Here is a 57,671-nt window from a genome sequence, read left to right as displayed (position 1 = left end):
GATGTGTCAGATGATCCTAAAAAGTATGAAGAAATAGAAGCTATACTTATAGATGCTGGTATTGATGTTTATGATAGAACCCCTCAATTAGATGAAGATGATGAGCGAAAAGTAAGTGAGGCGAACTTAGATGATTTGAAAGGTAAGACTTCTGATCCTATCCGTATGTATATGCGAGAAATGGGTATAGTAGATCTTTTAGATAAAAAAGGTGAGACTGATATCGCCATCAGAATCGAAGAAGGTACTACGGAAGTTTTTAGTACTATTTTGAGTTACCCAATAGTTATTAAAACTTATATTGAACGCTTTCGTGAATTAGAGGAAAAAGCTGATGATTACATGTCATCACAAGATATTGAAGATGAGTCTGTAGCTAAGTATATTCGCTTTAATGAAATTATAGCGGGCTTCAGTGATGAGCAGATTACAGAAGAAAAAGTTGCGGAAGATGATCATGATGAGAAGATTGATACTCAAAGAGCATATAATTTCTTTGTAAACCTTGAGAAAATGTTTGAGGAGTACCAGGAAAAACCTAATAAAAAACTATATAACAAAATAGTCAAAGAGTTTGAATGTTTAAGGTTATCTACTTCTCACTTGCAGAAATTGGTTGACTACATTAGACTCCCTTATGCTCGAGTTAAAGAGTTCGAGAGAAAAATACTTAGATTGTGCGTAGAAAGATCAAAAACTCCTCGTCAGGAGTTTATCAAGGTATATGAAATTGGCTCTGTTGAGTGGCTGGAGCCTTTAACTAAAAAATATAAATTTACAGATAACACTATCAAAGAAATTAATAACTTAACTAAGCAAATTAATCAATTTCAGACTCTGATGATGATGAAAGTTGAAGAACTTAAAAAAGTTAATGTTGAAATTTCTAAGAGTGAAGCAAAAATTACTCAAGCTAAAAAAGAAATGATAGAAGCAAACTTAAGACTAGTTGTTTCAGAGGCTAAAAAATATACCAATAGAGGTTTGCATTTCTTAGATATTATACAAGAAGGTAATATTGGTCTAATGAAGGCTGTTGATAAGTTTGATTACAGAAAAGGTTTTAAGTTTTCAACTTATGCAACTTGGTGGATTCGTCAGGCAATCACTCGTTCTATTGCAGATCAAGCTAGAACAATTCGAGTTCCAGTTCATATGATTGAAACTATCAATAAAGTTAATAGAATTAAGCGTCAAATACTTCAAGAGAAAGGACGTGAAGCTACAGAAGAGGAGATTATTGAATACACTCCAAATATGACTAAGGATAAGCTTAAAAAGATTCTTAATATCTCGCATACTCCTATTTCTATGGAGAGTCCAATTGGTGACGATGAAGATTCAACAGTAGGTGACTTCATTGAGGATAAGAATAATTATTCCCCAATTGAGGCTGCAAACTTAGAGAACTTAAGAGAGGCTATTAAGGAGCTTATTGATACGGGTTTAACTGAAAGAGAAGCAAAAGTTCTTATGATGCGTTTTGGTATTGGTATGAATACAGATCATACTCTTGAAGAAGTAGGTAAGCAGTTCAATGTAACCAGAGAACGTATTAGGCAGATTGAAGCAAAAGCTCTAAGAAAGCTAAAGCATCCATCAAGATCGGCATTCTTAAAAACATTTTTATAAATTTTCTTATTAATAAATTTCTCAACTAAAATGGCTTTTTATACTTAGCTGTGCTATATTTTTGCTAATTTTTATTTATTCAATTTTATGATGAAAAAAATAGTATTAATATTTATACTAATATCAAGTACGTTTAGTCTTAATAGCTGTTTATTAATCGGAGCAGGTGTTTATGGTGTTGATCAAGCTGCGTCATATTCTGAGAACCTTGATTACTCTGTCATAGATGTTAGCAATTCAGTCTTGCACGTTCTTAGAGAAATGCCAGGTGTCACTATTACTAAGAATATTATAACTAATCAAGCATCAGAGATTGATGGCGATGTTAACTCGGAGAGATTCAAAGGGACGTTTAGTATTAGTGTGACTAGAATAGCTGACAATTCATCAACGCTAACTATTAAGTACGATATATTTGGTGATAAAGTTCAATCGAAAAGATTCTTAAAAAATGTTAAAGAAGATCTGCATAAAAATGCAGCTTGAAATAAATAATTAAAGCTTGGTTAAGCTTTAATTATTTTTATAAACTCATCGACATATTGTTTTTGAACTATTTTAGTATCAATGTTATCGATAAAGTCCGATAGTTGGCACATCTCTAAATCACTATATCCACAGGGGTTAATATAACTGAATGGCGTAAGATCCATTTTAGTATTTATAGCAATGCCGTGGTAGCTTTTACCTTGCTTTATTCTTAAGCCAAGAGAAGCTATTTTTTTATTATCAATATATATGCCATGGGCATTCTCAATAATGTGAGGGTCAAGGTTATAGTGCTTTTGAAGTATATTGATACAGGCTTGCTCTACTACATCAACTAATTTTTTTGCACCAAGTTTATTTCTTTTTATATCAAGCATAAAGTATATTACAACTTGACCAGGACCATGATATGTAACTTGTCCACCTCTATCAGTTTCAACAATAGGTATATTGTGCAGATTTAGGATATGTTCGGGTTTGCCATGTTTTCCTTGTGTAAAAACACTCGGGTGTTCAACAAGCCAAATCTCATCCTTAGTAGTATTGTCACGTTCAGTTGTGAAATCAGCCATTTGTTTAAAAACATCAGAATATGGCTGTAATCCTAAGTCTCTAATTATGATATCTTCTTTCATAGAGTAATAATTATTATAAAACCATGTGTACTTCAGGATGGCTAGAAATTTCTTTGTAAATATTATCTAACTGTTGTTTGCTATCAGCTGTAAATATGGCTGTAATAGATATATATTTACCAGTTTTACTTTCTTTGGTATTAAAATCAATTTCATCATGTTTTGGAACATGTTTTTCAAAGACTTTAAGAATAAATTCAACAGTCTCTTTCTGTGGGTTAGCCATAATCTTTATTGGAAATTGACAGGGAAACTCAAAAAAAGTTTCTGGCTGATTATTGTTATTATCTTCAGACATTATAAATCCTCTTATTTTGGGGTTTACCACCAACCTCTTTGTGATATATCATTCATAGATATCACTGGTACACTTGCTATTTTTTCTTTAGTGTCTCCAAGAGTTATGACTAGTTCACCTACTGGTTGTCCTTTTTTAATTGGAGCTTTTAATCCGGATGTAAACACAATACCTTGCTTTAAGAATGGAATATAAGTTTTAGGTACGGTTTTATAAATATTTTGAGTTGAGGCTACAGTTATCTTTTGTCCAGCTTTGGCGTTAGGGATGTTATCTGCACTTATTGTGACTGGAGAGTTAGCTTTGTATAATAAGACATTTTCATACTTACTTATAGCATATCTCAATAATTTAGAAGATTCTGAATCTCTTTTAGCTGAGCTACTAGTACCAAGTACTACAGAGATGAATCTTTCACCATCTTGTTTTGCAGAGGATACTAAGCAATAGCCAGCTGCATCTGTGTGGCCTGTTTTCATGCCATCAGCACCATCAAAAGTGAATAGAAGCCTGTTTCTATTGTTTTGAAGTACAAAGTTGTCGCCTTTAGGGAATAGTTTTGAGCACTTATCTTGAGCTTGAGAGTCTAGCCCCTTTGCAGTAAAACTTTCTAAAACATTACCGCTTGAACGATCAAATTTAGGTAAACATTGCTTGCGATCTGCTATACTTACAGATTCTTGCTCTGTAGCATTCCAAACCAAACCTCTGTCATCGTATATCTCATATGCTTCAGGGAAATTATATATGTAAGATCTAGCTAGTAATGCCATGTCATGCGCAGTTGTATACTGTTCTCCTCCAGGCAACCCATCTGGGTTGGCAAAGTGAGTATTATTCATTCCAATTGCTTTTGCTGTTTGATTCATAAGATCAGTAAATGCATCGGCAGTACCACCGATATATTCTGCTAAAGCTATAGTAGCATCATTACCCGATACAACATCCATTCCTGTTACTAAATTTTTAACAGAAACTTTAGCTCCTGCTTTTACGTACATTTTAGATCCGCCAGTTGAAGCAGCTTTTTCACTTATTGGTACCATAGTATCCCAACTAAGGTTTCCTGCTTTGATTTCACTGGCAACAATATAAGATGTCATGATTTTGGTCAAACTAGCAGGAGGTCTTCTCACATCCATATTTTTCTCACTAACTACATCACCAGTGCGATAATTCATAGCTACCCATGCTGGAGCATCTAGCTCAATATTTACAGGTCTTACTATTATATCTTTCTGTGCTAGTCCGTTACCTCCATTAAAATATGGGTCTGAGCTAGAAGAAATATTGGGTGCTGCGAATGCTGTAGTTGCAACCAAACTAGCTGTTAATAAAGCCATCTTTTTAAATTTCATAATTTTCCTCTTTAAACTTTTGTTAAAGTGTAACTTATTAAGTAATATCTCAAAGTATTTTAATATTTATAGGTTATAAATACAAAGGTTTTTATGATAGACTCTTGTGTAGTGTATCAAGCGTTTATGCTTTAGCAAAAATATAGGAGAAATTGTTATGCTAAAAAATATACCTTGTGGAAAAGATATTCCTAATGATTTCAATGTTGTTATTGAAATACCTCAAGATAGTGATCCGATCAAGTATGAGTTTGATAAAGATAGTGACATGATAGTTGTTGACAGATTTATGTCATCTACTATGAGATATCCTTGTAACTATGGTTTCGTACCAAATACTCTTTATGATGATGGCGACCCAATTGATGTGTTAGTATTGGCTCCATATCCTCTTGCGGTAGGTTGTGTGATTAACTGTAGAGCAGTTGGTGTTTTCAAAATGGAAGATGATGGTGGTGTTGATGCAAAAATTATTGCAGTACCAAGCTCTAAATTAACTAAGGAATATGATCATATAAATGATGTTGATGATTTACCTGTTTCTTTAAAACAAAAAATTGAGCATTTCTTCACTCATTATAAAGATCTTGATTCTGGTAAGTGGGTAAAAGTTGATGGCTGGGATGATGTCGCTTTTGCTAAAAAAGAAATCGAAAAATCTGTAAATAATTATAAATAATTTCTTCTTTTGTTTTTAATATTTTAGTCTCTAAGTCATTTGTGATAATATTTCATATCGAATTCAATATTTTCATGAAATTTAGTATGAAGCAAAATGTCGTAAATAGTATTAAACTAGTAATCTTTGATGTCGACGGTGTCCTTACAGATAGTAGAATAATAATCTCAAATGACGGAAATGAGTTTAAAAACTTTAATGTTAAAGATGGTCTTGGTATCGTTCTGCTTCAGAAACTGGGTATTAAAGTCGCAATTATAACTGGTAAAGAATCAAATATTGTTCAGCAGAGACTTCAAAGTTTAGGTCTAGATCCCCAGGATATTTATCAAGGCCAAAAGAATAAAATCAAAGCATATGAAAGCTTAAAAAATAAATATAGTCTAAATGATCAGGATATTGCTTATATGGGTGATGATTTGCCAGATCTTGTATTAATGAACAAGGTAGGATTGTCTGCAACGCCTACAGATTCAATATCAATAGTAAAAGAATATGCAAATTATGTATGCCAAAATAATGGTGGTAATGCTGCAGTTAGGGAGTTTTGTGACTATATTATTAAGCAATCAGGTTTTTATGATAAGGTTATTAAAGATTTTACTGAGATTGGTGAGGTTAAATAAACAAAAATATGAAGTTTTTCACTAAGTATTCTTTATTTGCTAACGTACTTTCCATAGTCATTATTATCTTAGCTATGCTATATATAAGTTACAATGCTTTAGATGGTGCAAAACCATTAAAAACTAGTCAACAGAAGAATAGGGTCGAGTTAAAAGCTTATGATTTTACATACAATAAATATGATGTAAAAGGTAATTTAGTAACGAATTATTTCTCAAAAGAATTAAGACGCTATATTAATCAAGACTTATTTATGATTAATCTTACAGAAAAAAGCTATGACGATAAAACAGGTAAGTTACAGTGGCAGGTTAAGTCTAAGTATGGTTATATTCAACAGTTTACTGGCCAAAATTTAACTCACTTATATGATGGTGTTGATGCAATCATGTATACTAGTAATGATTCATCAGGTAATCAAACTGAAGAGGATAAAAACTCCTCTTTGGACAGGATCTTTATTAAAACCTCAGAGATGTTTTATAACTCTGGTTCAAAAGATTTTTATAATGCTAGATTTACAAAGATGTATGATCCTGAGACTGGTAATAATACAACAGGTATTGGAGCATCTGGTAATTCAGATGCGAAAGTTATAAAGCTAGGTCAAAATGTGAGGAGTTATTATGCATCTAGTTAGAGTAGTAGTAGCATTGACTTTACTTATATTTACTTCCAATGCCTTCTCGGAAACGCAAGTGAACCAAATAGACGATACTCTTCCGATGTATAATGCAGTAGTTCAGGAAGATAATGTTGCTGATAATGAAAAAGAGGATAATTCTGAAGATAATAGTCTAAGGGAATATGGACCTGTAACAATATGTGCTGATAGCGTTGTCTATGTTCATGATCAACATATCATAACTTATTTAGGTAATGTATTTGTAATGCAAATCCATAACAACCATATACTTTGCCATAAACCTACTACACCCAAAGATGGAGTTGTTTACTTTGAAAGAAATAAAGATTTATCATTGGAGCAGCTACAAGAAAGCTGGTTAAAAACAGCTAAACAACTATGTTCTAAAGAAAAAGAATGTAATTTCATCTCTGGGCAGAGATTGATAATAAATTTAGATGATAAAAATAAACTAAAGACTTTTACTATGATTTCAGATGATAATCATAATTCCCAATTCTATACATATCCAACAAATTCAAACCCTGACTATAAAGATGTTAAGACTGCGACTAGAGGTCCTGTTGAGGGTAAATCAAAAATGATAATCTATCATGTTGATGACAAGCATCTAGAAATGTACAGAAAGGCTGTGGCCTTCCAGAATGATAATGTTTATAAGGGTGAAAAAGTTATTTTTGATATTGAACATGATCTAATATCAATTCCTGGTAGTGAAAATAAAAGATCAACAATAATATTAGATGGAGTACAGAAACAGACTAAAATTGATACAGGTCTAACTCCTATTAGTGACTATGAGAAAGATAGACAAAAAGGAAGTGTTAGAGGCTTAAATACATATAACTCTACAACTTAATTAAAGCAGACAGGTTTAAAATGGAAAAATATACATTAGAAGCAAAAAGACTAGGTAAAAAATATGGTTCGCGATGGGTTGTAAATAATGTCTCCATGAAAGTTTCAACTGGTGAAATAGTTGGTCTCCTGGGACCTAATGGAGCCGGGAAAACAACATCTTTTTATATGATTGTAGGACTTGTCGCGGCAACACGTGGTAAGGTGCATATGGGGGATGATGATGTAACAAAGATGCCAATTCACCTTAGAGCTAGAAGAGGCTTGGGTTATCTTCCTCAAGAGGCTTCTGTTTTCAGAAAACTAAGTGTTGAAGATAATATTGTTGCTATTTTGGAGACTCGTAAAGAACTTAGTAAAATCCAAATTGAAGAAAAACTAAATCAACTTTTGGATGAGTTTAGTATTCAGCACATACGTAAAAGTTTAGGTATGAGCTTATCTGGAGGAGAGCGAAGAAGAGTTGAAATTGCAAGGGCTCTTGCTATGGATCCTAAGTTTATACTTCTAGATGAACCGTTTGCCGGAGTTGATCCAGTATCTGTAATAGAGATTAAAGAAGTTGTGAGACATCTTAAAGATAGAGGGATAGGTGTGTTAATTACAGATCATAATGTACGAGAGACGCTTGATATTTGTGAGAGAGCATACATTGTTAATGCTGGGAATATGCTCGCTGCTGGTACACCAGAAGAAGTCTTAGCTGATGAAACGGTTAGAAAGGTATATCTCGGAGAAGACTTTAAGTTGTAATAATCACAATTCATAAAAGGAAGTAAGTTATGCAAACTGATCTGACAAAATCAAAAGTAATTTGTATAGGTAGAAACTATGTTGAACATATTCATGAACTGAATAATGAAGTTCCAGATAGTCCGGTAATATTTATCAAACCTAACTCAAGTATAGCTAAAAATCTTAAATTATCGTCAGCTAGAGAAACACACTATGAGTGTGAGATAGTTTTTGCTTTTGATAATGATTCAAATATAAAAGCGGTAGGTTTAGGTTTAGATTTAACTGATAGGAATGTACAATCAAAGCTTAAATCAAAAGGACTTCCGTGGGAGTTAGCAAAAGCTTTTGATAATAGTGCTGTGATTAGTGACTTTGTTAAAATCAATAATCAAAATGTTGAATTTTTAAACTTCAAAGCATATAAAAATAGCTCTTTAATTCAGCAAGGCAGTTATGATTTAATGATTTATAAACCCCAACAAATTATAGATTTTTTAAAACAAAATGAAATCACTATAGCTGAAAATGATTTGTTGATGACAGGAACACCCAAAGGTGTCGGGGTAGTAAGTATCGGTGATAAATTTAGAATAGAACTTTTTTGTAAAGATAAAAAAATATTAGAAACAACTTTTGGATAAATGAGATATGTGGGCAATTGTAGGAAGTAGTGGTTTTGAGTCTTTTGATGATTTTGAAATTATAGAAGAACTCTCTCGAGAAACTCCATATGGTTTGTGTTCTAATGGTTTGTTTAAAATAAAAATAGAGGATAAGGAAGCATTATTTCTAAATAGAACTGGTTTAGGTCAGAATATATTACCACATCAAATAAACTACAAAGCGAATATATATGCTTTGAAAAAATATGGTGCTACTTCTATTATTGCCTTATCTTCAGTTAGAAGCTTAAGAGAAGAGTTAAAACCTGGAGATATGGTTATTCCATATCAGTTTATTGATAGAACAAAATCTTTACGAGAATTTACTTTTTGTGAGCAGGGATTGCTTAACTATGTATCTCTTTCAAAACCTATAACAGAGAGTATAGCTGAAGAAATTAGAGCAAAGAAACAAGAGTTTGATTTTGATATTCATTTTAAGCAGAGCTACGTTTGTATAGAAGGACCCCAATTTCCTACTATAATTGATGCTAAATGCTTCCAGAGTATGGGAGGTGGTGTCATAGGTATGACAGCTTTTCCAGAGTTTGCTTTAGCAAGAGAAGCGGGGCTTAATTATATTAGCTGTAACTTTATTGTTGACTATGTTCCTTGGTCATATGATGTTAGAAATTTGTATAATGTATTAGAAATAAGGGAAACAAATAATTATAAAGCTGAAAAAATTGTCAAGTGGATGGTAAATAACTTGTCATTTTATGCTGAAAATGATTGTCATGAACTAGGTATTGCTCGATATTTATCAACACCTATTGAGTCATTGCCTCCAAATAAGAAAGAGTGGCTAAAAGTTATAGCTAAGGATAACTCTGAGCATGAAGAAGCACTTGAAGCTGAAATTCTTAAAAAGGTTCCAGATCTATATGGAGGTATTAAGACTATACCACCTAAGCTTCAAGACTTACTGACATTTATTAGTAAATTTGATAGGGATGGCAATCGACAAGATATCGAAGCAACGAGAAAGGCAGCGGCATCGCTAGGCTTATATAGTTATCCTAAGGTAGATCTAGAAAGTGTTGAAGATATTGAAATAAAACATGCTCATAATGGTCATAATATCCCTGTTAGAGTATATAATCCTAAAACTGATGAGAAACTTAAAGTAATAATCTTTTCTCATGGTGGAGGGTTTGTATCTGGTACTTTAGACTCATTTGATGCTTTTTGCCGCAAGCTTGCTTTAACTACCAATAGGATTGTTTTTGCTGTTGATTATCGTCTTGCGCCTGAACATAAATTTCCAGCTGGTTTGAATGATATTGAGTTTGTTACAGAATATGTTTATCAACACTCTAAAAAGCTTGGTGTATCTCGTAAGAAATTTACTTTAATGGGTGATAGCGCAGGAGCTAATTTGACAGTTTTAGCAACTTATAATCTATTACAAAAAGGTAGTGTTAAAATTGCTAATAATATTATTTTATACCCATCTGTGGATTTATCGCATATGCCTACGAAATCGCTTGAAGACTATTCTAGTGGCTATATTTTAACTAAAGCAAAAACAAAATGGTATTCTGAGCTATACGTGCCTGAGGGTATGGATAAATGCTCTCCTGAAATATCACCGTTTTATATCAAAGAATTAGATAATATGCCGAGAACTTTAGTTATGACAGCAGGCTATGACCCTTTAAAAGATGAGGGCCTATTATTTGCTGAAAGGCTTCTTAGACATGATGTTGAGGTACAACATTATCACTTTGATAGTTTGGTACATGGTTTTATCAATTTCTCAAAACTGATTCCAAAAGAGATGGAAATACTTCATTCTAGAGTTGTTAAATTTCTTGGCTAATTATGAAAAATTATCTACTACAAATTGAATATTTTGGTAAAAACTATTGTGGATGGCAAAGACAGTCTCATTCACCAAGTATTCAAGAAGAGTTAGAAAAAGCACTCTCAAAAATTGCAAATCAAAATATAGAAGTTACTTGTGCAGGGCGAACTGATACCGGAGTTCATGCGACTTCGCAAGTTGTTAACTTTCATTCAGATGCAGATAGGAATCTTAGTTCTTGGATGAGGGGAACGAATGCTCTTTTACCACAAGGTATTAAAATACTAGATATTAAAGAAGTTGATAATGATTTTAATTCTAGATTTACAGCGACAAATAGAACTTATAATTATATTATCTATAATTCTGCAATTAGCTCACCAATATTCGCAGAACACTGCTTGTGGGAAAATCGTCAGCTAAATATAGATAAAATGAATCAAGCTTGTAAATACTTATTAGGTGAGCAAGATTTTACATCTTTTAGATCATCTCAATGTCAGTCAAACACGCCATTTAGAAATATTCAAAGAGCTGAGTTTATTAAACAGGGAAATTTTATAGTATTTGAGGTTGTTGGCAATGCTTTTTTGCACCATATGATTAGAAATTTTATAGGCTCCTTACTAAAAGTAGGTTTAGAATTTGAATCTCCAGAATGGATTAAGCTAGTATTAGAAGCTAAGGATAGGACAAAAGCCGCTGAAACAGCTAAAGCACACGGTCTATATTTTGTTGGAGTTGAGTATCCTGAGTTTAGCTTTAGACGTCGAGTCACAGAGCTTTTTTATTAGTCTAATAATTTAGTTTTCTATGAAAGTCTTATACGACTATATATTTAATATTATTTTTATCACTAAAAGCTAATTACAATCAAATTCATTTAGGTTAAAATATCCTTTTAAGAAAATATTTATTTCTATAAAAATGACAGATATACATAATCATAAGATTTTGATTTTAGATTTTGGTTCGCAATATACTCAACTTATCGCGCGTAGAGTGAGAGAGGTTGGTGTCTTTTGCGAAATATTTCCTCACGACATAGCAGATGATTTTATCAAAGATTATCATGCTAAAGGTATAATTCTTTCTGGTGGTCCTGAGTCTGTATATGATTCAGATGTTAAGGCTCCGGAAATAGTCTTTGAATTAGGTGTTCCTGTTTTGGGTATCTGCTATGGTATGCAAACAATGGTAATGCAGCATGGTGGAGAGGTAAAAGGAGCTGATCAAAGTGAGTTTGGTAAAGCGATCATTAATATCTTAAAATCATCAGAAAATATATTTTCTAATCTCAAAACAGAGCAGTCTGTATGGATGAGTCATAGTGATAAAGTTACTCAAACTGGCGAACATTTTGAAGTAATAGCATCATCAGCTAATGCTCCTGTTGCGGCTGTTGCTCACAAGAGTAAACCTTTTTATGGAGTACAGTTTCATCCAGAAACTACTCATACAGAGAACGGTAAACAGATTATAGAAAATTTTGCCTTAAATATCTGTAAATGTGATGCTCTTTGGAACATCGAAAATATTATTGAAAACGATATCAAAGAAATAAAAAAACAGGTTGGAAGTGATAGAGTAATTTTAGGCTTATCAGGTGGTGTTGACTCATCTGTAGTAGCAGCAATATTACATGAAGCTATTGGCGATCAACTTACCTGTATATTTGTAGATACTGGACTACTTCGTCTTAATGAAGGCGACCAAGTGATGGAAGTATTTGCAGAGCATATGGATATTAATGTTATTCGAGTAAATGCTAAAAATAGATTTTTAGACGCTCTAAAGGGTATTGGTGATCCTGAAGAAAAGCGTAAAATCATAGGTAAGCTTTTTGTTGATATTTTTGATGAAGAAGCAGCTAAAATCGAAAATGCGAAATGGCTTGCTCAAGGCACGATCTATAGTGATGTAATTGAGTCAGCTGGTAATAGCCAGTCTAAAGCTCATGTTATTAAATCTCATCATAACGTTGGTGGTTTGCCAAAAGAGATGAAGCTTAAGCTATTAGAACCTCTAAGAGAGTTATTCAAAGATGAGGTGCGTAAATTAGGACTAGGCTTAGGCTTACCGTATAATATGCTTTATAGACATCCGTTCCCAGGTCCAGGTCTTGGTGTGCGTATATTAGGTGAAATTAAGAAAGAGTATGTTGAAACTCTACAAAAAGCAGATGCTATCTTTACTGAAGAGCTCTATAAGCATAATTTGTATCATGATATTTCTCAGGCCTTCGGGGTTTTCTTACCCGTTAAGTCAGTTGGGGTTGTTGGGGATCAGCGTAGATATGAATATGTTATAGCATTAAGAGCTGTGGTTAGTATTGATTTTATGACTGCAACATGGGCAAATTTGCCTTATGACTTCTTATCTATAGTTTCAAATAGAATTGTAAATGAAGTTAAACAAGTATCACGAGTCGTTTATGATGTAACAGGTAAACCACCTGGAACAATTGAGTGGGAGTAACCACTAGCTGACGAAATGTTTAATTTATTAAAGTATATATTCTTTAGAATTGTACTTTTGGGTTAGATGAAGATTTTATACTATGTCGAAATATACTATTTTAGATAAGATAAATACCCCTACAGATCTTAAGCTTGTACCTGAGGGACAACTTAAAGAACTAGCATCTGAGTTAAGAACTTTTTTGGTAGATACATTGGATGTAAGTGGTGGACATTTTGCAAGTAGTCTTGGTGCTACAGAGCTTACAGTAGCGCTACACTATGTTTTTAATACACCTTACGATAATATTGTATGGGATGTTGGACATCAAACATATATTCATAAAATCTTGACAGGTAGAAAAGATAAGCTTATTACTATCAAAAAAGATGGTGGAATTTCAGGTTTCCCAAAGCGATCTGAAAGTGAATATGACACTTTTGGAGTAGGGCACTCAAGTACATCGATAAGTGCAGCACTTGGCATGGCTATTGCAGATAGACTACAAGGTAAACACTCTAGCTCAATTGCTGTAATTGGAGATGGTGCTATAACTGGAGGTATGGCATTTGAGGCACTTAATCATGCTGGTGGAATTAAAGAGGACATTTTAGTTATTCTCAATGACAACGAAATGTCAATTTCTGATAATGTTGGTGGTCTTTCTGCTCATTTTAGCAAGATTATTTCAGGTGGCTTTTATAACTCAATTCGTGAAAAAGGAAAGGAAGTTCTTAAAAATATTCCACCGATGTTTGAGTTTGTGAAAAAGATAGAAACACAGACTAAAGGAATGTTTGTCCCTGCAAATTTTTTTGAAGATTTAGGTTTTTATTATGTAGGGCCAATAGATGGGCATAATGTTGTAGAGTTAGTAAAGACTTTAAAAATTTTAAAAGATCACAAGGGTCCGAAACTTTTACATGTAATTACTAAAAAAGGCAAAGGTTATACTAGAGCAGAGTCTGATCCAATTAAGTTTCATCATGTTGCACCAAGTTTTCACAGTGGAGATGCTCAATCAAAAGCTTCTAAGCCAACTTACTCAAATATATTTGGTAACTGGATTTGTCAAAAAGCAGCTAAAGATGAGCGCTTAGTAGGTGTAACTCCAGCTATGAAGGAAGGCTCTGATTTAATTAGATTTTCAGAACAATATTCAAATAGATACTTTGATGTAGCAATTGCTGAGCAGCATGCAGTAACTTTTGCAGGTGGTTTAGCCTGTCAAGGACTTAAGCCTGTAGTTGCTATTTACTCAACATTTCTACAAAGAGCTTATGATCAGGTTATACATGATATAGCATTACAAGATTTAGATGTCTTATATGCTGTTGATAGAGCTGGTCTTGTTGGGGCAGATGGAGCAACTCATGATGGTAGTTTTGATATATCGTTTATGCGTTGTATCCCGAATCATGTAATTATGACTCCAAGTGATGAAAACGAAACATATCACATGCTTGAACTTGGATATGAATACAAGGGACCTGCAATGGTACGCTATCCTCGTGGAGCAGGTATTGGTACTGAAATTACTGATAATCTTGATATAGAATTAGGCAAAGCAAAGCTTGTTAAAAAAGGTTCAAGAGTCGCTATTTTAAATTTTGGAACTTTATTACCACTTGCTAACCAGCTAGCTGATAAATATGATATTACTGTAGTTGATATGAGATTTGTAAAACCTCTTGATGAACAGCTGATTGATGAAATATGTCAAAACCATAATATTATATTTACACTTGAGGAGAGTTCAATAGCAGGAGGAGCGGGTTCTGCGGTTAATGAGTATATACTTGCTAGCGATCTAAGTAGAAATACAATTGTCAGAAACTTTGGTCTCAAGGATGAGTTTTTAATTCATGGTACAAAAGATCTTCTGCTAGATTATTCAAATCTTTCTTTTAGCAAAATATCAGAAGTCTTAGAAAAACTTTTAAGTCACAAAGGATAATTATTTGTCTAAATTCTACTTATGATTATTATTAATAATGCTATAGATAGTATTTTGTTGGTTACTATTTTATAATTTCAAATATATTATTTTTAGAAACGCTTGTCTAATGAAGAAATTAATTTTACTTATTTTTGTAATAGTTTTATTAGCATTGTTATACTATTATTTTATCTATCAAAACTATAATAATTGGCCTATTGTTAACCAAAATCCACAAGGCGAGACTATTATTGCTTTTGGTGATAGCTTAACAGCTGGATATGGTGTAGATAAATATGATAATTACCCATCTCAATTATCAAGGATGATTGGTGAACCTGTAATAAATATGGGAGTATCTGGTGAAACAACAGGTCAAGCACTATTAAGAATTGAAGATGTTGTTCAAGCTAACCCTAAGATAGTAATGGTGTCATTGGGAGCTAATGATTTAAGAAAAAGAATTCCTGCAAAAGAAGCGTTTGCAAACTTAAAGCGTATAGTGAATATACTACAAGCAAACGGAGCGTTAGTTATTATCGGAGGTCTAGATATACCATATTATAAAAATGATTATGCTGAAGACTATATTAACTTTGCTAAGAGCTATGGATGTTTATTAGTTCCTAATGTTTTAGAAGGTATAATTGGGAATAAAGATTTAATGGTTGATGCTGTACATCCAAATGCAAAAGGATACAGGATTATGGCAAATCAGTTCTATAATGTTATAAAGAAATATGTAGATTAATTGTTAAAAAAATCAGATACCTTTGTTAAGGTTAGAAATACCTTCTTTTTGATAAACGTGATAGACATCTAAACCAAGCTTTCTTCTAATATATGGTAAAGAAAAATAACCACGGATATATTTTTCACCATTTTCATTTTTATCATACACTACGATATGATGATAGTCTGAATTAATTAATGTGTTTAGGATATGGCCAATTTTAGTACTTTTTATAATTGAATAAGATACTGTGTTTACTTTGGCAATAGGTAACATAATATCATGTGCAACTAAATCAGCTGGTTTTGTACCAGAACTTCTAGCTCTTTCTTGAAGGGCTTGGCTCTCTATATAATGAAGAGCAATTGTTCCCACAACTTTATCTTCAGCACTAATTACCAGTGCAAAATCTTTATGATTATCAATAATTTTTGTTTTTACATCCTTTAGGTTAAGATCTGCTCTAACTGTTAAAGCATCATGATCTTTATAGTCTCTAAAGACATCTAAAGCAGAACTTTCTAAGTAAAGAAGGTGACTAGCATCATCTCTAAGATAATTTATTGATTTAGTATCACTGAAATGAGAAAGTTCTACTTGTTTGAAATCTTTTAAATCCACTATTTTCTCCATATATTAATGTCGATTCTATTATTAGATTTTAGACAAAACATTTACCTTTTTCAAAGTTTATCACTCAACATTTTACTATATTGGTATAATTTAATTTTTATATTAGTTACAACCGCAAAAATATGCTATAAATAATCCAAAGTCAAATTGAGAGCAATAAAATGTTATAATAAAAATTAAATCTTATTAGAACACTATAATATGATAGAAACTGACAGAATAATATCAGCAAATACAGCACAAAATAAAGATGAAAACTTCATTGATAGAGCTATAAGACCAAAAACTTTAGCTGAATATGAGGGTCAGCCTGCAGTACGCGAACAAATGGAGATTTTCATTCAAGCTGCAAAATCTCGAAAGGATGCGCTTGATCATACTCTTATATTTGGGCCCCCAGGTTTAGGTAAAACAACATTATCAAATATCATTGCCAATGAAATGGAAGTGGAACTTAAGCAGACTAGTGGTCCAGTTTTAGAAAAAGCTGGAGATTTGGCAGCACTTTTGACTAACTTAGAAGAGAACGATGTATTATTTATCGATGAAATACATCGCTTAAGTCCTGTTATTGAAGAAATATTATATCCAGCTATGGAAGATTATCAGCTTGATATTATGATTGGTGAAGGTCCCGCAGCAAGATCAATCAAGATTGATTTACCTCCATTTACATTAGTAGGAGCTACAACTAGAGCAGGGCTTCTGACTTCACCCTTGAGAGATAGGTTTGGTATAATTCAAAGGCTAGAATTCTACTCAGTTGACGATTTAGCTAAGATAGTTTATCGTTCGGCTAAGCTTTTAGATCTAGATATTACAGACGATGGTGCCAACGAAATTGCTAAACGTTCAAGAGGTACACCAAGAATAGCAAATAGATTACTACGTAGAGTTAGAGATTATGCTCAAGTTAAAGCTTCTGGAGTTATATCTTATGATATTGCTGATAAAGCTCTTACAATGTTAAAAGTTGATCCTGTAGGATTTGATCATATGGATCATAAATATCTACTTACATTAATGGAAAAATTTGGTGGTGGTCCGGTAGGATTAGATACGATGGCAGCTGCACTTAGTGAAGAAAAGGGAACTATTGAAGATGTCATAGAACCATATTTAATCCAGCAAGGATACATCATGCGTACAGCAAGAGGGCGTATTGCAACTTTGCTAGCATACAATCATTTTAAATTAAAAATACCAGATAGTTTATCATCAGATCAACAACAGAACTTATCTCTTTAATTCACAACTTATTCTTTAACAAGAAGCTTTAAGCTTATCTAAATTATTTGATTTAATTACACTATTTAATCTATTTTGATATTCATCTCCCTCTAACGCAGAGTATTCTGTCAGAGTATTAATGAGTTGAGAAGTATCGCCATTAGCTTGTCTTACTTGTCTAAATTTAGCAAACTTTTCTCCAGTATTTAATCTAAAGTAGTATCCAAGAATACTATCTCCAACATCTTTAAAAGTCTCTACTTGGACATCTGAATCTTTAGCCTTGACACCACAGTTTTCTTCAAAACAATGTAATCCAAAATAATTATTATAGTCAACTGCAAATCTAGATGTCCCCCAGCCAGTTTCAAGAATTGCTTGAGCAATTACTAGACTTTTAGGGGCTATATTAACTTTTGTAACTAAAGCATTAACTTGCTCTTGTAAAGTATTAGCATTCCATACTTTGTAGAATGAAGTATATTTTTTGACTTTTGTTTTTTGATTTTCATCTAAATCTTGTTTGTCATTAAGAATTTCTTGTAGTTTCAAAATGGTTTGTCTTTGTTTACATAACTCTTGATTAGCCTCATCTATTTCTTTTGACATAAACTCTATAAAGATTTTTTTCTTTTCAGATACATCTTTGATATCTCTAAAGTCAGGTTTATAAGTTCCTGCTGGTATTGGAGGGGTTTCTAAGTGATATTTATCAGAACTTGCAAAACTTATATTTATGAAAAATATAGTTAAAACAAAAAAATACTTACCTAAATTTATTTTATTCATAATTTATACTATCTAAGATTAATTTTATTTAAATACAATTGTAACAAGATATACAAAATACTTGTATATCTAAATTCTACAAGATTTTAATCTTCGTAAATTAGTATGTCACCAGGTTGACAATTTAGATATTCACAAATTGCTTCTAAAGTAGAAAACCTAATAGCTTTTGCCTTTTCATTTTTCAAAATAGATAAATTTTGCTCAGTAATTCCAATAGCTTTAGCTAAGTCTTTTGATTTTATTTGTTTTGCAGTCATAATTTTAGCTAGGTTAACTCTTATAGCCATCTAAATACCCTTAAATTGTTAAATCATTTTCTTCAGCAAGTTCGTGAGCTTTTTGCATAACTTTTGATATTGTTATAATCACTCCCCCACATAATAATGCTAGAATTTCGTTAGTACCAATTGATACACTTACGAAACGTTCACCTACAGGATTATGATAACTTAGAGTCAATGATATTAAAGGCTCAAAAATGATTTGAGCAAAAAAATAATATACCAATCCCCATCCTAATCTTTTGTATATCAAAACTACTCTAGAAGAAAAAACCTCAAGTTTTTCATAACACGTAAATAATTTGACTAAAAGAGCAATTATATAAAGTATTACTGAAACTGGTATCAAGCTAACTAAAAGACCTATAATTCTAGTATCTAAAGCAATTGGTTGTGACATTTGATCGATATAATGCTGTGCTGTATCTGTGACATTAGGTATATATTCGCTCTGTGCAAAAGCCCAAAATGTTGGAACAGATATTACTATCAATACAAAAACTATTCTAAAAATATTTTTATAGAACTTACTAATTTTTTCTAAATTTTGCATAACTTTTATTCCTTGTGTATTTAGATGTATGATATCTATTTTAGAGTATTTTTATTGTTTATCAATAATTAGTTATTGATAAACAGTAATTTATTTGTGAGAATATCAAAAAAATGAAAGAAAATAAAATATGTTTAGAAAAATTTTAATAATATTTAGCTTTTGTTTATTCATGAATTTATCGGTTGCTAATAATTTACAAGATATTTTGAAAGAATATGCTTACGAAGCATTGAAGTTAGAAAATAAAAAAGAGTTTGAAGCACCATATATACTTGCAAAGGTAAACAATAGATTTGCTTATGTGATTTTTGATTCTGGATCAAAAAGAATAAGTATTTTTAGCCACTCAGTTGATCAATTAGGACTTAATCAGGAAAGTGGTTCTGGATATTCATCAAATATGGTAGGACAAAAAATTAAAAATCAAAATGTAGTATTAAATAAAATTCAGATAGGGAACATTCTCCTTAAAAATGTCGAAGCCAAAATTACTAACCAGCCTAAAAGAAAACAATATCCGGTAATTGTTATTGGAACAGATTTCTTAGTTAGATATAATGCGATTTTTGACTTTTCAGAGAACTTAATATACTTAAACAAAAATAACGTAACAGCTAAAAAACACTATGAAATAGGACAAGTATTAGATAAAGAAAATTATTTATTAATTAGCTTAACTAAATTATTATCTCAGCATCAGACAATTGCCATATCAATAGATAGTAATCAACCGGTTAATTGCTTACTTGATACAGGAACTTCTAATTTTACAATTTCAGATAAATATCTGAAGAGCATAGACTCAGCACCAACTAAGCCCAAGAAAACAATTCAGGCAACAGATGGAACATTAACAGTCGCTGATATTAAAATTAAAAAGCTAGTATTAAATCCTTTAAATCTATTTTTCCAAGATAAAGTTCAAATGGTTAATCTAGAAGCAACAGCTGCAAATATTAAGATTATGAGTAAATTTTTAGGAGTTGTATGCATTTTAGGATATCAGGAACTAAAGGCAGAAAAAGTAATATATGATTTTTCTGCAAGTAGAATTTATGTCAAGAAATAAGAACTGAAGGATATATCAATTAGTTAGGAATAACTTTGCTTAAATTTTCGAACATAGTCGCTTGAAGAGCTACATAAACTTGTTCTTCGAAAGCAGCATCGACAGTTTGGTCTTTAGCTATTTGGCTAGCTATCTGTTTTGTAGCTGCAACCATTGCTTTAGCTACAGGGTTATTACTGTTTTGTGCAGCAGTAAAGTTACAAGCATTTTCTCCAAATAGTATACCATCAGCATCACTTACTTGCTTGTAGATACCGTTTTCAGCGATAGCATTAGCTACTGGAGCAGCAACAGCACTTGCAGGTCTTAACATTAAAGTATGATCTTTAACGTAAATAACACCTTCAGAGCCTATAGCAACAGCAATAGCATTGACAGCAGCTTTAACAGCCCAGTTATTTCCAAGTTTATCTAAATCGTATACTTTAATATCACCAACATTTATGATATCAAGGAATTGAGTAAGAATAGATTCTACTGCTTTTTCATCGGATAAGTCTTTTAATACGTTTCTAGCTGTAGCTACATTGCTGTTAGCTCTAACTTCAAGTAAATCAGCTTCACATATTGATTGAGCAGTTCTAGGAGAAGCTATTTTCTCTTGAATACCACTTTCTAAGTCGCCCAATGTAGTCACTGTATATGCAAGAGTGTTTACATTAGCGTAAGTAGTAATTGCCTTATCATTATTACCACCTTGGATCATCTGAATAGCTTGAATAGTCAAGTAGTTAGTTATATCGTTAAACTCTATAGCTGTTTGAGCATCTTTGCTATTTATATTATATTGACCATTCCAAAGAGCAACTCTTGCGCTCCAGAATTTATCTATATTATTTCTATAACCAATATAATCAAGAGCAGTAGCTGAATTCCATGCAGCTGTTAGCTCAGATGAAACTGGTTTAGCAATATCATTATAGTATGCTGTAGGACCATTTACAGTTATATTTTGGATAATATTGAATTGAGCAATCTTTTCTTCTGCATAAGCTTTATCGCCTTTTTCAATGCCTTTTAAGATATCAATTTTAGTGTTTATGGCTTTTAACTCAGCTTTCTTTTGAGCTATTTTACGATCATAATTTAATTGTTTAACTTTTTTACCGATTCCTGAAACATTATTTCTTTTTTCAGTCCATCTTTCGATAGTTTCATTAATTTCATCTCTTTCAGCTCTATATTTTTCAAGACCTTGAGCAGCAGAAGCTTCGTCTTTCATATACATATCTTTAGGCTTAATAGAATTAGGTATTTTAACTTTACCATTGTTAGTCAATACTAGACCTCTAGCTATTTTTTCACCGTTTGTTTGGATATCGCCAGCATCTACAGCTATGCTTTTAACAGCATAAATTGGTGAATTAGGATCAGTATCCGCAGCTGTTTCAACTTTATTTGAATAATCAACGATAGAGTTGTTTACAATGTTAGCATTTAAATCATCTGCATAAACAGAAGTAGCTGCAATTGAACCTAAAAGAGCAATAGTGATAGTTTTTTTCATTCTAATCTCCATGATTAATAAAATATTAAATTAGTGTTACTAAAGTATTTAAAATACACGACTATTATATTTAATATTTATTGTATGTCAATATTAAAATTAAAATAATATTTAAAGTATTTATTTTTTATTAATATTTGCTTTGTATTTATATGAACTTTGTGTCTAAAACATTTAGGAGTAATGATTTTATAAATAAATATAAAATTAATATATAGTGTGATTATTGAAAAATATTAAGTGTATTTGAGAACGAAGATAAGTATTTATTTATTAATAGAATATTTATATAAACTTTTATACCATAAAAATATAATTCCAGCAGCTAGCAATTTACAAAGGCAAGGTAGAACACAATATATAAACCTAAGAGATATTTCAAGATTTTCAGTATTAGATGAAAATGAGGAGTTAATAAGAGGAAATGTTATAATTGTTGCAATCGCATAACTAAATTTAGTTATAAACGCTAGCATAGCATAATAACCGTTACCAAGCTCTTTTCTTTCTGGATAGCTATCTATCCATTTGGCTAGAAGTATATTTGGAAGAATTAATTCAGTTGCAAGTCCAGCTCCAGAAATAAAACATATCAACGTAAAGAGTATATAATCGCCATCAGATAGAGCAAATACAAAAGAAAATATACTTGCATAGAATAAAAGAGCATAACCCCATGTTTTAATAATTCCAAATTTAAGAGAGATTTTTTTCATTATAGGAATGAAAAATATTGCCCCAAAAAAATACGTAAAAATATATAGTCCAGTTAAGTCTGGTGTTTTGAGAATATATTTACTAAAGAATATGATAGTAACTGCAGGTAAAGTTGATCCTACAGCACTAATTGTATATCCGACAAATAAAAATATACCATCTTTGTCAAAGTGATCAATGTAATTCTTAATATTGAAACTATAAATTGTATGTTTAGATTTATTATCTAGATTAACTCTATTAATCCATTTAAAGAAAAATATGGTAGCTACTAAGATTAGTATTATTGCAATAATAGCATATAAAAAATAGCTTCTTCCATGCGGCATTAAGGTAAGTAAAACAGATAGTAATATCGAAGCGATTAATACACCTAGTATATTAGAAATTTCACGGGAAGAAATCACTAAAGATTTACTATTGTCATCTTTTAACCAAAGAGCTCCTTTTGTAGTTGAGAATATTGTAATATAGCTAAAAGCAAGCGTAGATAAAAAAATTCCAATAGAAAGATTAAGTAAAATATTTGAAAATATTGGTACGCATATAACGTATACTCCAACTATAAATATAGCAACTACAGCTACCAAACTAATTTTACTTAGATAGTGAAATCTATCACAGTACCAACCAATTAAGGGATCGAATATAGCATCTAATGCTCTTAGTATGAATAAAACTATACTTAGTATAGTTAAGTTTATTCCAAAATTGGTATGGTAGTATTCAGGTATAAATATATATATAGGAATACTAGCAAAGGCTACAGGGAAAGCTATAAATGCATAGTTAAAAATATCTGACTTTTTAATATTCATATAAATGATAAATTATTATACTAATACTATAATACCATTTACCTAAATGCATTTTGATCTAAATTTTATTACCAGTTAATTTTTTTATTTGGAACCCATTTATCTAGCAGGCTTTTATATTTTTTCTCTAAAATCTCTTTAGGAGGTAGTTCTGGCAGTTTCGAATATAAATCAGCTTTCTGGAAAGCTTTTAATAGAGGTAGTAATAGCCAATCTTTTTCATTAGCAAGTTCTTGATAAGCATGTCCTCCAGTTTGAGGAGTGTGCCATGGATAAAATGAGTGATATCGTAGAAGATATAATCCTTCATACGGTATATCACTACCTTGCTCAAAAACTTTATAAATATATTCATCATGGCCAAAACTCATATCAACATTATCAAAGCCACATTTTTTCTTATATTTTCCATAATGAGTTTCAGATTCAGTATTATAGTTATTATAATCTTTAGAGTCCTTGACAAATTCCCTATGAGAAAAAACATTAGCAGAAGCAAAAGGGCAAGCAATAGGATATGTATCACCAACAGTTGACCATTGAGGTAATTGACCATATTCTGGTAATGTCATAATTTTGCCTAAGTCATGCACAAAACCAACTAGAGGGAACCAAGACCAGTCTTTAATATGGGTATACAGATTTCCTAGACTTTGTTTTTCAGTATAAAAATCTTGCCAAATTTTAGGAATACTTTGCCACTCATGATCTCTAAATAGTGATCTAATTAAAGCATTTTCTCTAAGTTCAGTATCACTTTTTAAGAACTTATTTTGGCAAGCTTCTGCTGTTTGATAGGCATGTTCAATTTGTGGAAGATCGTTGTCTGGATCACTTTCATCATGAACGTTTTCTAAAAGCTTAAATACTTCGTAAACATCCATTTTTCCCAAATCAAGTTTGAAGTATTTATCCTTCATTTGAGTAACATATTCAAGATTTTGATTGATATGCATATCTTTATATGTTCTTTCTACACGATCTTGGAATTTACTATCTGTATAGTTACGAAATTCGCCAAATGTATTTTCTACTGTTTGAGACATAATATCCACCTCTATTAATCAATAATTTCTTTACCTAAATATCTCGTTTTTATACCTTTATTCAGGTTGTTTTCAATAGTTTCTAAATCAACTCCTTTTGTTTCTGGAACAAAAAGATATGTTACAATAAACGCTAAGCTGGCTACGCATGCATATATCCCGAAAGTAAATGAAACGCCCAGTTTTGTTAAAATAGTTAAAAATGTAGCAGCAACAATAAAATTAGCTAACCACTGTATTGATGCAACAAAACTCATCGCAGACCCTCTAACACTTAAGGGAAAAATCTCCGAAATAATTAGCCAGAAAAGAGAACCAACACTAATACAATATCCCACAATATATATTAAAAGACAAATTAAGGCTAATATTGCGACAGTACTACTTGTAACATTATTAAGCAAATAAATCATGCTAAACAGACTCAAAGCAGCCATAGCGGATCCAAGTAGTAGGAATTTTCTTCTACCTAATCTGTCAATAAACATTATAGTTATAATTGTAGCTATGAAGTTAACGAGTCCTAAAGAAAGGGTCATAAGCATCTGCATTTCACTTCCATTAAAACCTATATTTTCCATTATATATGGCCCATAGTACATTACTGTATTTATACCAAAAAATTGTTGAAATATCCCAAGAGCTAAACCTATATATAGAACTGGTCTAATTTTTTTATTAAAAATTGCAGAGAACTTAGGTTTAGTTGTTTTTTCTAAATTATTTTGAATGGCAGATAATTCTTCTGAGACATCATTTGCATTTTCTCTAATTTTTGTAAGTGTCTCGCGAGCCTCTTGTTTTCTTCCTTTAGAAAATAACCATTTAGGTGAGTAGGGCATGAAACACATACCTACAAATAGCATAATCGCTGGTACTAGTCCTGTAGCTATCATAATACGCCAACTACCGCTGCTTGTTAGAAAATAATCAACAATAAATGCTATAACTTGGCCACCTGTAAGAAATGCTCCATTCCAAAGAACTAATGAGCCTCTTTTAGAAGCTGGAGCAACTTCAGCAATGAATAAAGGCACTGCGTAAGATGCTACACCAATAGCAGATCCCAACATAAATCTGCCAAGGACTAATGATTCTATATTTGGAGCTAACGATGCCACCAGAGTGCCTACTATAAATAACAAACTAGTAGCAATCATTACTTTTTTACGGCCAAATTTGTCGGTAAAATAACCACTAGCAAGAGCTCCAAAAAAGGCTCCTAGAACACAGAAACTGACAACCATTTCTAATTGCCAATGCTCAGCTAAGAAATCTTGTTGAATAAATGGCGTAGCGCCAGCTATTATAGATGTATCAAAGCCAAATAGTAATCCACCAATTGCAGCTACTGCAACAATAATAATTACATAAAGTTTCGATGATTTATGTTGATTTTGTTGCATTTTATTATCCTAATAGATGACTCATATTAAATATCTTTATAGATTGTGTATATGTAATATCGTAAGCAATATCTAAAGCATCTTTTTTAGATAGTCTTCCCTGTAGAACCATTTCAGCTAAATAAACAGCATCAACACGTCTAGCGATATCATGTCTTACTGGTATGGACAGCAGAGCTCGCGTATCATCAATGAATCCTGAACAATTATAAAAGCCAGCAGTTTCAGTCACAGCATGACGAAATCTTTTCATACCTTCAGCAGAATCATTAAACCACCAAGCAGGACCTAAAAACACACTTGGGTAATGTCCAGCTAATGGTGCTAACTCTCTAGTATAGGTTGACTCATCCATAGTAAATAAAACTGTCCTAAAGTTGCGATTATTACCTACTTTACTTAAAAGAGGGTGAAGGCCATTTACAAAATCACACTTTAATGGAATGTCACAACCTCTGTCATTACCAAACTTTCTTTGAATTCTTGTGTTATGGTTTCTAAAAACTCCAGCATGAATTTGCATTACAAGACCGTCATTAGTCGCCATTTTTGCCATTTCGGTTAACATTTGTCCACTGAATACACGCTTATCTTTATCTGAAGCAACATTTGTAATTATTTTTTTGAACAGGTTACGACGCTCTGTTTTATCTAAATCATATGTTTTAGGTATAGTCACACCATGATCTGAGGCTGTGGCACCATTAGCCTTAAAAAACTCTCGTCTCTCCGCTAATATTTTAATAAAATCGTCATAGGTTTCTATATTTTTATTTAGTTTCTTGGCTAATTTTTTTATATTCTTATGGACAGGGTGAAGTTCTGGGTTGGTCACACTATCAGGACGAAAAGTTGGAACTACTTTACATTCGAAATTAGAGCTAGCAATATTTTTATGATGATGCAAATCATCAGCTACGTCATCTGTAGTAGCAATAACCTTTATATTGAATTTTTTACATATCTCACGAGGAAGGAAATCTTTCTGCTTTAAACATTTATCTATGTGGTCATATAATTCATCAGCAGTTTCAAAATTAAAAGGTTTGTTGTAGTTAAATACATCTTTGAGTTGAGCATCAAACCATAGACCAACTTGTGTACCTCTAAAAAGGTACCAGTTTTCTGCCACTTTTTTCCATATTTTCTTAGGGTCAGTTTCAACTGGCTTATCATCTTTTCTAGATATGCCAAAATCCTCAAGCCTTAAGCCTTGTGAATAAAACATTCTAAAAATATAATGATCTGGTTTTATAAGTAGTTCAACTGGATTTTCAAAGGCTAGATTTTCATCAAACCATTTTGGATCGGTATGGCCATGAGGACTAATTATTGGTAAATCTTTAATATGATTATAAATCTCTAGAGCTAGATCTCTAGTTGTTTTATCTGCCGGCATTAATACGTTATCGTTTAACATATACTCCTCCTTTATATTAACGATGAACTTCCTATAGCAATAACATTCTCTTGATCTAAGTATTCTTGTTGGTTTTGAGCATTAATTCCTCCTGTTGCACAAAATTTGACCTCAGGGAAAACTGCTCTATAATTTTTTAAGAGTTTAATTCCCCCAAATGCTTCTGCTGGAAAAAACTTAATAGTTCTAAAACCATAGCTCATAACAGTCATGATTTCAAAAGGTGTTACAGCGCCTGGTAGATATTTGAGATTATGTTCTTGAGCGAACTTTAGTAATTCATGATTAGCTCCTGGAGAGACATAAAAATCAGCTTCAAGAAAACGAGCTTTTCTAAAAAGTTCTATATTAGTTATCGTTCCTATACCAATAATTAAATCTCTATTTGACTCTATTACTTTTTTTACAACTTCTAGAGAGTTGGGTGTTCTAAGAGTGAATTCAACTATATTAAGCTTTTTTTCCCTTACCTTTTCTAAAATAGCATTTGCCTCTTGAATAGTGTCTGCAGAAACTACTGGAATAATAGGATTATTTTTAAGAATCTCACCTGTAGGCATTTGTTAACTCCTTTAATTTATCTAAGTGCTTATCCGTATATTTTTTATCAATTATGGCTCCATTATGTTGTATTATTTCTGCAGCAAAATCTTGTGCGAATTCAATACTTGCTTGTAAGCCCAAATTATTAATAAAAGCAGCTAAGAAAGCAGCATTAAAACTATCTCCTGCTGCAGTCGTATCAACTGGGGTAACTACCTTGTTAGCTTTTACTAAATTAATTTTGTTTTGATATTGTAATAGAGTTGGATTTTTACCGTGTTTTATAATGACTATTGGAATATTGAATCTATTATATCTGTCTAAGGTTTTTTGGTAATTAACATCGTCAAAAAGTAACTCTTCGTCATCAAAAGTTGTTAAAACTATCGTTACATACTTTAGTACTTTTTCTAAAAACTCTTTAGTCTGTTGTTTAGATTTCCAGCATTTAGGGCGATAATTTAAGTCAAAAATTATCTCTTTATCATCACCAGAGTTTCTAAAATCTTTTAACCAGTTTGCAAATATTTCTAATTGCTTATTGTCCCATCTTGAGATGGAGATACCTGAAAAATATAAATAATCATACTCTTTACAATACTTATCCAACTCTTCTTTGGATAAATGATAAAAAATATCTTTAATAGGAGCTTGCTCACGCCAATAATAAAAACTTCTTTCTCCGAGATTATCTGTTTGTATAGCATACAAGCCGGGGACTTTATCTTTTATTTTTAAAACTTTTAATGTATCAATATTTTCATCATTCCATTTATTTATCATTTGGTTTGATAAGTTATCATCGCCTAGGGCTGTTAAAAAAGAGACATCACCGTTTAATCTAGCATAATATAGAGCAGTATTTAGAACATCACCTCCAAAATTCAATTTTACTTGTGAGTCTAACTGAGCTTGACCGCTTAACTCAAGCATACATTCGCCAATAGCTAAAAGCTTACTTTGATTCATTTTCTAGCTCTCTTTTTACAGCATATGCAACACCGCGAACTTCAGCAAGACCTTTCATACGACCAATACATGAGTATCCAGGATTAGTTTTCTTATCTAAATCTGATAGCATTTGTTGGCCATGATCTGGTCGCATATAGATTGGCTGAGAATCTTTTTCTATTTTTAAAATCTCTTTCACAAGAGCATACATATCAGTATTGCCACATAAGTGCTCAGCCTCATAGAAACTGCGATTATTAGGATTAAGAGCAACATTTCTTAGATGTGTGAAATAAATTCTTCTACCAATTTTTTTTGCCATAAGAGGAAGATTATTATCCCATCTAGAACCTAGTGATCCAGCACAGAATGTTATACCATTCGCCATAGATGGTATATTCTCAAATAACCAATCATAATCTTCTATAGTGCTAATTATTCTTGGTAAGCCGAATAATTCAAACGGAGGATCATCAGGGTGTATAGCTAACTTCGCACCGACTTCTTCAGCTACAGGAATTACTTTCTTCAAGAAATATATTAAATTATCGCGTAATTTTTCTTTATTAATGTCTTTATATTCATCAAGAGCTGCTTGAAATTGTTCTAATGAGAAACTTTCTTCAGCTCCAGGTAAGCCAGCAATTATATTACAAGTAAGTTTATCAATCTCATCTTGAGTCATATTTTCAAAATATTCTTTTGCTTGAGATATTATTTCAGCCTTATATGCTTTTTCTGAACCCTTACGTTTAAGTATATGAATATCAAAAGCCGCAAATGCTATCTCATCAAAAGATAATGTCTTTGCACCCGTAGAAGTTTGTTTACCTAAGTCTGTACGCGTCCAATCTAATACTGGCATAAAATTATAAATAATTAATTTAATACCACATTTGGCTAAATTACGGATACTTTGACAGTAATTATCTATATATTCATTACGTGAAGATTTACCTTTTTTGATATCTTCATGAACTGGTATACTCTCAACAACAGACCATGTTAAATTTGTTTTACCCAGTCTAGTAGAGTTTTCAACTTCAAATTGTCTTTTTTGAATTTCTTCTACAGACCAAACCTTACCATTTGGTATATGGTGTAGGGCAGTTACAATATCAGTAACTCCAGTTTGCATAATATCTTCAATACACACAGGATCATTTGGACCAAACCAACGCCATGATTCTATCATTTTATTCTCCTAATTTAGTAAGAGTTTTAATAACACCATTTTTATTAATTTCTTCAATAAAAAATACTATTTTTTCTTTTAAATCTTTATTTGTTGCTATTGTTTCCGGGAATATGCTTTTTAATGATAAAAAGTTATTAACTATATCAATAATTTGAATATTCTCTTGATATATCAATTTATAGTCATTTTGTAGAGGATCACTAATTTCTAATATTTTTTCATATTGATCTTTACCACTACAAAATAATATCCAACCAGCCAATCCCAAAGCTAAAATATCATAATTTTGCTTGTTTTCTAAAAGATATACTAAAGATCCTAACCATCTTTGAGGAATTTTTTTAGAGCCATCCATAGCTATCTGCTCAGTTCTATGCTTTAAATGAGGGTTAGCAAATCTATGTAAAAGTTTATTAGCATATTCACTAGTTGAGATCTTTTGTGGTAAACCATCTACTAAAGGAGCTGCAATTTCTAACATATATTTTCTAATGAATGTATAAAATTCATATTGAGATATAACTTCATCAACTGTCTTTAAGCCAGCGTAAGCACCAAGATATGCAATTAAACTATGACTACCATTTAACATAGTTAGCTTTAATTTTTCGAAAGGTTCTATATCTTTAACAAACTCAACCCCAACTTTTTCTAGAGCAGGGCGACCATTAACAAAATCATCTTCGATAACCCACTGAGAGAATTCTTCAGTTGCCACTGCTGAGATATCTTTTTGACCAATCATATTTTCAATGTTATCTAGAGCCTGTTGAGTAACAGCAGGAACAATTCTATCTACCATAGAGCTAGGGAAGCTAACATTCTCTGCTACCCAAGTACTAAACTGCATATCTATTTTACTTGAGAAGTCTAGAATAGCTTTTTTTAATATTTTGCCATTATTTGGCATATTGTCACAACTTAGTAGAGTAATAGCACCAGCATTTTCCTGCCAACGTTTATATAGCCCAGCTATAGTAATTCCTATAGCTGTTTTAGGTGAGTTAATATTAGCTAAATCATAAGCTATATCAGGGTTTTCAAAATTTAATTCTTGAGTTGATAAATCAACATAATAACCTTTTTCAGTAACTGTATAGGTGATTATTTTTATATTAGGATCTGAAATTTGGGTTATTAGATTTTGAGATTGACCATTACCTGCAAAGTAAACATCTTTTAATGCACCTATTATAGTGTTTTTAGTGCCAGATTCATCATTGGTTGATAAAGTATATAAGCAGTCATTTGCTTTTAAATCATCAATTAATTTTTGGTTAGTTCTAATAGTACCACTTATATAGCCCCAGTTTAGGGCATTTTGATTACCAGTATTAAGTAACTTATCAATATAGAATACTTGATGAGCTCGATGAAAAGCTCCTATACCTATATGCAATATTCCTGGCTTTAAATTAGTACGTTGATAGTTTGGTAAACTACAATTATGTAATTTTTGAAGATTAAGCATTATATTCTAAATCCTTATTCATATTGATTATCTGAGGGTGAGTCACTTTGAAATTATCATGGCCCTCATATTGCCAATTAATATTTAGTTTATCATTTCTATTAGTGATTTGAATATTTAAGAAACCACATTCATTGTCTAAGTACTTAGTACTTTCACCATCATCTAAATATATTTGATGTTGAGTAGCTTCCTCACTTAAAGAAGGATAAATTTTATAAACAATATCTTGTCCGAAATTATTAAATTTAGCCTTACATTTATTTATAGTAATTACGCTTCCTTCTTTAACAAATATAGGAATACTTTCGATATCAATATTCAGACTTACAGTTTTACCACCTTCATATACTTCACCAGTATAGTAGTCATACCAGCTTGAACCTTTAGGTAGGTAGATTTCTCTGACTCTTTGATTTTTATCAAGAATATTTGCAACAAGCAGGTTTCCAATCATAAAATCCTTACTTTCTTGAAATGTTTTCTCATCAGATTCAAAATCATAAAAAGTTGGCTTTAAAATTGGTTTAGCATTAGCATGAGCTTGATAACATAACTGATAAATATATGGACTTATCTCATTACGCAAATCAAAAGCTTTTTGAATAGTTTCCAAAGCTTCTGGATACATCCAAGGAGTATTCACTGATTTATCATCGTTCCATGAGTGAATTGTAAATCTAGGATAAAATATACCATGCTGAATCCAGCGAATTAATAATTCTGAATCTGGAGCAGGGCCACTAAAACCACCAATATCATGACCAAAATTATAAATTCCTGATAGAGATAGGCCTTTCGCCATTTCTAGATTATATTTCAAAGTTTTCCACTCTGTATAGTTATCACCAGTCCAAGTTTGAGCATATCTTTGCAGCCCAGCACATCCTGATCTTGTAATTAGGTAAGGACGTTTATTAGGAGCGAAAGCTTTTTGAGCTTCAAAGCTCGCTTTAGTCATTAGCAATGATTGAACTGGCTTGATATGTTTGATTTTTATTTCTTTGTCAAAACCATAACAAACAGCCTCGCCATTATAGACTTCATATTCATTATTATCATTCCAAGTTGATTCAATGCCTTTTTCTAATAATTGTTTTGTAATATTATCCTGCCACCATGAGATAGTTTTTGGATTCGTAAAATCAAGGTAATATCCTAATTCATCCCAAAACTGTGCTAATTCAGGTCTTTGATATTGTTTGTTATATATGAAACCACCAAAACTGGCAACTTCATCTAATTTAGGATGGTCTTGAAGTAGACAAGGTTTGATATTTGCACATAGTCTAATACCATTATCTAAATATTTCTTAGTGAATCCTTCAATATCTGGAAATTTTGTATGATTCCAATTAAATACATATCTCTTATCACCAATAGAGGTATACCCTGAACTTAGCTGAAATGATCCACATTGGATATTATATTTCTGGCAATCATCGATAAAATTATCCATTTGACTCTGGGCATCTGGAAGGTCTGTATAAGTCATTGTAGAACCAGAATAATACAAACTCCAATAGGGTGGTAATATAGTTTTACCTGTTATTGTGCTAAAAGTTTCAGTAACTTCAGCGATATTATCACCTATTATAAAATAGTAATCTAAGTTACCAGCTTTTGCCTCATAGCTAATGTATGGACCATGATAATTATCAATTTCTTTACCAAAGTTAAAAACACTATCACTTAAATTATCATAGAAAATTCCAAAAGAACTTTTATTTGTAGGATTATGAGATATAAAAAAAGGAATGTGTTTATATAAAGGATCAGAGCTTTCTGCATCATAGCCCATGGGATCTATTGATTTCATCTCATAACGTTTTTTATTACGGTTGAGAGAACCAGTTTTTTCACCAAGACCAAAAAACATAGCTTCAGGTTCTTTCTTAATAGCGTGGTATACACTTCGATCTGACCAAAAGTCTAAATTATATGCTTGGGTTTGTAAATCCTGAGATACTTTGATCCAGCTATCAACATTTTTTTTATACCAACTAATTCTAAAGCCATTAAGCTCAATTTTACATTTTAACTTTGATGTTTCTATAAAAGCAAAATCATCATTACCATAAGCTTCAAACTTAGGACAACCAAAACTAGAGGTGTCTAATCTATCAGTCCCTTCAAATGGAATGTCATCTTTTGTTATTGACCAAGTTTTATCTAAAGATGGTTTTAGGGATTTAGTGAAGAGTACTCTGAAAATATTTTCTTCAAGAACAAAAACTCTAGCAAATATTTGTTTTTCTTCTAACTCAAATAAAATGTGATCTACCCTAGTATCTTTAAGTTTAAATTTACAAATGTCTAACATAATTCAAAATCCTAAAATGTATTATTATGGCCCCAAGTTTTTTGATGAGGCCAACCTGTAAGTTCTTCAACAACATTAATTGCTTCTTTGGGAGCTTTTTTGAGTTCTCCTCCAGCTCTTAGTCTTTCTAGTTCAATTACTAATATAGAGTGTTTCGCTTGAGTTAATCTGAATCTTGAGCTTGCAATAGCTCCAATAATACAAAACAGTATAGTGCCACCAATAAAACAGATATTTATTCCTAATAAAGCAGATTCTGATTGAGTTATGACTCCTGCTTTAAAATTAAAAATTGATAAGGTAAAACCAACAATTGCAAACGCTAATGCCTGAACAAGTTTACGTGAAACGGTCATTGTACTAGCAAAAGTTCCTTCTCTTCTTTTAGTGGTTAATGCTTCATCTATATCTGCAATAAAATTATAGATATTCCACGGTGTAAAGTAACATCCTGCTCTAGCAAAACCTAAAACAAATATAATTACAACAAATGAGGTTAAAGCAAGAATCGGAGTAAACATAGGAATGATAAGGAAACTAAGCATGCTTACAAGTAGGCAGCTAATAGCAATTCTATAACTCATCACACTACCAACTTTTATACATAAATATGCAAATATAGGTACTGAAATAACCTGAATTATTGAAAAACATGTATATACAATTGATGCAGAACTAATATTGTAATCTAATATAAAAGTAAAATAGTAAGCAAAACTAGCTCCAAATACATCTAATGCGACAAAAGCACCAATATACATCAGGAGATTAAGTCTAAATGCTCGAACTCGTAGTGTTGAAAATATATTAATAAATATGAATTTTATTTCTTTAAATAAAGAAGAATGTTCTTTTATTGAAACTTCAACTTTTCTTTCCCAAGTGAACTTATAGACAAAGAACCATGGTAGCATGAATAGTATTGAACAAATAACTCCCATAATTATAAAAGAGGTTTTTTCATCAGCAAAAAAATACATAATAGCTGCAGGTAAAAATCCTGCAACAATATTAGAGCTTTGTGAAAAGACCATTCTAATTCCAGTCATCTTAGATCTGATATGATAACTATCTGTCATTTCCGCAGCTAATGTTTCATAAGGAACTTGAATCATTGTGAAAATGAAATTAAAAGCAATATAGCCGAATAAATAGTACCAAAAGCCAAATCCAGGAATCCAAAGTAGAGCAAATACTGAAACTAAAGGAGCGCCTATTACAAAGAAAAACCTTCTTCTGCCTAATGGACCTCGCCAATTATCTGAAATATATCCCATAATTGGATCTGCAAACACATCGAGACCTCGACCAATTGCTACTATTAATCCTGCTTCTGCTGCAGATAGTCCAGCAATATTTGTATAAAAATACATCAGCCATAATCCAAGAATAGTAAAGGCACCACCGCCAAAAAAATCTCCTGACCCGTAGGCAACCATGTTCTTAAATTTCACTTCTTTAGTATTTGACATCATTCTTGTATCTAAGATAGTTATAACTTCAAATATAAGTAATTTAGAGCTGATTTGAAATATAAATTTAATATTTGGTATGTTTTTTTGATTAACTATCATCATACAAACAAATATTATTAGTGCTATTTTTCAAATATTTTTTCTTATAATATAAGTTAATAGTAGCTATAATCGAATTCTAAATAAAATTATCTTGGATATAAAGTTGATGAATATTAGAAAACAAAATTCATTTTTTTTGTTATGTTTTTTCGAATTTTTTGAAAGATTTGGTTACTACGGGTTTAGCTATACTGCTATTTTGTTTTTTATGAGCCAGTATGGTTTTGATTTTACAGAAAAACAAGCTGTACTTCTATTTGGGGGCTTTGCTTCATTAACATATGTTTTTAATGCTATTGGTGGATATGTCGCAGATAAAATTTTTGGCATAAAAAGAACCATGTTTTTAGGAGGTTTTTTTCTTCTGATTGGATATTTTAGCTTAGCGTTAAGTCCTTATTTTGTGAGTATAGATAATTATGTTTATATAAGTTTGGCTTGTATTATTGTTGGGTCTTCATTGTTTAAACCTGCACCTACAAACTTAATATCTAGAATATATACCGATAAACTAAAATTAGATTCTGTTTATACATATTTTTATATGTCGATAAATTTAGGATCATTATCCGCGTCTCTTTTGATACCAGTTTTAGCAACTAAATATGGTTATACTGTTGCATATGGTGTGTGTTCTGTAGGTTTTGCGATAGGTATATTGAATAGTATATTGAGCTACTCTAGTATCAAAAATATTGGTAATGAAGTAGATTTTAAAAACATGGGATATCTAAAAACTATTCTTATAGTTTTGATATTCATTATCGCTATAATGGGACTTAGCATAATATTACAAGCCAATGATACTATAAACTACATATTATGGTTTGGTGCGGGACTCATTTTTGGAGTCTTTGCTTTTCAAATTTATGTTGAAAAAGATCCTAGTTCAAGAAAAAAGATAGTCGCGGCGATTGTTTTATTAGTGTATGCAGTATTATTTTTTATAATATATCAGCAAAAATCAACGTCATTTTTCCTGTTTAACGTGCATCATGTTAATTTGGATTTATTTGGTTATAGTGTCAATCCTCAGAGTATACCTGGAGTTTTGAATACTGCTGGTGTGATTATATTATCACCTATATTAGCTTTTATATATACAAAGCTAGGAGCAAAAGATTTTAGCTTACCATTTAAATTTGCCTTAGGAATCTTATTCTGTGGTTTAGCATATGGCAGTATGTTTTTAGCATGTATAATCAACGATCCCACATCTAAAGTCAGTATACTTTGGGAAGTTTTAGCTATAACAGTGTTTTTCTCAGCTGGTGAGTTATTGATTTCAGCCCTAGGATTGTCTTTAATGGCTAAGCTTCTACCACAGAGAATCACAGGCTTTGCTATGGGAACATGGTTTATAACATCAGCTATTGGTATTAAGATTGGTACAACAATTGCTCAAGCAGTTACAAGTGGTATACAGTATGATGAGTCAAAAGGTTTTGATACTCAGATGACTATAAGTAGTTTCCATAAATATCAAGAGTTATTCGGTTATGTTTCCTTAGTCGCGATAGTTTTTGCAATAATTGCTTTTGTAATTGGCAAAAAACTTAATAAAATGATTCAAGATTAAATAATATCAACCAATTAATAATGATGCATAATCAACTTTCTGCTAAAAAGGCATTAATATTGTTACTACTCACTATAACAATGTGGTCAACAGCTTTTATTGGAATCCGTTATTTGATGTTAAATGGATTTAGTGCTGGAGGCTTATCATTAGCCAGATATGCTATAGCTAGTATTGTTATGCTTATAATATTTTTTAGACAAAAAGATAAAGCTAGGCCTAGTTTTAAGGATTTGTTGAGATTTGCTATTTTAGGCTTCTTTGGTTTTTTTGCATATAACGTACTGTTAAATTCTGGAGAATCTAGAGTTACGGCATCTAGTGCTAATTTTATCATAGCACAAGCTCCCATAATTGTAGCTGTATTTGCATTTATATTCTGGGGTGAAAAAATTAATAAATATGGTATTTTTGGATTTATTTTAGCTATCATAGGTGCCGCAGTAATTTTTTGTTCAAAGAATGATACCTCATTTGAATTTATTGGTATTTGCTTAGTTTATGGAGCCTGTTTTTCAGGTGCTATTTATTCGGTTTTCCAGAAAAGTTTATTTATAAAATTTCACCCAATTGAAGCTATTACTTATTGTATTTGGTTTGGCACGATTATGTTAATGATATACTCTAATGAGGCTTATACAGAATTATCTACTGCAAATTTTACAAGTATCTTTGTTGTTATCTATATAGGAGTATTTCCTGGAGCATTAGGTTATTTATTTTGGGGATATGCTTTTAGAAATATTCCTGCAACAGTTGCTATTAGCTCGTTATATTTTATGCCTATTATTTCTTTATTCTTAGGTTGGATCTTTTTAGGAGAGACAGAAGCATATATATCAATAATTGGTGGAATAATAAGTGTTGTCGGTGCTTTTATAATTAGTAAATATGGCTTAAATAAAAAAACTAACTAAAACTCTTAAATTGTTTGTCTTACCACATTTTAATAAAAATCTTTTTTGTCTATAATATCTGCAAGTTTTTAAATAAAGGATTAGTATGCAAATAGTTGATCAAATGAGAGATCAGGCTCTTGAAGAGTTAAATCTTGTCAGTGATAAAAAGTCTCTAGATGATATTCGAGTAAAGTATCTTGGTAAAAAGGGTGAGTTAACTGGTATGATGAAGCTGATAGCTACATTGCCAAATGAAGAAAAACCAAAGCTTGGTCAAGCAGTAAATATTGCAAAGCAAGCATTACAAAATGCTATTAATGAAAAACTAGCAAAATTTGAAGAAGCAGAATTAAATGAAAAATTAGCAAGTGAAAAAATTGATGTTACATTAAAAGGAGTAGGACAAAATCAAGGTTCACTACATCCTGTAACAAAAACACTTAATCGTATTGAAGCTTTTTTTAAGCAAAATGGTTTTGCAGTGGAGGTTGGTCCTGAGATTGAGAGTGACTATTATAATTTTGAGACTCTAAACATACCATCACATCATCCAGCTCGAGCTATGCATGATACTTTTTATATTGATGATACTCATGTACTTAGAACTCATACATCAGGTGTTCAGATTCGCACCATGGAAAAGCAAGAACCACCTATTAGGATTATAGCTCCGGGTAGAGTATATCGTTGTGATTCTGATATTACTCATACTCCAATGTTTCATCAAGTAGAAGGCTTATTGGTTGATACAGATGTTTCTTTTGCTGATTTAAAAGGGCTTTTACATGCGTTTTTAAATTCATTCTTTGAAAAAGATTTAAAAGTAAGATTTAGACCCTCATATTTTCCATTCACAGAGCCATCAGCAGAGGCAGATATGGAGTGTGTAATGTGTGATGGTAAAGGTTGTAGAGTATGTAAGCATACTGGTTGGTTGGAGGTGCTAGGTTGTGGCATGGTGCATCCAAAAGTCCTAAAAGCTGGCAATGTTGATACTGAGAAATATCAAGGTTTTGCTTTTGGTATGGGTGTCGAGAGATTAGCTATGCTTAGATATGGTATTGATGATTTGAGAATGTTCTTTGAAAATGATCTAAGATTTTTGAAACAGTTTTAATTTTTATTATTGAGGTTTATAAATGAAATTTTCACATAATTGGTTAAATGAATATTTAGATGATACTCAAGATAGCCAAAATCTAGCAGATACTTTAACTTTAGCTGGTTTAGAAGTTGATGCGATTGAGCCAGTAGTTGCTGAAAAAGTAACAGGTGTCGTAGTAGGGCAAATCAAAACTATCAACAAACATCCAGATGCTGATAAACTAAATATATGTAGTGTAGATGTAGCAGAAGAAGAACTACTAACTATAGTTTGTGGCGCTAAAAATATCTATGAGGGTATGAAAGCTCCAGTTGCAAAAATTGGTGCAGTTTTACCTGGTAATTTTAAAATCAAGAAATCAAAACTTCGTGGGCAAGAATCTTTTGGGATGATGTGCTCAGAAGAAGAGCTTGGTCTAGCTGAGAAGGCTGATGGTTTGATGGATCTACCAGCAGATGCTCCAGTAGGCAAAGATATGAATGAGTATCTAAATTTAGATGATAATATTATCGAAGTTGATTTAACCCCAAATAGAGCAGACTGCCTAAGTGTCTATGGTATTGCTCGCGAAGTATCAGCTCTTACAAAAACACAACTTAAAGATATTGAGATCAAAGCTACCGAAGTATCTTTAGAAGATACAAAAGATGTGCAAATATTAGCTGATGATGCTTGTAAGTCTTATTTGGGTTGTATTATCAAAAATGTAAATAATAAGGCCCAAACGCCATTATGGATGGTTGAAAAGCTAAGAAGAAGTGGTGTGGGTAATATTTCATTTTTTGTTGATGTGACAAATTATGTGATGTTACTAACTGGTCAGCCGATGCATGCTTTTGATTTGGATAAACTAGAAGGTGGTATTAATGTTCGTTATGCAAATGATAATGAGAAGCTAACTCTGTTAGATGAAACACAAGTTAAATTACAATCAGATACTCTAGTAATCGCAGATGATAAAAAAGCTCTTGCAATAGCTGGTGTGATGGGTGGTTTAGATTCATCAATTACAGATGCTACTACTAACATTTTCTTAGAAAGTGCTCATTTTGTACCAGAAAAGATTGCGGGTAAAGCGCGTAAATATAACTTACATACTGATTCTTCACATAGATTTGAAAGAGGTGTGGATACTAAGCTACCACAGGATGCGATGCAGTTAGCTATTAATTTAATAGTAGAAATTGCTGGTGGTGAAGTAGCGCCTATATCTGGTGTAGAAGATTCTGAATATGTAGAAAAAATTACACCTATCAATCTATGTATCAATAAACTCAATAGAGTTTTAGGCACACAGTTTACTATTGAGTATGTAGCTGAAGTTCTTACAAACTTACACATGCAAGTTACAAAAATTGAAGAGTGCTGCCTAGAGGTGATCTCACCATCATATCGTTTTGATATGGAAATTCCAGAAGATTTAATTGAAGAAGTTGCTCGTGTATATGGCTATTCAAATCTGCCTGAAACTATGCCTAAGTATCAAGCTTCTAAAATTAATATATCAGAAACAAAGCAACCTATAGATACTTTAAATGCTAGACTAGTTGATAGAGGTTATCATGAAGCTATTAATTATAGCTTTATAGATCCTAAGTTTGATGAGTTTTTCTTTGAAGAAAAGGGTATAGCTATTCAAAATCCAATATCGCAAGATTTATCTATAATGAGACAATCTTTGATACCGGGATTAATTAACTCTTTTAAAACTAATACTGCCCGTCAGCAAAATAGAATTAGAATTTTTGAGAAGGGTGCTTGTTTTAAGTTAGAGAATAACCAACGAGTTCAGTTTGATAGAATTGCAGGTCTAGCTTATGGAGATCTTTTAAACCCTAATTGGTCAAATACTAAAAAAGTTGATTTCTTTGATGTTAAAGCAGATATCGAAGGACTTTGTGCTGATGTTATAAATCTAAGTTTTGAAGTTTGTGATGATGTTAATTGGCTTCATCCAGGTCAGTCAGCTTATATACTAGCAAATGGTGAAAAGATTGGTGTAATTGGTGTGATTCATCCATCTGTTTTAAAAACATTCCAAATCAAAGCCAAAGCACCAGTAGTATTTGAGTTAGACTTAGATGTTTTAACTAACAAAAAAATACCTAGTTTTGAGAAAATTTCTAAATATCCGTCTGTATCAAGAGATATATCATTCTTAGTTGATAAATCTGTACTTGCTGGAGATATTATCAAAGCTATAAATGACCTTAATATAAGTATACTAAAAGATGTAAATATTTTTGATATCTATGAGTCTGAAGAAAATGCAAGAAAGAGCATAGCTTTAAGTGTGCTTTTCCAAGATAATGATAAAACTTTAGATGATATAATTATAAATCAAGCTGTAGATTCTGCTTTATCTATTTTAATAAATAAGTTTGGCGCAGAACAAAGAGTTTAATTCTATGTTAGAATGAAATAACATAGGCATACTCTAAAGGATGAGTAAATGTTATTTCTAGCTGTTTGTTTTATAATTACTGGTATTATAGTTGGTATTCTTTCAGGGCTTTTTGGGCTTGGTGGAGGGTTAACTGTAGTGCCACTTATGATGGTATTTGTATCAGTATATGAGCCAAGTTTTAGTGCTAATGCTATGCATATAGCAGTTGCTACATCTCTTTTCGTAATGATATTTACATCTACTATTACAACGTATTCTCACCACAAAGCTAAAAATATAATATGGAAGGTAGCTATCCCTATAAAAATTGGGGTAATAATTGGCGCTATTTTAGGTGCGATACTTGCGAGTTTCTTATCGAGTAAGATATTAAAAATATTTTTTATTATATTCTTGATTTATACTGTTATTAAATGGGCGGCTAAATCATTTTCTAAAAAGAAAAAGGACGGTAGAGCTAGTCAAAGAATAGAACCAAATAATATATTATCTATTATATATGGAAGTTTTACTGGTGCTATAGCTGTACTTCTTGGAATTGGTTCTAGTGTAATGATTGTCCCATTTTTAAAACATAAAAATTTCACAATGGGACAAGCTGCAGCAATAGCTGCTGCTGTTACTCCATTTATTGCACTACTGGGTGCTTTAACGTATATTGTTACAGGTTTTTCAGAGATATCATTACCTCATTTTTGTCTTGGATATGTATATTTACCTGCGGCTATAGGTATTATCTGCGGATCCTTAATTGGAGCACCAATTGGAACTAGGTTATCGGCTAAAATAGCACCTGCCATACAAAATATTATATACTTTGCATTTTTGATTATTATCTTGATTATAATGGTTAGTTAATAGTTGACATAACTATCTCAGAAATAGGATTGTCTAATGCATAAAGTCGCTGTTTCTATTTTATCTGTTATTTTTGTTATAAAAGGATATTCTGACGACTCAATAAACACACAACAAAAGAATTATTCTTCAGATTTGATAGAAACTGTAGATAATGTCACGATGCAGTATGGAGAATCATTAAATAAAAACAAACTCAATCAGATCGAAACTTATACCTATGATGATCTAATAAATAGTCAATTAAATATATCTTATCTTAAATATGAATCTTTTAATGGATTTAGGGTTAATGAAGTATTTTCTCATGCAATGTTAAACCCACTTAAACGTACTGGACATCCCTTATTTATGATGCAATCTAGAAAAGACGGGTTACTTGAGGATGGGTATATTTATACTGGTGGTAAAGCAGCATTTATAGATTGGAATAGGCTTCATGCAATACATAATCAAGGTACAACAAAAGACTTTTCATATTTTATAGATGGGTATGTTGCTTCTACATTATCTAAGTGGGTTAGTGCATTTGGTAGCTTAACTGTATATAACGATGGAGCAGGAACACATGTAATCCCATATTCATGGTATGTAACAGTAGGAGACTTATCTGAAAGTAATGTTTTTGGCTATATAGCAAATGATGTAGTTATGTTTGGTAATTTTGATATTGTATCAAACTTCGTATCTACTCTTACTCGATTGTATTTCATGCAATCAGGTGGAAATGCGAACTTATCGTATGCTACAGATAGTATTCTCTTAAATGCAGTTATACTTAATTCAAATACAAAAGGCTATTTTGGAACTACAAATGCTGATAGTAAGGGGGGAATAGGTTATACATTAAATGCTAAATATACATATAAAATGTCTACCGAAGGAGATTATCAATACTTTGGTATATCATATACAAACTCTTCAGGGTTTAATTCAACTACTAATGGTAGGGTTGGGATATTTGATGCTCATTATGTTGCGGCTATATCTGATTTTAACTTTTTTCTTGAAGGAGCTGTTACAGATAAAGGTGTTAGTGGTGTTAACTACTCTTCAGCAATTAGTTCAAATAAGATCTCAGGAGTTCCTTTCTTTGGATCAATTAGACCAGATTCTCAATATATTTATGATAACTTTTTAAACTCTGGTGATATGGTTGGGTCATGGTCAATACAAGGAAGTTATACCTGGAACTTATTTGAGAAAAGTCTTATAACTTATTTAGACTATTCTCAACTTTATCAGAGTACAAATAATAATGCTCTTCAATATGGTGGTGGATTTCGTTATAACATATTGTATAGCTCTTGGCTTGGCTTAGATTATACAAGTATTACAACTAAAAGTACTGACTATAAAAGCTCACAAAATTATTTGTCTATTAGTTATGTTATTTATGTCTAATATATTTCAGCCTTTCAAAATTAAATTCTTTTGTATTCCCAAACCCTCTATTTCTAATTCAAGGACATCGTTTTCTTGTAAATAAAATTAGTTGGTTTAATTTTAGGTCCACCAAGAAAATTGACTCGCTCTAAATGATCTAAATAATTCATTCCTATAGCGACTATTTTTCCAGGGTTATTAATGCAGTTAGTTATATTATTTTCGTTTATATTTTTTGTTAATACAGGTAAAGTAGTTATATCAATATTGCTTATTATAGAGGTAAGTTTGACAATATTTTGTGGTGAAATATCTGATACGAAATCTTTAATATTGTATAAAATGTCTTTTGATAAGATACATGGATAAATATCATTATTATACTTATAATGTAGAAATTTCATGATAATTCCTTTTTATTGTTAAAATTTTAGATGTATCAATAATCTTGGAGCAAGTTGAAATTATAATTAATTTAGTGCTATAAAACTAATATTACACTAACCTTTATTGAGACATTTATCGCATAATCCTCTTAACTCAAGATTCCAACTATCAACTTGATAAGGGGTAAGTTTTTGAAACTCTTTAAATATGTCTAGATTACAAAAATGTGATTCATCAACAAAACCACAATTTTGGCAGACAAATACTTCAAAACCTTGATGCTTGTGATTTTCTTTACATTTTACATAACAATTTTGACTTTCTATCCTATGGATAAAACCATGTTTTAACCAAAAATCTATTGCTCTATATACAGTAGGGGGATTTGTTTGTTTTTTTGCTGAAAGAATCTCTAAAATATCATAAGCACTTAGCGGAGTGTTTTGATTATAAATAGTTTGGAGCACTTGTTCTCGAGGTTTAGTAAATCTGTATTTATTCTTTTCACAGAAATTTTTAGCTATTTGTATACTTTTACTCATTAATAGAAGTCAAATTTTATTTAATTTACTCGACAAAGTATAACTCATTTCTTATTATTTAATAAACTGTTATATTGTAACATATTGTGTAGTTATGTATTATATCAATCAAACTTTAACTACAAGAAAACTCTATATGAAAAAATTACCTGTTACTGTTTTATCTGGCTTTCTAGGGGCTGGTAAGACTACTTTATTAAGTAATATTCTCAATAATAGTAATGGTTTAAAAATTGCTATGATTGTTAATGACATGAATGAAATAAATATAGATGCTGAGCTAATCAAAAATCATGATTCACATATTTCAAAAACTGAAGCAAAGATGGTTGAGCTTAGTAATGGCTGTATTTGCTGTACTCTGCGTGAAGATTTGCTAATAGAAGTAGAGCAGTTAGCAAAATCACAAAAATATGATTATTTAATTATTGAAAGTACTGGTATCTCAGAACCACTACCTGTTGCGACAACTTTTGAGTTTAGAGATGAAGAGGGTAAGAGTCTAGCCGATGTTGCTTATATAGATACGATGGTTACAGTAGTTGATAGTGTTAATTTTATGAATCACTATAGCTCTTCAGAGTATCTAAAAAATACTGATGAAAGCTTAGGGGAAGAAGATGACCGAGCAATAGTTGACCTTATGGTTGAGCAAATAGAATTTGCAAATGTAATCATTTTAAACAAAGTTGATAATTGTTCAGCTAAAGACAAAGATACTATCAAATCTATAATTAAAGGACTAAATGTTGATGCTGAGATTATAGAAACTGACTTCTCAAAAGTTGATATTAATAAGGTTGTAAACACTAATAAATTTGATCTAGAAGAAGCTGAAAATCATCCATTGTGGAGCAAAGAACTTTATAACTTCAAAGAACATGTACCAGAAACAGAAGAGTATGGTATTAGATCATTTGTTTATCATTCAATAAACCCTTTTGATCCGGTTAAGATAAAAAACTTTTTTGACAATGTAGAGTGGCCAGGCATAGTTAGAGCAAAGGGATTCTTTTGGCTAGCTACAAGACCAGATTATGTTGGTGAAGTTTCTCAAGCTGGTGCTTTAGTAAGGCATCAAGGTATGGGCATGTGGTGGGCTAGTATGGATAAAGAGCAATGGCCAAATACCCCAGAGTTTCAACAGATGCTAAAAGATAGATGGAATGATATCAGTGGTGATAGAAGACAAGAGATAGTATTTATTGGTCTAAAAGATGAGATGAAAGATGAGCAAATAAAAGCGGCTCTAGATGATTGCTTAATAAATGACTACTGGGATAATCCAGAAAAATATACCGATTTAGCAGATCCATTTCCTGCTTGGTTTGAATCAGATGATGAAGAGGCTTAAAAATGAGTAACTTTCAATTAACAATTCTGCTTGTGATTTTATTTGTAACGGCAATTTCTGGTATATTTCCTTTTGTAAAGAAAGCAAATAATCCTGAGGGATTTCACTTCCCAATAGGTGATGCTTTGGCAAGTGGTGTATTTTTAGGTGCTGGTCTAATTCATATGCTAAGTGATTCAGCTGGGGATTTTTCAGAACTAAATATAGACTACCCATTTCCATTTTTGATAGCAGGGATAACTATTTTACTCTTTTTGTTGTTAGAACATATAGGTGGAGCACTATCAAAGAGCAATAAAGGCAATCTATCTTTTATGGCTATAATGGCAACAATAATGTTATCTATTCATAGTTTCTTTGAAGGTGCAGCATTAGGTTTATCAGAACAGTTAAGTGTCGCATTAGTAATATTTCTAGCAATTATTACTCATAAATGGGCAGCAAGTTTTGCTTTAGCTATAAGTATTAATAAGACAAGCCTAAGATTTTTAGCAAGGATAATCCTATTTATAATATTTGTTTTTATGACACCATTAGGAATATTATTTGGACAAGCTGCACATAACTACGTTTCAAATCCATTTGTTGAGCCTACATTTACTGCTATAGCAGCAGGTACTTTTATATATATGGGAACTTTACATGGTTTAGATAGATCTGTACTTGTTAAAGACTGTTGTAACACAAAGCAATATAGTTTTGTAATTATTGGCTTTGCAATTATGGCAATAGTCGCTATTTGGACTTAGAAATTAACAATAATTTAGACTCTAATTACCGCTATAATATTTATTATTTTTGAAATTTTTACAATAATTAATTGTACCATGCTCTAATATTCCTGATTTAATTCTATCATAGCAACTTTGAGTAGGAGCAGTAACAGTCATCAACATACAGTTGCTAGGGTTATCATAGTTATTAGGTACTATATTACTTTGGAATAGTTGATTTGGGAATTTGACTTTTAAACCACTATGAGAGCCGTACCAATCAGTCATTTGATCACCAATAGACATCAACCAATATACATTTCTTTGTTCTGATAGGGCTTGTCTAAATGAATCTTTATAAGCGACTTTATCATTTGCACCAGACGCACAAAGGCTATTTTCAATTGAACCTGACAAAAATACATATTTATCAATCTGATCATCTGTAAGATTGAGATTATTTTTTAGCCATTTTGCAGTAGTAGTTGCTGAGGCAGTATTACAATATCTAGCAGTTATAAAATAGCAATCAACCCCATTTTTAAAACATTGTTTTTTTACAAAGTCAGTAATATATGGAGTTGGTTTGGTACCTTTGCTATCGTAATCATCATTAAAAGACGTTAATTCAAGAGTATTATCAATATCGAACATAATAGCAGGGTGTTTACCACTTTTCTCTATAGCTTTAATAAAGCCAATATCTTTAAATTCGTACATTAGATTATTTAAACTATCTACTAATTTTTTTGCGGTTTGGGCATACTGAGAGTTATCTATATAATCATAACCTGTTTTGCTATCCATATACTTAAATACATCTGAGTTTTTGGTAATATTTTTAGTACATTGTTTAGCATTTTCTGGTAGTTTAAAAGTATCATCATATTGTTCATCAAAAGCAGCTTCAAGCTGAGTTACTTTGTTATAGAGTTCTAATGGATCAACATTGCTTTTGTCATCATCATTTGAACATGATGTCAATACTGTTGTACCTAGTCCTAGTATTAACAATGCTTTCGATGTGGCTTTAAGTTTTTGCATAATAGTATATCTCCTTGGTTTAACTAAAATAAATCAAAAACAAGGACATAATAATTTACAAATTCAAGAGATTAACCAGCTTTTATCAAATAAAAAAATATCAACGAAAGTCTATTTAAAAGATAGCAAATAAGTGTTATGATCTACGGTTACATTAACGGAGTAAGTATTTTAAGAATACTTTCTGCAATCAGACTACCTCTGCTTGTAGTCATATGCTGTGTGCTTTGAGTAGAGTCAGCTAATATTTTGTCAGCCCACTGATATATTTTTTCGACATCGTTCTTACTATACAAAAAAGTAGCAATTTCATAATTCAAAAATAAGCTACGATTATCTAAATTAACAGAACCAAGCATAGCGATATTATTATCTATTAACACGGCTTTTGCATGGATCATATTCTTTGTAAAATGAACATCAATATCATTTGCTAAAAAATCTCTTATATAACTAGCTCTAGCACGATCAGCTAATTGATGATTAGATTTTTTAGGTGTAATAATTTTGACATCTATGCCTTTCTTTTTTGCTAGTATAATTGAGTGATATAGTTCAGCAGATGGTATTAGATATGGAGTTATTATCCAGAGCTTTTCTTTGGCTGAATTAATAGCTGTAATAAGACCAGAATATAGTTGATCTTCCTGTAAGTCTGGTCCTGAAGGTATTACTTGAACAAAACCTTCCTGAGAAATAGTGTTTTCAATTTTAAATTCAAGCTCTTCACTTGTAGCAAAGTGCCAGTCTGAGCAAAAAACTTTAAGAAAATATGCTAATGAATCTCCTTGGATTTTAAATAAAATATCATCCCACATTCCTTCATGCTCAATTGGCGACATATATTCATCACCTATATTCATACCGCCACTAAATACAGTTTGATTATCAAAAATATATATTTTACGATGATTTCTATAGTTAATATAGTTACGTAATGGATTTGATATTACCGGCATAAAAAATACAACTTGAGCACCTAATTTACGTAAGTTTTTAAATATTTTTCTATTATGGCGATATATATAGAATGATCCTAAAGAATCTATCATCATTTTAACTTCAACACCTTCAGCAGCTTTTTTTTCTAGGGCACTGATTACAAGTTTAGATGTTGTGTCATTTTTAAATACATACGTTTGAATGTAGATATTTTTCTTAGCAGCTTTAATCGCTTCCATAAAAGCTTCGAATGACTTAACCCCATTAGTATACATCTCAAAAGAGTTTTTACTTGTTAAGGTTGGTAGATCCATATTTGTAAAAACATTTATTGTTTCTATCGGCAAATTTTTGCAACTATCACTATCATTAATACAAAATGATTGTAAGCTTGATTCGCTAATATCCATATTTTCCTTTTGCCAAAAGCTACGCTTATCTTTGCGTTGGAATATAAAGAAAAAAGGTATAGCTACATACGGAATAAAAAGTATAGCTAATAACCATGCTATTATATTAGAAGCAGACTTCTTATCGACTATTAATTTTAGAACAATTAATATTGTAAATGCCTGACATACAAATAAAATAATGTTTGCTTCAAGGATGTATAGTAAATGTAGTAAGAAATTTTCCATTTATTTATATGGTGATAACAAATTATTAAGCTAGATTGTAACACAGCCCTGATTTTCTGGGTAGCTTACATTAATGGTGTCAATATCTTCATTATACTTTCAACGATTAAACTTGTGCGTTTCGTTGGTAGGTGAGATGCATCCTGTGTTGAGCCTTCTATTACAATTTCTGCCCATGTATATAATTTCTTAACTTGTTTAGGTGAGTATATAAAAGTTGCTATTTCATAGTTCAAAAATAGACTACGATTATCTAAATTTACTGAACCTAAGATAGCTATGTTAGAGTCAACAAGTACAGCCTTTGCATGTAGCATGTTTTCAGTAAAATATACGTCTATGTTACATTCGAGTAAATCTCTAATATAACTAGATCTAGCTCGATTAATTATTTTATGGTCAGAGTTTTTAGGTGTGATTACTTTTACATCTATTCCACGACATTTTGCTAATAGTATTGATTGTAGTAAATCAAGTGATGGGATTAGGTATGGTGTTATAATCCATAACCGATGTTGAGCAGAGTTTATGGCAGTAATTAATCCAGCATAAAGCTGATTTTTATGCATATCTGGACCAGAAGGTATTACCTGAGCGAAACACTCAGTTGTGATTTGACTTTCAATTTTGAAGTTTAGTTCTTCTGATGTTGCAAAGTGCCAGTCTGAACAAAAAACTTTCAGAAAGTGGACTACAGATTCTCCTTCAATTTTGAACAATAAATCACTCCACATTCCATTATGCTTAGTCGGTGACATATATTCATCACCTATATTTATTCCACCACTAAAAGCTGTGTTATTATCAAAAATAAATATTTTACGATAATTTATATAATTACGCAAAGGATTAGATATTATAGGCATAAAAAATACTACTTTAGCGCCTAGCTTTCTTAGATTCTTAAATATTCTTTTGTTATGACGATAAACATAAAATGATCCTAATGAATCTATTAATATTTTAATATCTAAACCCTCAGCAGCTTTTTGTTCTAATGCTCTTATTACAAGCTTTGATGTTGTATCATTTTTGATAATATATGTTTGAATATAAATACTATGTTTGGCTGATTTTATAGCCTCTATAAATACTTCAAATGACTTTGTTCCATCAGTATAAATATCAAACGAGTTTTTCATAGTTAGAGTAGGCAACTCAAGATTTGAGAATGTTCTAATAACACTAACAGGTAAGTCCTGACAACTATTTTGATATATACATGATTTATCAAATGATTCGGTATCATCCATACTCATAGCATTTTTTTGCCAAAATTTACGCTTATCCTTACGCTGAAAAATAAAAAAGAATGGGATCGCAACGTAAGGAATAAAAAGTATAGCTAATAGCCAAGCTAATATATTTGATGGTGATTTTTTGTCAACAATTAGTTTTAAGACTACAAAAATGGTAAAAGCTTGACATATAAACAAAATTGTATTTGCTTCTAAAATATATACTAGACTGTTTAGGAAGTTTTCCATGGTAAAACTAAATAAAAGAAATATAAGAAAAATTTTATCATAATGATAGCAATCTATATAGCTATGTTATGTTGACCAAATCTTTTAGTGACAAGTAAAATTATAATGGAAATGATAACTACGGTTAATATTAGATATAGAGGCGTTAATATATATCCCTTAGCGATCCCTAAGCTCGCTAGAGCTAAAAAAGCACCATTAAACACTGCAAAACTAATATTATAACTAAAACCTAATCCACTAGCTCGTACTCCTGGCGTAAATAGGGTGCTCGCATAATTAGATGCTACTCCAACAACAAGTCCCATAAAGATATTGTTAATAAGCATTATTCCTAAAAGATATTTTGAATTAGTTATAACACTATAGTAGAAAAAGCTTCCAAATATCATTAAGCCTAAAGCACCAATCAAAAGTATACGTAAAGGTGTAAATTTATCAGCAAGATATCCTGCAGGTATAGAAACTACTGAAAAAACAAAAAGATTAATAAGTATTAAACTAGGTCCATTTTCTATATGATTTAGCTGAAAGTAAGTTGGTAAATATAATGAGAAAAACCCAACTACCATAGCAAATATTGAGACTGCAGCTGTTGCTCTTACGATTGCGAGCTTTTCTGTTTTAAATAAATCAATTAATGGAACTTTGTGATGATCTTTCTTATTTAAAAAAGTGTTGGTTTCATGTATCTCTTTTCTAAAAAAATAACTAATAATAGCAGCAAGACCACCAAACATAAAAGCTACGCGCCAAGCATAATCATCAGTAAGAAAATGAGTTGTTATAATCTTTGTAATCTCTGCAAAGAAAATACCAAAGTTGATAAAGCAAAAAATAATTCCGCAAGCAAGACCGCCATTTTTAACTAAAGATTCCTTTACAAAAACTACAGCACTTGGGATTTCGCCACCAATTGCTGCTCCTTGGATAATTCGTAGTACTACAAATAGTAATGTGGCCAATATACCTGCATTCTGATATGAAGGTAGTAGTGCTATCAAAAAAGATGCAAGACCCATAAATAGTATTGTAAGAATAAATGATTTTTTACGTCCGTATCTATCGCCAATATGTCCAAATAATATTCCACCAAATGGTCTAGCAAAATAACCTACTGCAAAAACCGTAAATGCAGAGAGCGCTTGTAATGCAGCAGATCCTTCTGGTGGAAAAAATGTCTTGCCTAAGACGATTGCAAACATACCGAATATGACAAAGTCATAAAATTCTAACATTCCACCAATGCTTGTTAGCAAAATCGTTTTAAAATCATCTTTTTTAAGCATATTTAATTAAGTATAATTACAGTCAAATTGTATCTATGATAGCGAAAACGCTAGTAATTTAATATCATGAAAATTGAAAATGTCGCTAAAAGGAAAGTCCAAAAAGGACAGAAGCTTTTGCCTAATATAAAAAATATAATCTTGGTTGCATCTGGTAAGGGTGGTGTTGGTAAATCAACTGTTACAGCTAATCTTGCAGTTAGTTTCGCAAAGATGGGGGCTAGTGTTGGTATATTAGATGCTGATATCTATGGTCCTAGCCAACCAACATTATTTGATCTGAAACAGAACCCTAATACAACAGATAAGAAAAAGATTATTCCGTTGGAAAAATACGGAGTTAAGATGATATCTATAGGAAATTTAATTGACTCTGAATCAGCAGTAATTTGGCGTGGTCCTATTGTATCTAGAGCGTTGATGCAACTTTTGAATGATACTGACTGGGGAGATCTTGATTATTTATTTTTAGACTTGCCACCTGGAACAGGAGATATTCAGCTTACTATCTCTAAAAATATGCCTGTAACAGGAGCTGTAATCGTTACGACGCCACAAGACTTATCACTGATTGATGCAAGAAGAGCACTTGCAATGTTCCAAAAAGTTGATATAAAAACTCTTGGTGTCATAGAGAATATGAGTTACTATATTTGTCCGAAATGTGGTAATAATGATCACATCTTTGGTGAAGATGGTGCTCATCTATTGTGTGGTAAAAATAACATTGAATTTTTAGGAAATTTACCACTACATAAATCTATCCGTGAAAATGCTGATAATGGAAAACCATATGTCAGTTTAGATAAAGATGATGCTATCAATACTAGTTATATGACAGTTGCTGAAAATATTGTGAATGAAATTGAAAAACTACCTAAAGCAAGTAGTTTAGATTCTATTGGTGTTAAATTAGAAAATTAAGAGAGAAATAATAGTAATGACTATAAAATCAGATAAATGGATCAAAAAAATGTCTCAAGAGCATAATATGATAGAACCTTTTGAGGCAGGACAAATTAAAGTTTCTAATAACCAAAAAATCGTTTCTTATGGAACTTCAAGTTATGGATATGATGTACGTTGTGCTGATGAGTTTAAAATATTTACAAATATAAACTCTTCAATAGTCGATCCCAAAAGCTTTGATGATAAAAACTTTGTAGATTTTAAAGGAGATGTTTGTATTATTCCTCCTAATTCTTTTGCCTTAGCTCGTACAGTTGAGAAATTCAAAATCCCAAGAGATACTCTAGTAGTCTGCTTAGGTAAATCCACATATGCTAGATGTGGAATTATTGTTAATGTAACTCCTCTTGAGCCAGAGTGGGAGGGCTATGTAACTTTAGAATTCTCAAATACAACACCATTACCAGCTAAAATATATGCTAATGAAGGTGTAGCTCAGATGCTATTTTTCCAATCAGACGAAGAGTGTGAAACTTCTTATGCAGACAAGGGTGGTAAATACCAAGGCCAGGTTGGTGTCACATTACCTAAGTGTTAGTTTTACTATCTATTCTACCTCTAATATCCTGGAATGCCCTTAAACCAAATAAATGCATACTTGCATAAATATAATCAAAAATTCCAGCTTGTATAGCTTCATAATTAGCCCAAACTGTATCTGTTGTATACATATACAGTTGGATTGGTAAACCTTTTTCTGTAGGTTGTAATTCTCTTACAATAAATAACCAACCAGGCTCTGTATGAATTTTTGGATGATCTTTAAGATAGTGTTCTAAGTATTTTCTAAACAATGTTGTATTAATCAATTCGTCCTTATTACAAGAGTTTATAATATCATCCATATAATTTAGTTTTCTTAAATTATCAAGAGTTTCGACATCACAAAACTTAATACTATCAACATCAATATTGAAAGATCTTTTGATCTGTCTGCCACCCATTTCAAACATACCACGCCAATTTTTAACGCTATTTGTGATTAATGAGTAAGTAGGAATGTTATAGATTGTCTTATCAAAACCTCTAATTTTTACAGTATTAATTGATATTTCTTGGACAGTTCCTTCTACACCTAATGACTGTATACTTATCCAATCACCAACTCTAACCATATCTAAAGCTGCTACTTGAATATTAGTAGCAAAGCCTAAAATTGTATCTTTAAAAACTAGCATCAACACTGCTGATAGTGCGCCTAAGCCAGTTAAGAATGCAATAGGTGATTTATTTAGTAACAAAGATATTACTAATATTACTCCAACTAAATATAATAAAATCTTTACTACTTGTGCATAGCTTTTTAGAGAGTAATATTTAAATTCATGAAGGGATTGAAAATAGCTAAAAATAGCATCAATCAAAGATATAAAAAAAGAAATTATTGATATTGTAATGTATACCTCAGCTATTAACTGGATAAAGGAAACTAATTGTGTAACCCACGGATACTCATTACTACTTATAAATCCAATTACAATATATATAAAAACAGCAGGAGCAATATGAGCCAACTTATCAAAGATTTTGTTTCTAATAAGTGATTTGCCTAATGATGAGTTAGCCTTAAAAAAAATCTTTTCAGCAAGGGTTGATATATATTTGCTAATTATCTTATTTATGAGCCATGAGAAGAATAGAGCAGCTAACAATATTACTATAAAAGTCAAGACTACCGTTAACGTAGAATCGTTTGTCAACTCTATATAATATTCCTTTAAAATATTCATTATATCAAACTTCCTTAGTTTTCTATTTTGTCTCTTTACTAGGTAATAATTCTGCTATCTGAATGACTATTCTTGTCATAAGGTCTGATTGTAAATAACTCCAGATCCTCTCTAATTCATTATTCTGAGCTAATTGGGTACTTGCGTTTGATTGCCAGAACATTTGTGCATTAACGGTACTATCAGGAACAACTGGTGTTTTGACCTTAGGTTTAACAACATTATATGTTATCGTATATATCGCAAGGAAAGTATTATTTGATGCTCCACCGACAACACTGGTCATTTGGGTATTTTTGGTAGCACTTTGAATATTTATTATATAATCTGCATCTTTTTCTTGTTTTTTACTTTTTATAACAGTGGCTCCATAGCCAATAAGCCTACGTCTTAACTCAGTAATTAAACTTGGAGGTGCTCCACTTGCATTATAAATATAGAACTTAGTATCAATAAGGCTACTAAAATTCCCAGCATTACCATCAGCAAGGTCACCACGAAGGTGGAATCCACAACCTGATAACAATGTAGCAATTATTAATAAATATAAGGTCTTAGTATAGTTTTTTATCATTGTATATACCTATTTGACTACAATATTGATTAATTTCTGAGGCACATATATAACTTTTATTATTTGCTTATTTTCGATAAAAGTTTTGATATGCTCATCATCTAATACCTCTTGTTCAACTTGATCTTTTGTTAATGAGGCATCTAATTCAAGTTTTGCTTTAACCTTACCATTTATCTGTACAATTAAAAGAAACTCATCTTTTTCAAGAGCTTTATCATCAACTATTGGGAATTTAGTATGTAGAATATCATCTCCTAGACCGATCTCTTGCCATAAATAATGACAAATATGTGGCGTAAAAGGTGATAATATCCTCAATAAAATACTAAAGCCTTCTGACTTAACACTATCAGATAAATTATCATAATTGTTAAGTGTATTTAAGATTTTCATACATGCTGAAACAACTGTATTAAATTGACTCTTTTCAAAATCAAAAATAGCTTGTTTCAAATTAGCATAGATCTCATAACGAGCTTTTTTATCATTTTTTGATAATGCTCCAGTATCTATAGTGACATTTTTTGCTAATATCTCTTTATTTGTACAAGCATAATTATATACTTTACGTAGGAACTTATTAGCTCCATCAACACCAGTTTCTGACCATTCAAGTGATTGCTCAGGAGGCGCTGCAAACATACTAAATAACCTAACAGTATCAGCACCATATTTATCAATAAGCTCTTGAGGATCAACAGTATTGCCTTTAGATTTAGACATTTTAGCGCCATCTTTTAGCACCATACCTTGTGTTAATAGGTTTTTAAATGGCTCATTAGAAGTTATTAAACCTTCATCACGCATTAATTTATGGAAAAATCTTGCATAAAGCAGGTGCATAATAGCATGTTCAATACCACCAATATATTTATCAACTGGCAACCAATAATTAGCTTCTTCATTTAGCATTTCATTAGCAGTAGGGCATGTATATCGTGCATAATACCAAGATGATTCAAAGAACGTATCAAACGTATCGGTCTCTCTTTTAGCAGGTTTTCCACATTTTGGACAAGCGACATCTAGAAACTCAGGTATATCCTTCAGTGGAGACCCAGCTTCTGTAAGAGTTACATTTATTGGTAATTTAACTGGTAAGTTTTCTTCTTTTTCAGGAACAACACCACAGTCATTACAATGTATCATAGGAATAGGACATCCCCAGAATCTTTGACGTGAGATACCCCAATCATGAATTCTAAAGTTAGTAGTTTCATAGCCCTTATTGTTATCAAAAAGGTATTTTTTCATTGCTTGATATGCTTTTTTGAAATTCAAGCCATCAAACTCTCCAGAGTTAGTCAAAATACCTTTTTCTGTAAAGGCTTCTTTATCTAAGTCTAATTTTGACTTATTATCACTAGGCTTAATAACTTGTTTTAGAGCAATATTATATTTTTGTGCAAATTCCCAATCTCTTTGATCATGTGCTGGGACTGACATTACAGCTCCAGAGCCATATCCCATAAGAACAAAGTTTGCTACCCATACATCTATAGTTTCACCAGAAATAGGGTGGATTACTTTTATAGATGTTTTGAAACCTTTCTTTTCTTGAGTAGCCAAATCAGCTTCCATAGTTGATAATTTCTTACATTCCTCTATAAAAGAGGCTAACTCAACATTAGTTTCTGCTTGTTCAAGAGCAAGAGGATGCTCAGGTGCTATACCCAGATAGCTAACTCCCATAAGAGTATCTGGACGAGTTGTAAATACCTCAATTTCTTGATCAGAATTTTGAATTTTAAACTTAACAGTCAGACCTTTTGATTTGCCAATCCAGTTAGTCTGCATAGTCTTCACAGCTTCTGGCCAACCATCTAACTGGTCAATATCTTTTAGAAGTTCATCTGCATAATCTGTGATTTTCAAGAACCATTGCGGAATTTCTTTCTTCTCTACCAAAGCTCCAGATCTCCAACCTCTGCCATCAACCACTTGCTCATTTGCAAGTACTGTTTGATCAACAGGATCCCAATTAACTACTGAATTTTTACGGTATGCTAAGCCTTTTTTGTATAGTTGAATAAAGAACCATTGTTCCCATTTATAATAATCTTCATCACAAGTCGCTATTTCTCTAGACCAATCAAAGCTAAACCCAAGAGAATCTAGCTGTGATCTCATATATGCAATATTGCTTTTTGTCCACTCATAAGGAGATTTTTTGTGTTTTATTGCAGCATTTTCTGCAGGTAATCCAAATGCATCCCAGCCCATAGGGTGAAGGACATTCTTACCTTGCATCTTTTGATATCTTGCAATTACATCTCCAATTGTATAATTACGCACATGTCCCATATGAAGGGTACCACTTGGATATGGTAACATTGACAAACAATAGAATTTTTCTTTATTCTTATCTTCTGTAGCTTTAAATGAATCATTTTTACGCCAATATTCTTGGGCTTGTTGCTCAATCCGAGTAAAGTTATATTCGCTCATTTAGATATTAATTCCAGTTAATAATTTATTGAAAATATAATTGCTTAATTTTATTTGAAAATGAGTAAAATATCTAGGAAGTTTATTATGATATCTCTGTACACGATAAAAAATATTGAAAGGACTGATTAAAGCCTTATATATTCATTATTTGCGAAAGATGAAAAAGTACTTTAATCAGCTAAGAGGAAGTCTATCTGAAATATTCAATTGGCACA

At 31.5% G+C, this 57,671-nt stretch carries 52 protein-coding genes (1 of these 52 running past the window's edge); 25 read left to right on the top strand and 27 right to left on the bottom strand.

The window, feature by feature from the left end; all coding sequences use genetic code 11:
• Positions 1–1,632, top strand: partial view of an RNA polymerase sigma factor RpoD gene (gene rpoD / locus F3D57_RS03030; protein ID WP_013923180.1) — the 3' portion only. 102 nt of this gene lie to the left of the window's left edge; only the last 1,632 of its 1,734 coding nucleotides appear in the window; its start codon lies off the left edge, out of view; it ends in the stop codon at positions 1,630–1,632.
• 90 nt (positions 1,633–1,722) lie between these two features.
• The gene (locus F3D57_RS03025) at positions 1,723–2,118 is read left to right on the top strand and encodes a DUF3568 family protein (RefSeq protein ID WP_224728144.1); all 396 of its coding nucleotides are present in this window, start codon (positions 1,723–1,725) and stop codon (positions 2,116–2,118) included.
• A gap of 20 nt (positions 2,119–2,138) precedes the next feature.
• Here the strand turns inward: F3D57_RS03025 and lipB are convergent, their stop codons facing one another.
• From lipB to F3D57_RS03010, 3 genes are read right to left on the bottom strand one after another with little or no spacing between them, the layout of a single operon-like run.
• Positions 2,139–2,756 carry a lipoyl(octanoyl) transferase LipB gene (lipB, locus tag F3D57_RS03020; protein WP_150465149.1) on the bottom strand — a complete coding sequence of 206 codons (618 nt, stop codon included), beginning with the start codon at positions 2,754–2,756 and terminating at the stop codon, positions 2,139–2,141.
• Between the two features lie 13 nt (positions 2,757–2,769).
• Positions 2,770–3,054 carry a YbeD family protein gene (locus F3D57_RS03015; protein WP_150465148.1) on the bottom strand — a complete coding sequence of 95 codons (285 nt, stop codon included), beginning with the start codon at positions 3,052–3,054 and terminating at the stop codon, positions 2,770–2,772.
• 23 nt (positions 3,055–3,077) lie between these two features.
• Positions 3,078–4,412 (bottom strand): D-alanyl-D-alanine carboxypeptidase family protein, encoded by a 1,335-nt coding sequence (locus F3D57_RS03010; protein WP_149377214.1) that lies wholly within the window; start codon positions 4,410–4,412, stop codon positions 3,078–3,080.
• A 157-nt stretch (positions 4,413–4,569) separates the two neighbouring features.
• Here F3D57_RS03010 and ppa point away from each other — a divergent pair, with 157 nt between their 5' ends.
• The 11 genes from ppa to F3D57_RS02955 all read left to right on the top strand — a co-directional run bounded on the left by ppa (position 4,570) and on the right by F3D57_RS02955 (position 15,579).
• The gene (gene ppa / locus F3D57_RS03005; protein ID WP_013923175.1) at positions 4,570–5,091 is read left to right on the top strand and encodes an inorganic diphosphatase; all 522 of its coding nucleotides are present in this window, start codon (positions 4,570–4,572) and stop codon (positions 5,089–5,091) included.
• Positions 5,092–5,165: 74 nt separating this feature from the next.
• On the top strand, positions 5,166–5,717 hold the full coding sequence (locus tag F3D57_RS03000; RefSeq protein ID WP_191092342.1) for a KdsC family phosphatase: 552 nt from the start codon (positions 5,166–5,168) through the stop codon (positions 5,715–5,717).
• Positions 5,718–5,725: 8 nt separating this feature from the next.
• Complete coding sequence (gene lptC, locus F3D57_RS02995; protein WP_150465146.1) at positions 5,726–6,358, top strand: LPS export ABC transporter periplasmic protein LptC; 633 nt, start codon at positions 5,726–5,728, stop codon at positions 6,356–6,358.
• A complete protein-coding gene (locus F3D57_RS02990) occupies positions 6,345–7,223 on the top strand; it encodes an LptA/OstA family protein (protein WP_150465145.1) in 879 nt (292 codons plus the stop codon). The genes lptC and F3D57_RS02990 overlap by 14 nt, the downstream gene beginning before the upstream one ends.
• 20 nt (positions 7,224–7,243) lie before the next feature.
• A complete protein-coding gene (gene lptB, locus F3D57_RS02985) occupies positions 7,244–7,975 on the top strand; it encodes an LPS export ABC transporter ATP-binding protein (protein ID WP_146421340.1) in 732 nt (243 codons plus the stop codon).
• A gap of 29 nt (positions 7,976–8,004) precedes the next feature.
• The gene (locus F3D57_RS02980; RefSeq protein ID WP_150465144.1) at positions 8,005–8,601 is read left to right on the top strand and encodes a fumarylacetoacetate hydrolase family protein; all 597 of its coding nucleotides are present in this window, start codon (positions 8,005–8,007) and stop codon (positions 8,599–8,601) included.
• Positions 8,602–8,608: 7 nt separating this feature from the next.
• Positions 8,609–10,444: an alpha/beta hydrolase fold domain-containing protein gene (locus F3D57_RS02975; RefSeq protein ID WP_150465143.1), complete on the top strand. Its 1,836-nt coding sequence runs from the start codon at positions 8,609–8,611 to the stop codon at positions 10,442–10,444.
• A 2-nt stretch (positions 10,445–10,446) separates the two neighbouring features.
• Positions 10,447–11,223 carry a tRNA pseudouridine(38-40) synthase TruA gene (gene truA, locus F3D57_RS02970; protein WP_042518331.1) on the top strand — a complete coding sequence of 259 codons (777 nt, stop codon included), beginning with the start codon at positions 10,447–10,449 and terminating at the stop codon, positions 11,221–11,223.
• Between the two features lie 133 nt (positions 11,224–11,356).
• On the top strand, positions 11,357–12,907 hold the full coding sequence (gene guaA, locus F3D57_RS02965) for a glutamine-hydrolyzing GMP synthase (RefSeq protein ID WP_004287724.1): 1,551 nt from the start codon (positions 11,357–11,359) through the stop codon (positions 12,905–12,907).
• Positions 12,908–12,989: 82 nt separating this feature from the next.
• Positions 12,990–14,846 carry a 1-deoxy-D-xylulose-5-phosphate synthase gene (gene dxs, locus F3D57_RS02960; RefSeq protein WP_150465142.1) on the top strand — a complete coding sequence of 619 codons (1,857 nt, stop codon included), beginning with the start codon at positions 12,990–12,992 and terminating at the stop codon, positions 14,844–14,846.
• Positions 14,847–14,955: 109 nt separating this feature from the next.
• Positions 14,956–15,579: an arylesterase gene (locus F3D57_RS02955; RefSeq protein WP_150465141.1), complete on the top strand. Its 624-nt coding sequence runs from the start codon at positions 14,956–14,958 to the stop codon at positions 15,577–15,579.
• A gap of 12 nt (positions 15,580–15,591) precedes the next feature.
• Here F3D57_RS02955 and F3D57_RS02950 read toward each other — a convergent pair whose 3' ends face one another.
• Positions 15,592–16,182, bottom strand: a complete 591-nt coding sequence (locus F3D57_RS02950; RefSeq protein WP_191092341.1) for a CBS domain-containing protein — start codon at positions 16,180–16,182, stop codon at positions 15,592–15,594.
• Between the two features lie 213 nt (positions 16,183–16,395).
• Between F3D57_RS02950 and ruvB the strand changes: the two genes are divergently transcribed.
• Positions 16,396–17,442, top strand: a complete 1,047-nt coding sequence (gene ruvB, locus F3D57_RS02945) for a Holliday junction branch migration DNA helicase RuvB (RefSeq protein ID WP_146421348.1) — start codon at positions 16,396–16,398, stop codon at positions 17,440–17,442.
• A 15-nt stretch (positions 17,443–17,457) separates the two neighbouring features.
• On the opposite strand, the gene F3D57_RS02940 is transcribed toward ruvB, so the two are convergent.
• From F3D57_RS02940 to F3D57_RS02930, 3 genes are all read right to left on the bottom strand, one after another.
• Positions 17,458–18,213: a glucosaminidase domain-containing protein gene (locus tag F3D57_RS02940; protein ID WP_224728143.1), complete on the bottom strand. Its 756-nt coding sequence runs from the start codon at positions 18,211–18,213 to the stop codon at positions 17,458–17,460.
• 86 nt (positions 18,214–18,299) lie between these two features.
• Entirely contained in the window at positions 18,300–18,503 is a 204-nt protein-coding gene (locus F3D57_RS02935; RefSeq protein WP_004287730.1) for a helix-turn-helix domain-containing protein, read from the bottom strand.
• Between the two features lie 10 nt (positions 18,504–18,513).
• Positions 18,514–19,050, bottom strand: a complete 537-nt coding sequence (locus F3D57_RS02930; RefSeq protein ID WP_035735728.1) for a DUF2975 domain-containing protein — start codon at positions 19,048–19,050, stop codon at positions 18,514–18,516.
• A 130-nt stretch (positions 19,051–19,180) separates the two neighbouring features.
• On the opposite strand from F3D57_RS02930, the gene F3D57_RS02925 reads away from it, so the two are divergent.
• Positions 19,181–20,122, top strand: a complete 942-nt coding sequence (locus F3D57_RS02925) for a retropepsin-like aspartic protease (RefSeq protein WP_150465139.1) — start codon at positions 19,181–19,183, stop codon at positions 20,120–20,122.
• Between the two features lie 19 nt (positions 20,123–20,141).
• Here F3D57_RS02925 and F3D57_RS02920 read toward each other — a convergent pair whose 3' ends face one another.
• From F3D57_RS02920 to F3D57_RS02870, 11 genes are all read right to left on the bottom strand, one after another.
• Complete coding sequence (locus F3D57_RS02920) at positions 20,142–21,629, bottom strand: hypothetical protein (RefSeq protein ID WP_150465138.1); 1,488 nt, start codon at positions 21,627–21,629, stop codon at positions 20,142–20,144.
• A gap of 266 nt (positions 21,630–21,895) precedes the next feature.
• Complete coding sequence (locus tag F3D57_RS02915) at positions 21,896–23,164, bottom strand: MFS transporter (RefSeq protein WP_191092340.1); 1,269 nt, start codon at positions 23,162–23,164, stop codon at positions 21,896–21,898.
• A 68-nt stretch (positions 23,165–23,232) separates the two neighbouring features.
• Positions 23,233–24,210 (bottom strand): inositol oxygenase family protein, encoded by a 978-nt coding sequence (locus F3D57_RS02910; protein ID WP_150465137.1) that lies wholly within the window; start codon positions 24,208–24,210, stop codon positions 23,233–23,235.
• Between the two features lie 14 nt (positions 24,211–24,224).
• Positions 24,225–25,616: a sugar porter family MFS transporter gene (locus tag F3D57_RS02905; RefSeq protein WP_150465136.1), complete on the bottom strand. Its 1,392-nt coding sequence runs from the start codon at positions 25,614–25,616 to the stop codon at positions 24,225–24,227.
• Between the two features lie 4 nt (positions 25,617–25,620).
• Positions 25,621–27,036: a glucuronate isomerase gene (gene uxaC, locus F3D57_RS02900; RefSeq protein WP_150465135.1), complete on the bottom strand. Its 1,416-nt coding sequence runs from the start codon at positions 27,034–27,036 to the stop codon at positions 25,621–25,623.
• Positions 27,037–27,047: 11 nt separating this feature from the next.
• Positions 27,048–27,596 (bottom strand): bifunctional 4-hydroxy-2-oxoglutarate aldolase/2-dehydro-3-deoxy-phosphogluconate aldolase, encoded by a 549-nt coding sequence (eda, locus tag F3D57_RS02895; protein ID WP_150465134.1) that lies wholly within the window; start codon positions 27,594–27,596, stop codon positions 27,048–27,050.
• Entirely contained in the window at positions 27,583–28,548 is a 966-nt protein-coding gene (locus tag F3D57_RS02890; protein ID WP_150465133.1) for a sugar kinase, read from the bottom strand. The genes eda and F3D57_RS02890 overlap by 14 nt, the downstream gene beginning before the upstream one ends.
• Positions 28,535–29,725 (bottom strand): mannonate dehydratase, encoded by a 1,191-nt coding sequence (gene uxuA, locus F3D57_RS02885; protein ID WP_150465132.1) that lies wholly within the window; start codon positions 29,723–29,725, stop codon positions 28,535–28,537. Before uxuA ends, F3D57_RS02890 begins: the two co-directional genes overlap by 14 nt.
• Position 29,726: 1 nt before the next feature.
• The gene (locus F3D57_RS02880; RefSeq protein WP_150465131.1) at positions 29,727–31,199 is read right to left on the bottom strand and encodes a mannitol dehydrogenase family protein; all 1,473 of its coding nucleotides are present in this window, start codon (positions 31,197–31,199) and stop codon (positions 29,727–29,729) included.
• Positions 31,192–33,522, bottom strand: coding sequence for a TIM-barrel domain-containing protein (locus tag F3D57_RS02875; protein WP_150465130.1), 2,331 nt, complete (start codon positions 33,520–33,522; stop codon positions 31,192–31,194). Before F3D57_RS02875 ends, F3D57_RS02880 begins: the two co-directional genes overlap by 8 nt.
• Before the next feature lie 11 nt (positions 33,523–33,533).
• On the bottom strand, positions 33,534–35,099 hold the full coding sequence (locus F3D57_RS02870) for an MFS transporter (protein WP_224728142.1): 1,566 nt from the start codon (positions 35,097–35,099) through the stop codon (positions 33,534–33,536).
• A gap of 103 nt (positions 35,100–35,202) precedes the next feature.
• Between F3D57_RS02870 and F3D57_RS02865 the strand changes: the two genes are divergently transcribed.
• The 6 genes from F3D57_RS02865 (at position 35,203) to F3D57_RS10330 (ending at position 43,351) form a co-directional block, all read left to right on the top strand.
• Positions 35,203–36,678 carry a peptide MFS transporter gene (locus F3D57_RS02865; RefSeq protein ID WP_041263751.1) on the top strand — a complete coding sequence of 492 codons (1,476 nt, stop codon included), beginning with the start codon at positions 35,203–35,205 and terminating at the stop codon, positions 36,676–36,678.
• A gap of 23 nt (positions 36,679–36,701) precedes the next feature.
• Positions 36,702–37,595: a DMT family transporter gene (locus F3D57_RS02860; protein WP_150465189.1), complete on the top strand. Its 894-nt coding sequence runs from the start codon at positions 36,702–36,704 to the stop codon at positions 37,593–37,595.
• An 85-nt stretch (positions 37,596–37,680) separates the two neighbouring features.
• Entirely contained in the window at positions 37,681–38,694 is a 1,014-nt protein-coding gene (pheS, locus tag F3D57_RS02855) for a phenylalanine--tRNA ligase subunit alpha (RefSeq protein WP_150465129.1), read from the top strand.
• A 22-nt stretch (positions 38,695–38,716) separates the two neighbouring features.
• Positions 38,717–41,086, top strand: coding sequence for a phenylalanine--tRNA ligase subunit beta (pheT, locus tag F3D57_RS02850; RefSeq protein WP_150465128.1), 2,370 nt, complete (start codon positions 38,717–38,719; stop codon positions 41,084–41,086).
• A gap of 48 nt (positions 41,087–41,134) precedes the next feature.
• Positions 41,135–41,947 (top strand): sulfite exporter TauE/SafE family protein, encoded by an 813-nt coding sequence (locus F3D57_RS02845; protein WP_150465127.1) that lies wholly within the window; start codon positions 41,135–41,137, stop codon positions 41,945–41,947.
• A 36-nt stretch (positions 41,948–41,983) separates the two neighbouring features.
• A complete protein-coding gene (locus tag F3D57_RS10330; RefSeq protein ID WP_150465126.1) occupies positions 41,984–43,351 on the top strand; it encodes a hypothetical protein in 1,368 nt (455 codons plus the stop codon).
• A gap of 53 nt (positions 43,352–43,404) precedes the next feature.
• On the opposite strand, the gene F3D57_RS02835 is transcribed toward F3D57_RS10330, so the two are convergent.
• Positions 43,405–43,737, bottom strand: coding sequence for a hypothetical protein (locus F3D57_RS02835; protein ID WP_191092339.1), 333 nt, complete (start codon positions 43,735–43,737; stop codon positions 43,405–43,407).
• 96 nt (positions 43,738–43,833) lie between these two features.
• Positions 43,834–44,262 (bottom strand): Fur family transcriptional regulator, encoded by a 429-nt coding sequence (locus tag F3D57_RS02830; RefSeq protein ID WP_013923137.1) that lies wholly within the window; start codon positions 44,260–44,262, stop codon positions 43,834–43,836.
• A gap of 136 nt (positions 44,263–44,398) precedes the next feature.
• Between F3D57_RS02830 and F3D57_RS02825 the strand changes: the two genes are divergently transcribed.
• Together F3D57_RS02825 and F3D57_RS02820 are read left to right on the top strand one after the other, a co-directional pair.
• Complete coding sequence (locus F3D57_RS02825; RefSeq protein ID WP_150465125.1) at positions 44,399–45,616, top strand: GTP-binding protein; 1,218 nt, start codon at positions 44,399–44,401, stop codon at positions 45,614–45,616.
• A gap of 2 nt (positions 45,617–45,618) precedes the next feature.
• Entirely contained in the window at positions 45,619–46,365 is a 747-nt protein-coding gene (locus F3D57_RS02820; RefSeq protein ID WP_146421369.1) for a ZIP family metal transporter, read from the top strand.
• 21 nt (positions 46,366–46,386) lie between these two features.
• Here F3D57_RS02820 and F3D57_RS02815 read toward each other — a convergent pair whose 3' ends face one another.
• The 4 genes from F3D57_RS02815 to F3D57_RS02800 form a co-directional block, all read right to left on the bottom strand.
• The gene (locus F3D57_RS02815) at positions 46,387–47,373 is read right to left on the bottom strand and encodes an HAD family acid phosphatase (RefSeq protein ID WP_150465124.1); all 987 of its coding nucleotides are present in this window, start codon (positions 47,371–47,373) and stop codon (positions 46,387–46,389) included.
• A 149-nt stretch (positions 47,374–47,522) separates the two neighbouring features.
• Positions 47,523–48,953: a cardiolipin synthase gene (gene cls / locus F3D57_RS02810; RefSeq protein WP_150465123.1), complete on the bottom strand. Its 1,431-nt coding sequence runs from the start codon at positions 48,951–48,953 to the stop codon at positions 47,523–47,525.
• A 65-nt stretch (positions 48,954–49,018) separates the two neighbouring features.
• Entirely contained in the window at positions 49,019–50,440 is a 1,422-nt protein-coding gene (gene cls / locus F3D57_RS02805) for a cardiolipin synthase (protein ID WP_150465122.1), read from the bottom strand.
• A 53-nt stretch (positions 50,441–50,493) separates the two neighbouring features.
• Positions 50,494–51,729, bottom strand: a complete 1,236-nt coding sequence (locus F3D57_RS02800; RefSeq protein ID WP_150465121.1) for an MFS transporter — start codon at positions 51,727–51,729, stop codon at positions 50,494–50,496.
• Positions 51,730–51,792: 63 nt separating this feature from the next.
• Here F3D57_RS02800 and F3D57_RS02795 point away from each other — a divergent pair, with 63 nt between their 5' ends.
• Together F3D57_RS02795 and dcd are read left to right on the top strand one after the other, a co-directional pair.
• Positions 51,793–52,653, top strand: a complete 861-nt coding sequence (locus F3D57_RS02795; RefSeq protein WP_150465120.1) for an Mrp/NBP35 family ATP-binding protein — start codon at positions 51,793–51,795, stop codon at positions 52,651–52,653.
• Positions 52,654–52,669: 16 nt separating this feature from the next.
• A complete protein-coding gene (dcd, locus tag F3D57_RS02790; protein ID WP_013923129.1) occupies positions 52,670–53,236 on the top strand; it encodes a dCTP deaminase in 567 nt (188 codons plus the stop codon).
• Here the strand turns inward: dcd and F3D57_RS02785 are convergent.
• From F3D57_RS02785 to leuS, 3 genes are read right to left on the bottom strand one after another with little or no spacing between them, the layout of a single operon-like run.
• Positions 53,226–54,428 (bottom strand): mechanosensitive ion channel family protein, encoded by a 1,203-nt coding sequence (locus F3D57_RS02785; RefSeq protein ID WP_150465119.1) that lies wholly within the window; start codon positions 54,426–54,428, stop codon positions 53,226–53,228. The genes dcd and F3D57_RS02785 overlap by 11 nt on opposite strands.
• A gap of 22 nt (positions 54,429–54,450) precedes the next feature.
• Positions 54,451–55,002, bottom strand: a complete 552-nt coding sequence (lptE, locus tag F3D57_RS02780) for an LPS assembly lipoprotein LptE (RefSeq protein ID WP_150465118.1) — start codon at positions 55,000–55,002, stop codon at positions 54,451–54,453.
• Positions 55,003–55,011: 9 nt separating this feature from the next.
• Positions 55,012–57,453: a leucine--tRNA ligase gene (gene leuS / locus F3D57_RS02775; protein ID WP_150465117.1), complete on the bottom strand. Its 2,442-nt coding sequence runs from the start codon at positions 57,451–57,453 to the stop codon at positions 55,012–55,014.
• Positions 57,454–57,671: the final 218 nt, after the last annotated feature.

Source organism: Francisella sp. SYW-2 (assembly GCF_008711475.1).
GTDB classification, from domain to species: Bacteria; Pseudomonadota; Gammaproteobacteria; order Francisellales; family Francisellaceae; genus Francisella; species Francisella salimarina.
This window is presented reverse-complemented; position numbering and strand designations above follow the sequence as displayed.

Bases quoted from the DNA above. Each gene is read 5' to 3' on its own strand.
- pheT (WP_150465128.1), top strand. From the start codon at position 38,717: ATGAAATTTTCACATAATTGGTTAAATGAATATTTAGATGATACTCAA.
- F3D57_RS02820 (WP_146421369.1), top strand. From the start codon at position 45,619: ATGAGTAACTTTCAATTAACAATTCTGCTTGTGATTTTATTTGTAACG.
- F3D57_RS02955 (WP_150465141.1), top strand. From the start codon at position 14,956: ATGAAGAAATTAATTTTACTTATTTTTGTAATAGTTTTATTAGCATTG.
- lipB (WP_150465149.1), bottom strand. From the start codon at position 2,756: ATGAAAGAAGATATCATAATTAGAGACTTAGGATTACAGCCATATTCT.
- F3D57_RS02905 (WP_150465136.1), bottom strand. From the start codon at position 25,616: ATGCAACAAAATCAACATAAATCATCGAAACTTTATGTAATTATTATT.
- F3D57_RS02980 (WP_150465144.1), top strand. From the start codon at position 8,005: ATGCAAACTGATCTGACAAAATCAAAAGTAATTTGTATAGGTAGAAAC.
- F3D57_RS02880 (WP_150465131.1), bottom strand. From the start codon at position 31,199: ATGCTTAATCTTCAAAAATTACATAATTGTAGTTTACCAAACTATCAA.
- F3D57_RS02935 (WP_004287730.1), bottom strand. From the start codon at position 18,503: ATGGCTATAAGAGTTAACCTAGCTAAAATTATGACTGCAAAACAAATA.
- ppa (WP_013923175.1), top strand. From the start codon at position 4,570: ATGCTAAAAAATATACCTTGTGGAAAAGATATTCCTAATGATTTCAAT.
- F3D57_RS03000 (WP_191092342.1), top strand. From the start codon at position 5,166: ATGAAATTTAGTATGAAGCAAAATGTCGTAAATAGTATTAAACTAGTA.
- F3D57_RS02825 (WP_150465125.1), top strand. From the start codon at position 44,399: ATGAAAAAATTACCTGTTACTGTTTTATCTGGCTTTCTAGGGGCTGGT.
- eda (WP_150465134.1), bottom strand. From the start codon at position 27,596: ATGCCTACAGGTGAGATTCTTAAAAATAATCCTATTATTCCAGTAGTT.
- lptC (WP_150465146.1), top strand. From the start codon at position 5,726: ATGAAGTTTTTCACTAAGTATTCTTTATTTGCTAACGTACTTTCCATA.
- lptE (WP_150465118.1), bottom strand. From the start codon at position 55,002: ATGATAAAAAACTATACTAAGACCTTATATTTATTAATAATTGCTACA.
- ruvB (WP_146421348.1), top strand. From the start codon at position 16,396: ATGATAGAAACTGACAGAATAATATCAGCAAATACAGCACAAAATAAA.
- F3D57_RS02890 (WP_150465133.1), bottom strand. From the start codon at position 28,548: ATGAATCAAAGTAAGCTTTTAGCTATTGGCGAATGTATGCTTGAGTTA.
- cls (WP_150465123.1), bottom strand. From the start codon at position 48,953: ATGGAAAATTTCTTACTACATTTACTATACATCCTTGAAGCAAACATT.
- F3D57_RS02835 (WP_191092339.1), bottom strand. From the start codon at position 43,737: ATGAAATTTCTACATTATAAGTATAATAATGATATTTATCCATGTATC.
- cls (WP_150465122.1), bottom strand. From the start codon at position 50,440: ATGGAAAACTTCCTAAACAGTCTAGTATATATTTTAGAAGCAAATACA.
- F3D57_RS02860 (WP_150465189.1), top strand. From the start codon at position 36,702: ATGCATAATCAACTTTCTGCTAAAAAGGCATTAATATTGTTACTACTC.
- F3D57_RS02815 (WP_150465124.1), bottom strand. From the start codon at position 47,373: ATGCAAAAACTTAAAGCCACATCGAAAGCATTGTTAATACTAGGACTA.
- dxs (WP_150465142.1), top strand. From the start codon at position 12,990: ATGTCGAAATATACTATTTTAGATAAGATAAATACCCCTACAGATCTT.
- F3D57_RS10330 (WP_150465126.1), top strand. From the start codon at position 41,984: ATGCATAAAGTCGCTGTTTCTATTTTATCTGTTATTTTTGTTATAAAA.
- F3D57_RS02910 (WP_150465137.1), bottom strand. From the start codon at position 24,210: ATGTCTCAAACAGTAGAAAATACATTTGGCGAATTTCGTAACTATACA.
- F3D57_RS02925 (WP_150465139.1), top strand. From the start codon at position 19,181: ATGTTTAGAAAAATTTTAATAATATTTAGCTTTTGTTTATTCATGAAT.
- F3D57_RS03010 (WP_149377214.1), bottom strand. From the start codon at position 4,412: ATGAAATTTAAAAAGATGGCTTTATTAACAGCTAGTTTGGTTGCAACT.
- guaA (WP_004287724.1), top strand. From the start codon at position 11,357: ATGACAGATATACATAATCATAAGATTTTGATTTTAGATTTTGGTTCG.
- truA (WP_042518331.1), top strand. From the start codon at position 10,447: ATGAAAAATTATCTACTACAAATTGAATATTTTGGTAAAAACTATTGT.
- lptB (WP_146421340.1), top strand. From the start codon at position 7,244: ATGGAAAAATATACATTAGAAGCAAAAAGACTAGGTAAAAAATATGGT.
- F3D57_RS02930 (WP_035735728.1), bottom strand. From the start codon at position 19,050: ATGCAAAATTTAGAAAAAATTAGTAAGTTCTATAAAAATATTTTTAGA.
- uxaC (WP_150465135.1), bottom strand. From the start codon at position 27,036: ATGTTAAACGATAACGTATTAATGCCGGCAGATAAAACAACTAGAGAT.
- uxuA (WP_150465132.1), bottom strand. From the start codon at position 29,725: ATGATAGAATCATGGCGTTGGTTTGGTCCAAATGATCCTGTGTGTATT.
- F3D57_RS02830 (WP_013923137.1), bottom strand. From the start codon at position 44,262: ATGAGTAAAAGTATACAAATAGCTAAAAATTTCTGTGAAAAGAATAAA.
- F3D57_RS03025 (WP_224728144.1), top strand. From the start codon at position 1,723: ATGAAAAAAATAGTATTAATATTTATACTAATATCAAGTACGTTTAGT.
- F3D57_RS02845 (WP_150465127.1), top strand. From the start codon at position 41,135: ATGTTATTTCTAGCTGTTTGTTTTATAATTACTGGTATTATAGTTGGT.
- dcd (WP_013923129.1), top strand. From the start codon at position 52,670: ATGACTATAAAATCAGATAAATGGATCAAAAAAATGTCTCAAGAGCAT.
- F3D57_RS02875 (WP_150465130.1), bottom strand. From the start codon at position 33,522: ATGTTAGACATTTGTAAATTTAAACTTAAAGATACTAGGGTAGATCAC.
- leuS (WP_150465117.1), bottom strand. From the start codon at position 57,453: ATGAGCGAATATAACTTTACTCGGATTGAGCAACAAGCCCAAGAATAT.
- F3D57_RS03015 (WP_150465148.1), bottom strand. From the start codon at position 3,054: ATGTCTGAAGATAATAACAATAATCAGCCAGAAACTTTTTTTGAGTTT.
- F3D57_RS02870 (WP_224728142.1), bottom strand. From the start codon at position 35,099: ATGATGATAGTTAATCAAAAAAACATACCAAATATTAAATTTATATTT.
- F3D57_RS02990 (WP_150465145.1), top strand. From the start codon at position 6,345: ATGCATCTAGTTAGAGTAGTAGTAGCATTGACTTTACTTATATTTACT.
- F3D57_RS02940 (WP_224728143.1), bottom strand. From the start codon at position 18,213: ATGAATAAAATAAATTTAGGTAAGTATTTTTTTGTTTTAACTATATTT.
- F3D57_RS02785 (WP_150465119.1), bottom strand. From the start codon at position 54,428: ATGAATATTTTAAAGGAATATTATATAGAGTTGACAAACGATTCTACG.
- F3D57_RS02915 (WP_191092340.1), bottom strand. From the start codon at position 23,164: ATGAATATTAAAAAGTCAGATATTTTTAACTATGCATTTATAGCTTTC.
- pheS (WP_150465129.1), top strand. From the start codon at position 37,681: ATGCAAATAGTTGATCAAATGAGAGATCAGGCTCTTGAAGAGTTAAAT.
- F3D57_RS02975 (WP_150465143.1), top strand. From the start codon at position 8,609: ATGTGGGCAATTGTAGGAAGTAGTGGTTTTGAGTCTTTTGATGATTTT.
- F3D57_RS02800 (WP_150465121.1), bottom strand. From the start codon at position 51,729: ATGCTTAAAAAAGATGATTTTAAAACGATTTTGCTAACAAGCATTGGT.
- F3D57_RS02920 (WP_150465138.1), bottom strand. From the start codon at position 21,629: ATGAAAAAAACTATCACTATTGCTCTTTTAGGTTCAATTGCAGCTACT.